Consider the following 55,460-nt stretch of genomic DNA (forward strand, 5'->3'; position numbering starts at 1 on the left):
TCTGGTCAACGATGGTGTCGATCCAAAGCTTTTGGACGGCCTGACGAGTGCAGACTTAAAGGCAAAAGGTACGGTCGAACTAGTTGCCCCCAAAGTGGGTGGCGTGACTGCTTCTGACGGAAGTTTTATTAAGGCGCACCACATGATTGACGGTGGTCCATCAGTCCTGTTCGACGCAGTAGCTATACTTACCTCTGCCGAGGGTATCGGAGATCTATTAACGGAGGCGACGGCCCGTGACTTCGTGGCAGACGCATTTCAGCATTGCAAATTCATCGGATACACCGAAGCCGGATTGCCACTGTAGGAAAAAGCGGGGGTGTCGCAAGGCGGCACTGCATGGAAGGTACCGCCTCCTTGTTCATCCTCTTTCGACGGAGCACTATCGCATCTCAAGACTTAGAAAGCGGAGGGGGAGGAACTTTATTTTGAACATTCCCCACTATCACACGAAGCGGTGTGAGACGTTGAGTTCCTTTAAACATATCTGAGGCAGAACCAGCGAATGACGAACCTGTTCGGCGCGCGGAGGGTCCGCGGAAGGGCTCCAAAGGCGTCGTTTCCTCCACTTCACATCATCCCGTTTTTTAACTCAAAAAACTGTGAAACTTTTTCATATGCGGAGAGTTTGGTCTGAGGCAGATCGGCTCATGTTTTCCCGGCATACAATCATGAAAACAAACGCGGATCGCATCTGTTTGCGAGGAGATATCGTATGAATTCCATTATTTATCTCGTTGGACTGGTCGTGGTCGTCCTGTTTATTCTCTCACTCCTGGGGTTACGCTGATGATCGATTCAACCGATATTGATAAAAGTCCAACCCGCAGCTACGTCGACTGGCCAGCCATTTTCGCCGGTGCTGTCATCGCTTCGGGCGCAATGGCAGTTCTTACGGCTTTTGCCAGCGGACTGGGATTGAGCTCGATCTCTGTCGATGAAGGTGGAGACGTTAGCTCGTTCTGGCTAATTATCACGGGCCTTTTCGTGATCATTTCGATGGTCGCGTGCTACATGCTGGGCGGCTACATCGCAGGCAGGATGCGCCGACCTGCTGGCTCAACCGATCGCGACGAATTGACCACCCGCGACGGGATAAATGGCTTGGTGGTCTGGGGGATCGGCACGGTGGTCTCAGCATTTCTCGCCCTGGGCATTTTATCCGGCGGTGCAAAGGCTGTCGGGAGTGTTGCTCAAACCGCCCTTGAAGCGACTGGATCTGCGGTCGGGGGCGCGGTACAAGGCACGGGACAGGTTGCTGGTGGGTTGATTTCAGGCGCTGGAAGCGCGGCTGGAGGTCTTGCGCAGGGAGCTGGACAGGCGGCACCGAGTATCGAACAGATGCTTCCACAAGGTCTCAAGGCCAATCCCCTTGATTATTTCACGGACACTTTGCTGCGTGCCGAAACTCAGAGGAACCAGTCGCCGAGTGTTCAAAACGCTGGTGATTACCAGAGGCAGATCAGCGGCATTCTCGGCAACCTGCTTTCAACCGGGCAAATCTCTGATGCCGAGCGCACCTGGTTGACAAACGAAGTCAGTGCACGAACTAGCATCAGTCAGGCCGACGCGCAGGCGCGTGTCGACGAAACGGTGGAGCGTATTCAGGCATTGAGGACTCAAGCACAACAAAAGGTCGACGAAGCCAAAAAGCAGATTGACGATATGAGAGCGCAGGCCGAACAGGCTCTGGCAGATGCCAAGACGAAAGCTGCAGATGCAGCTGAAAAGGCTAGGATTGCTGGTGTGCTCAGCGCATTTCTGCTGGCAGCTTCCGCGCTGGTATCTGCGGCCGCCTCGTACATTGGTGGCGTTCATGGCGGTCGTCATCGTGACGAAGGCCGGATCTGGGGTGGCCTCGCGTACCGGAAATGAGCGAGCCGGAGTGCCGCTTCCGACAGATGGTAGGCGGCGCTTCACCCTTTCTCGGCGACCTCTCGGCGGTTTGGACCTGAGCCGTATCTGTCGGGTTCCCCCGCAAAATTTTATGGAACTCGCGTCGTAGGACGCTGTCAATCTGGGAGGGCATGATGTCGAATATTTCAGCTGTAGCGCTCGTCACCGGAGGGGGATCTGGAATTGGAAAAGCGGCGGCGATTGCACTTGCTGATAGTTTCAAGATCGGCGTGCTCGGTCGAACCGAAAGAGAAATACTAGAAACAGTTAATGCAATCCACTCCCTTGGCGGCGAGGCGATAGCGCTCGTTGCCGACGTGTCTAGTGAACCCCAGATGCGATCAGCAGTTCGGGACCTCGTCGACCGTTTCGGCAGGCTTGATGTGGTTGTTGCCAATGCGGGGATAAATGGCGTGTGGGCGCCGATTGATGATCTCACACTTGATGAGTGGGATTCAACACTCAAGACCAACCTTACCGGTACGTTTCTTACCATCCGCGAGACCGTACCGGAACTTAAGAAATCTGGTGGAGGATCCATCATCGTGGTTTCATCCATCAACGGGACAAGGACTTTCACGACACCGGGCGCGACTGCGTACACGGCCACCAAAGCCGGACAGGTCGCGATGGTTCAACAACTCGCACTTGAACTCGCGCGCCATAATATCAGGATCAATGCTGTATGCCCTGGAGAGATCGAAACGAACATCGAGGCAAATACCAGCCTTCGGAAAAAACAGGACACTGAGATTCCTGTCGTCTGGCCAGAGGGGCAGGTGCCGATTACTGGCGGGCGACCCGGACGAAGCGAGGACGTTGCAGAGCTAATTGCCTTCCTGGCCTCACAAAAGTCGCGTCACATCACCGGATCCCCGGTCTGGATCGATGGAGGGCAAGGCTTGCTTCGTTGAGTGCCGCCAACGGGAACGTCTCGGCCTGTTCGAGTGCCCGTTTCCATGATCATTCCGAAAAATTCTCGCATGAGCCTCGGATAGAGCCTGACACGCACCATGCGAGTGGGGGTAGCTGAATGAACAGCCTGGTAAAAAGCAATTGGGGCGCCTGCGAGGGGCAAGGGAATACGCGTTTCAGGATATGGGCGCCGGATATCGAACACATTACGTTGGTGGTAGAAGGCGCAGATTTTCCCATGAGCCGTGCTTGCAACGGATGGTACGAAGCAACCGTCGGAGCCGGTCCGGGCGAAAGGTATTGCTTTCGACTACCAGACGGCAAAGCTGTTCCCGACCCAGCTTCGCACCAGCAAGATGAAGGTATCTCAGGTTGCTCCATCGTAGTCGATCATGCGTTCAGCTGGCAAAATGGTAACTGGATCGGGCGACTCTGGCATGAAGCGATCATCTACGAGCTCCATGTTGGAACTTTTACGCCAGAAGGCACTTTTTCAGCGGCTACTGAAAAACTGAAGGGCCTCGCTGACACAGGGATTACCGCCATCGAACTTATGCCTCTTGCGACGTTCGAGGGAAATAGAGGATGGGGTTATGACGGAGTCCTGCAGTTCGCGCCCCACCCGGTATACGGCACACCAGACGAGCTTAAGCAACTTATAGACACGGCTCACGGCCTTGGAATGATGGTCTTCCTTGATGTGGTCTACAATCACTTCGGACCGATGTCTAATGCGCTTTCGGACTACGCGCCCCAGTTCTTCACTGACAACCCTTCCCCATGGGGCCCCTCACCAGATTTCGCCAATCCAATCGTCCGCTCATATTTCGTCGAGAACGCTTTGCACTGGCTTGAAGTCTACCGGTTTGACGGGTTGCGCTTTGACGCCGCTGACCGTTTGGTGTGTCCTTCGTCACAGTTTGACTTTCTCACTTGTCTGACGCGCACGATCCGAAAAGAAATCACGGACAGGCACGTTCACCTTATGACGGAGGATGCCAGAAACACCGTCGTTCCACTGGAGGCACAAGAGGGAGGATCAATCCTCGTTGACGCCGAGTGGAACGATGATTTTCATCATGCTCTTCATGTGCTCGCGACTTCTGAGGCTGGCGGTCTCTACGCAGACTTTGCAGAGGATCCCCTTGAAAAACTCAAAAAGGCACTCGCGAGCGGTTTTGTTTATCAGGGTGATCCACGGCCGTCTGATGACATGCGCGGACATGGAGAACCCAGTCAGCATTTGCCTCCCTATCGCTTTATCAACTTCCTCCACAATCACGATCAAGCCGGCAACCGCCTCCACGGTGAACGATTAAGAGCTCTCATCCCGTCCCCCCTGTTCAATCTTTTGGAGACGATTCTGCTCTTAAGTCCCCAAATCCCGCTGATCTTTATGGGTGACGATTTTGCCTCGACAGAGACGTTTTTCTTTTTCTCCGACCACCGAAACGTCAATCGTCTGGAGGGGATCCGCGGACGCCTCGAGCAAGCAAAAAAGTTTCAAGGCGCAGTACCTCCCGACTCCTTGAAGCTGGTAAAAGATCCGAACGCCGCCCAGACGATGCACCTCTCGACGCTAAACTGGGATGAAGCCGATACGGACATGGGAAGGCGGTCGATCAATCGGATGAGCATGCTTTTGTCAAAGCGGCAGCGCGTGATCTGGCCCTTATTATCGTCCAACTTCGAGAAAGGTGAGATCGTTGAATGTCCAGCCCAGTCTCTGGCTGTGAACTGGCTATTCTCAACCGGCATCCTCGAGCTGAGAGCTAATCTGTCGGGCAAAAAACTCGATCTGCCTGCAGCTACCGGACATGTCTTTCATCAGCACGGGACGATTAGCGGCATTCGCTTCGACGGTTTTTCATGTCAGTTCTCTCTTCGGTCCACCACCTAGTCTGAGCAATGTTTCATCAAGATCGCCAGTGAATGTCGCAGATAAACCCGTGAATTGCTGGAACAATTTGCTGCCAATGCGGTTGAGAGATCCTGCGAACGCCAATTCCTTGGCACACATCCAAGAGGAAATTCATGCCGAACAAAAGTCGCGAAGTTACGGTTGGTGATTATCGCCAGCTTGGCGCTACTACGAGTGAAGACGGTGTCAACTTCGCGATCTTTAGTGCCCATGCCGAGCGCATTGAGCTTTGCCTTTTCTCTGATGACGGTTCGAAAGAGCTCGAGCGGATTGAACTGCCCGAATACACCAACGAGGTGTGGCACGGATTTGTCCCTGGATTAAAACATGGGACGCTTTATGGTTACCGCGTCCACGGAAAATACGAACCGGAAAACGGCCATCGCTTCAATCCAAACAAGTTGCTTGTCGATCCTTATGCAAGGGAGATCGTCGGGGAAATCGAATGGGAAAAATGCCACTTCGGTTACCGTCGAGACAGCACTGATCTCGACCTATCGTTCGACGAGTTGGACAGCGCGCCGTTTATGCCAAAGTCACGCGTCATCGGTTCCACACCTGCGAAAAACAACATCACGCCGGTTGATATCCCATGGGCGCGGACGATCTTCTACGAAACACACGTCAAGGGCTTCACAAAGCTTCATTCTGCCGTCCCGGAAAATCTCAGAGGGACTTTCGAAGGGCTCGGTCATCGAGACGTCGTCTCCTACATAAAAAGCCTGGGTATCACGTCGGTCGAACTGCTGCCGATCCACTGGTTTCCAGATGACGCGCATCTATCGGAAATGGGGCTCAAGAACTATTGGGGCTACAATTCACTGGGTTTCTTTGCGCCGGCAAATAGATATTTGGGTCCAAACGGCCTGAATGGATTACGTGACATGGTGCGTGCATTCCATGAGGCCGGTATCGAAGTCATACTCGACGTGGTCTACAACCACACTGCCGAAGGAAACGAACTGGGGCCGACACTGTCGTTCCGCGGAATTGATAATTTTTCCTATTACCGAACCATGCCAGACGAACCTAGGTATTACATCAACGACACGGGAACTGGAAACACGGTCAATACGTCCCATCCGCGTGTGCTGCAAATGATTACCGACTCGTTGCGGTACTGGGCCCAGGAGGTGGGCGTTGATGGATTTCGGTTTGATCTTGGAACCATCCTCGGGAGAGAGCCAGCTGGCTTCGATCAGCGTGGTGGCTTTTTCGACGCTGTCGGACAGGACCCCGTGCTGTCTCGACTGAAACTCGTTGGCGAACCGTGGGACATTGGGCCAGGCGGTTATCAGGTCGGGGGGTTTCCTCCTGGATGGGCAGAATGGAATGACAAATACAGGGATACGCTGCGAGACTATTGGCGGGGCGGTTGCCAGACACCCCATGAATTTGCAACGCGCTTCCTCGGTTCAGGTGACATCTACGATCTGCGCGGCCGGCGTCCCTGGTCGAGCGTCAATTTTGTGACGGCTCACGACGGCTTCACGCTTAACGATCTTGTCTCGTTCAACGACAAGCACAACGAAGCGAATGGCGAAGAAAACAAAGACGGGCACAGCGATAACAGGAGCTTCAATTTCGGTGTTGAAGGACCTACCGAAGAACCGGCAATCAACGATAGCCGGGAACGGCAAAAGCGAAACTTCATTGCTACCTTACTCCTATCTCATGGCACGCCGATGTTGCTCGCAGGGGATGAATTTGGACGTAGTCAATCGGGCAACAACAATTGCTATTGCCAGGATAATGAACTGAGCTGGGTTCACTGGAACGATATTCCTGAGGCCGCAGAAAAGCTCAGAGAGTTCACGAGGCAGCTCCTCAAGTTGCGGAGTGAACACTCGATCCTGAGGCGAGAAAGCTGGCGCGATGGAATGATTGTCAACTGGTACAACCCGGATGGTTCTGAACTAACAGAAGATCAATGGGCGGACCCGAGCGGGACGTCGATGTGCGCGCGTATCTCTCGTGCCCACCATGAGGACGAAGGGTGGGACGACGTAGCCATTGTTTTTAATCCCGGCGATAACGACATTTCCTTCGATCTTCCGGAGAGCGTTGGCGTCTGGACTGAAGTTCTTTGTACGGGCGACGGTGATTTCGTTGACCGGAAAATTGATGGTCCCAAGTTGCATATTCCAGGCCGAAGCCTCGCGTTACTGCGTCACTAACTCGTTTCATATTATGCGCAAGAGACCCCACTAAGTCACATCGGAAAAGAAATTTGCTTTCCGTCCCTCCTGATCAACCGATTGCGTGGAACCAACCGTCGGTAGACCGGTTTGGGCACGTGTGAAAAATTTGCCTGAACGTCCTCTTCCCAGATTCTGGAGCATCCTGATGCGCATCCTCGCCGTGACGGCTGAAATGTTTCCATTTGTAAAAACCGGTGGTCTGGCCGACGCTGCAGGCGCCCTCCCCGATGCTCTGGAAAGGCTCGGCGCCGACGTCCGGACACTTCTTCCCGGATATCGGAAAATCAGACACCTTTTTTCAGATCGAGAGCCGCAGTTTTCAACCAAGGTGCTGGGGCAGCAGGTCTCGATCTACGAACTTACTGCCCATGGTCAGAAGCTCTTCATTCTGGACGCCCCACATCTTTTTGATCGCGATGGCAGTCCCTACGGTCACAACGGGCAGGCCTTCACCGATAATGATCTGAGATACGCTGTTTTGTCGAAAGCAGCATCCTTGATTGCTCTCGGTGCGATTGAGGACTGGAAACCGGACCTAGTCCATGCACACGATTGGCATGCGGCGCTGTCCTGTGTTTACCTTGCCGATGCTGTCGAAAAAATTCCCACGGTTTTGACACTCCATAATCTGGCTTTTCAGGGACAGTATTCACTCGAGCGAGCCGATGATTTGGAGCTGCCGCAACACCGTCGCACTGTCGAATGCCTCGAATATTACGGAGATATGTCGTTCCTGAAAGCGGGGCTTATAACGGCCTCGGCGATTACCACGGTGAGCCAACATACGCTCGCGAAATACTCACCGCAGACGGCGGGATGGGAATGCAGGGCGTTTTGGAAACGCGACGCGGCGAGATCTACGGGATCGTCAACGGTGTCGATCAAGACGTTTGGAACCCTGCCACAGACCCGTTTATCCTGGCAAATTTCACGTCGGCAACTTCTGCGAGGCGGGCGTTGAACAAGCATGCGCTCCTTCAGGCACTTGGTCTGGCTCACACCGACGGGCCGGTGTTTGGCGTCGTCAGCCGACTGACCTGGCAAAAAGGCATCGACCTGCTGCCGCAGCTCGTTCCATTGATCATCGCGAGCAAAGGCCGCCTCATCGTGCATGGTCAAGGGGATCGGTCTCTCGAGGATGAGTTAGGTGCACTGGCAAAGCAGTACCCCGAACTTGTCAGTATCCATATCGGATATGACGAGAGGCTTGCTCACATGGTCCAAGCCGGTTCAGATTTCATTATCCAGCCCTCGCGCTTTGAACCATGCGGGTTAACGCAACTTTATGCGCTGCGTTATGGCGCTATACCGATCGTAAGTCGGACAGGTGGCCTGGCCGAAACAATAATTGATGCGAACGATGCTGCGACTGAGGCAGGGGTGGCGACAGGCTTCCAGTTCGAACCCTCGAACCTAGATGATCTACGCTCCGCAGTCGAACGCGCGATCAGTATCTTTAGAAAGCGCGACGGCTTCAAACGCCTACAAACACAGGCCATGAACGCGAACTTTTCTTGGGACAAAAGCGCCGCTCAATACTACTCATTGTTTGAGGCTCTTATACAGCCCGCCATGTCCAAGCCTGCTAAAGTCATCCGGTTCGCACCGGAAATCCTTCGGGACTTAAAAGCAGAGCGAAGAGCGATTGGGAAAGTCATCGGCCTCTAGGAACGTAATATCTCGCTCCACTTAAGCGTTGGAATCACGGCTTCTACAATGTAGATTTAGCCTAATTTATCGACGTTCAGCTCCGGCCAACCGTTCGAGGCCCTCGACCGCTAAAAAGGCCTGCGGGGTCTGCGTCATGCTCTAGAAACCATCCAGGGTCGTTCTGTGGCATTCGTAAGTTATAGCTATAAGCTCATCTAAATTACATAAGCCTGCTACGCCTCCGATAACCACGCCGGAAGCCATCCCCTGAGCGCCAATCTGCGGCGACACTGTTCAATGCTTACTGCGGCAACAAGCTGCCGATCAGAGGTGAAGGCAGGGAACAATCGGGCCTACACAAAGTTTGAAGAGGTGGAACCCGTCAAACGATGCAGCGACGACGTGTTTCGCCCAGCGGATCGAATCGAGTTTTTTTATATATCCCCATGGAGGGTGCTATGTCGGAAATTAAAGATGACGCAAAGGGGCAGTATGCTCCATCGCAAGCAGATCGAAACGCGTCCGGCGTAGCGAGCGCCAAACCGACCGTCGTGACAGGATCCGAGGATGCAACTGTCCACCGAGCGCCACCCGGCCAAAAGCGTGTCAAGGATTTTGATTTGAATTTCGACCAAGCGAAATCGAAAAATCAGGATGACCGTGGCTGAGTTCGGTTCAATCCGGAGTATCGGTTACTCAGTGAGATGGGTGCCGGCACTGGCAATGTTACCAAGTATTCTGAGACCTTCTCGATATTTGTGGCCGTCGGCCCCGATGCGCTGGGACAGAACTAGGTTGTCCTCCAGATCAGCGTGCTTGACAGGTCGGGCCAAGCCATTTCGAGCAGCGCGATCAACAAAACTCGCCCACCCCTCGCGTTCTCGGCGCGTGAGAGCGTCTACAGCATCAGTAATCCTGGGGGGGAAGCCCTCAGCTTGAATTCGTCCAAGGGTCCAGCCAGATCCTTTCTCAACGACATCGTGGAGATAAGCGACGATTTTCGCATCAGGGTCTATGATGCGCTCAGCCACTCGCTTGCAATGTTCAAAGTAGGGCAGCCCCAGTTTGTCCTTTTGCCCGTCATGGGCAGAGCGGGCGATATTGATTGCAAGGTCCAACTGATCCATTTGAATTCCTCATCGCACAGGATTTCGATCTGTTCCCTCGGATGCCGGCTTACTTCCCTCAGGCGGATTATTGTCAAAGCTCTCGGGTTTCGGTGCGCCGGGGTTGAGCGTTTCGTTCGATCCTGACGAAACAGTCTTGTCTGGTTCGTTCGGAGCGATGCTCGATCCCCAAAGTTCCAGCAACACCCAAACAATAGCCGCAAAGGCGAGACTACAAACAAGAACGACAAGGACTGGTGTCCCTTTTTTCCCTGGTCGCACCTCTATCGCCGGAATTTCCTGCTTGGTTTTTTTGCTCGCCATCACGATTTCCTTGGAATGATAGGTCTTGCTCTAACTACCATTAGCGGTCCGGGTTCCTGAGATATTTCGCGTTGTCAGCAACTGTGCCTCCGCAGGTTTCTGACTTTTCGGTCCACTACGCGGGAACTGCGTTGCCACGTCATTGTTAGGAGGAAAAACGGGAGACACCACGATGGAACCAAATTTTGAAATCCAGGCCCACGAAGATGGCTGGGCGATACTGCGCAATCAGGTCCTTCAAGGCGTATATCCGAGTTATCACATGGCAGCTTCGTCACTGCCTCAGAAAGCACGAAAGCACCAAAAAGGACGCTCAGGAAGCCTGGGTTATTTTCCGCAAAAACCGATAGCTGTTATTCCGCCTCATCTCGTGGAGGTTCCACTCAGGGATAAGGAAGAGTTGATATTGCCCATTGGTGTGGATGGCCATGTCTTGAGCGACAGCAGTTAGTTGCTGTACTACTACGACAAACTCAGCAACACGGCTTCTTGAAGTGAGTTGGCGACCAACCTCGAACGCTAACTGCTCGCAAGACGGATCAGTCTGAAGAAGCCTACAGGACGAATTCGCGTGTTCTCAACAAGAGAGACGTCTTTCGACTGAGAGAGCCATCTGGTTATCATCTCAGAACGAAATGCTGAACTCAGACCAAGTTTTCGCGCCACGGGTGAGATAAATTCTTCGAACTCGCGAAGCCCGCCGGCGCTTTCTGTCAATTTGCTCACGATGATAATCTCTCCTCCTGGGCGCACGATGCGGGCGCACTCATTCAGCAGAGCGTCTGGATCGGGCACGAGCGGCAAGACAAATGGAATACATATGACGTCGAACGATCGATCAGGAAACTTCATATTGCATGCATCCATGACTTCAAGTTTCATCACGTGCGCGAGCCCTAATTTTTCTTTTTTTCTTGTCGCGCGCTCGAGCATCTCAGCCGAGATATCAATCCCGGTGACGCGACTGTCAGGTGGATAAAAGGGCAGGATGAGACCGGTCCCTACGCCTACTTCCAAGATGTCTCGCCCGACCTCGGCGGCGCGGGCCGCCAAGGTCCGCTGCGCACGCCTCAAGAACAAACTGTAAACGATATCGTAGACGGGCGCCCAGTACCGGTAGATCGCTCGTTGGTCCAGACAGTTTGGAACTGTGCGGTACTTTGAATCGCTCACCTGCATGTCCTTGAGAAAAAAGAGAACGTTGTCGTATGTTTAAGGCTCACAACAAAGGTTTTCCACCGGTGACAGCGATCGTCGCGCCGGAGACGTAACTGGACATTGGATCAGCCAGCATGACATAGGCTGTCGCGAGTTCTGCGGGTTGGCCAGGGCGCCCCATGGGTACTTGATGACCAAAATTGGTTACCTTGTCCGCGGGCATCGTAGCAGGTATCAGCGGTGTCCAGATCGGACCTGGAGCGACTGCATTGGCGCGAATATCTTTCTTGGCAAGCAACTGTGCGAGCCCAGCTGTGAAGTTTTGAATTGCTCCTTTTGTCGTTGCGTACGCCAGCAAGGTCGGATTTGGGCTGTCAGCGTTGATCGACGCGGTGTTTATGATGGCGGAGCCCGGCTTCATGTAAGGAACAGCAGCCTTCGTGAGATAAAACATAGCGTGGATGTTTACGGCAAACGTCATCTGCCACTCTTCATCGGCAATATCCTCGATCTCATTGAAGGTGTTTTGATGCGCAGCATTGTTAACGAGGATGTCGATTGCGCCGAGCTCACTCACCATTCGCTCGACTATCTGCCGGCAGTGAGAGGACGCCTGGATGTCTCCGGAGAACAGAACGGCAGTTCTGCCGGCCTCTTCAACTAACCGTTGAGTTTCGGCAGCGTCGTCATGTTCGTTGAGATAGGAGATGAGGACGTCCGCACCTTCACGGGCATACGCAATTGCCACCGCTCTCCCAATCCCGCTATCCCCTCCTGTTATGAGTGCTTTCTTTCCCTCCAATCTCCTGGAACCGACATAACTTTTTTCCCCGTGGTCAGGATATGGAGACATTTCGCTCGTTCGACCCGGCATTTTTTGTTGTTGAGACGGAAACGGCGGATGCGGATAGCCAGGCATGATTAAACCTCGTTCTTAAGAATTAAACCGAGAACGCTAAGCGAATTGGCACTGCATAAGCTTCGTTCCTGCGCCCGAACTGCGGATCGCAGGCAATGTTCCTTGAAAAGTTGATGTCTGTTGTAGAGAGCGGCGACTGGCCGGCTAGCAAAAACCTTAAGACTGCTTATCTCCCGACGCACGTCGGCGAACTGGCTCATTGGGAATGTGACCTGATTTATCCTTTATCTCGTCGCTCTGTTCACGATTGTCATTTCTATTGCTTTCATCCTGCCCCGGCGGAAGAATGCCAAGTTCCGTCAGGAGACTAGCGAGACCACTTTTCTTTTGGCGATCGTTCGACATAATTTTCCTCCTCAATTCAAAATGATTTGCAATGTCCCCAGTCATCTAACCAGGATTGGACGTTAGCTGTTGCCACGGCGAGCAATCTCATCTCATTCTCATTTATCTGAGGCACTGCCGGGCTCTGCCATCTTTCGATGTTGACGCGCTAACATGTCAGCAGGTAGTACGTTGGCAGCGGCCGATATCACTTTGTTTTTCCATCCCGATACTACATCACCCTCACCGTTCAGCATGGCGTCAAATCCGGCTTTAGCCACATCGGCTGGATCGTCCTTTTTTGCTTGCCCAACTGATGTATCGAGCATATCGGCTCGAGCGAAGAAATGTGTCTCGGTTGGCCCTGGCATGAGACACGTAACGGTAACGCCAGTGTCCTTCAGTTCTTCCCGCAATGCGAAGGAAAATGAATTGATAAAAGCCTTGGTGCCATTGTAGACCGCTTGAAAGGTGCCCGGCGTGAAACCAGCTATCGAGCCAGTCAGCAGGATGCGCCCTGCGCCACGGCTTCGCATGTTCCGCCCAATTTCGTGCACGAGGTAGATTGTTCCGACGATGTTTGTCTCGATGACTTCCAGGGCCACTGCAAAGTCCTGGTCGAGAAAACCCTTTCCGAGGCCGCGGCCGGCATTGGCCATCAACAGGTCGACAGACCGGCCATCGGCAGCAATGTCTTCGATCAGGCGATCGACGCCATCTATTGTGGAGAGATCGGCCTGAACAGCTTGAACCGAGACGCCGAAATCCTGGAGATGGATAGCGATATCTTCAATTTTTGCTTCGTCGGATGCAATGATGAGATCATAGCCCGTCGACGCCGCAATGGTTGCAAGCTCAAGCCCTATCCCGCTTGATGCACCTGTCACGACCGCCAGCCCCATGGTCGATTTTACGACTCCCATGTCGTTGTCCTTTACGGTTTCAGGACGACTTTGATGCAACCGTCCTTCTTTTCGGAAAAAGTCCTGTAGAGGTCTGGTCCATCCTCAAGGCTACCAGTGTGGGTAATGATGAAGGATGGATCGATCTCGCCGTTGATGATGCGCTCCATCAGGATCGGCAGGTACTGCTGAACAGGCGTCTGGGCCATTTTGAACGTTAGGCCCCGATTTATCGCCGAGCCCATGGGGATCTTGTCAAGCAAACCGCCATAGACCCCCACGATGGAAACTGTGCCGAAGCTTCGACAGCAATAAATAGCCTGACGCAGCACATGCGGTCGGTCGGTGCCCATAAAAGTTGCGACCTTGATGCGGTCGACGCGAGCGTCCCAGCTCGCAGCCGGATCGGATTCAGTGCCGACAGCGTCTATACATGCGTCAGCCCCTCGGCCATTCGTCAGCTCTATGATCCGATCATAAATGTCGTCGTCGAGGTAATCGAGTGTTATAGCGCCGGAAGCTTTGGCCAATGCCAGCCGTTCGGGAACAGCATCGATTGCGATGATGCGTTCTGCGCCGAGGATGAACGCCGATTTGATCGCCATCTGGCCGACGGGCCCGCATCCCCATATAGCGATCGTGTCGCCAGGCTGGATGTTGCAGAAGTCTGCGGCCATGTAGCCGGTGGGAAAGATGTCCGACAGGAAAAGAACCTGCTCGTCCGAAAGCCCATCGGGAACCTTGATCGGACCCGCGTCAGCAAACGGCACGCGCAGGTACTCCGCCTGGCCACCGCTGTAGCCTCCGAGCAAATGGGTATAACCGAACAGACCTGCTGGCGAATTTCCCCACATCTTGGTGACCTTCTCCGGCTTAGGGTTTGACCGTTCACACCCCGAATAGAAGCCGCGTTTGCAAAAGAAACACTCGCCACATGCGATCGTGAAAGGGACGACGACGCGATCACCAACCTTGAGCTTCTGGTTGTCCTTGCCCACCTCCACCACCTCGCCCATGGTCTCGTGACCCATGATGTCGCCGTGGTGCATTTCCGGCATAATACCATTGTAAAGATGCAGATCCGAGCCGCAGATTGCGCAGGCCGTCACCTTGATGATTGCATCTCTACCATCCTGGATTACCGGATCCGGAACACTGTCGCAACGGATGTCATGCTTACCGTGCCAGGTTAGTGCTCTCATGTTTGAATTCCCCTTCTCCATACGGCGGTACTTGCATCAGGACATCTCAAGGATCTGGGCTGCAACATCCTGCGGGAATACTGCTTTTTCCTGATTGAAGCCGGAGGCTGGTTTGCCGTGGTTTAATCTCCAGATCGACGCTACCCCAACAAAGATTTTCTCGGATAGTTCCAGGTCATCGTGGATCATTGGCATGGCTAACCTAATTGCTGTCTCCACTCGCATCACGAGGAACGGAGCTTCCTGAAGAGGATGTAACCGGCGAGGAAGAAGCAGGCCGTGTTGGTCAGGATGATCGGCCATTCCTGACGCAGAGCGCCGAAGGCCGCCCATAACGCGAAGCCAATCACCGTGACGGCGTACATACGGGCCGAAATCGCCTCCGTATCGCCGGTTCTGACCACTTTGATGACCTGCGGCACAAAGCTTGTCACTGAGCAAACTGATGCGAAATAGCCAATGATCAGGGCGACGTCCATTTCATCTCCGCAAGTTTCGCAAAAAATGATTGTCCCTACAGAACATAAAGCTGCCCACGAAGTTCCTGTTCTGGAGGCCTTAAGAACCCGTCGGCAACCAAAGGCGATTTTGGAGGAAAGGCGAATGACCACAGAACAGCAAGACATCATTCGGAAACTTGGGGTCGCACCCGTATTTGATGTTTGGCGTGAAATCGAACGGAGGATCGCGTTTTTAGTCGAGTACGTTCGTTCGTCCGGATCAGAGTCGCTCGTTCTGGGCATAAGCGGCGGTATAGATTCATTAACCGCGGGAATTCTCGCCAAACGTACCGTTCGCGTTCTTAGAGACGCTGATTACGACGCGCGTTTTGTTGCTGTCCGGCTCCCTTACGGCAGTCAGGCGGATGAGCATGACGCAGAGAGATGTCTTGCGATAATCGATCCCGACAGAACCGTGACGATCGATATCAAACCAGCGACCGATGCTCTTATGCGGTCTATCACAATGGAGGCCGGAGAGTTTATATCGGGCCGACGTCACCATTTTCATCTCGGCAATATCAAAGCTCGCCAGCGCATGATTGCCCAATATGCGCTGGCGGGCGGAGACAAAGGCCTTGTTATAGGTACGGATCACGCCGCTGAAGCGTTGATGGGTTTTTACACCAAATTTGGTGATGGCGCTGCGGACATTCTGCCACTTGCGGGATTGAACAAACGTCGCATCCGCTCGATCGCCCGTCAATTGGGCGCACCAGATGATCTCGTATTCAAGACTCCAACGGCCGACCTTGAAAGTGATACTCCTCTCAAGCCGGACGAAGATGTTTACGGCGTCACCTATAATGAGATCGACGACTTTCTGGAAGGCAAGGAAATCGATACGCTGTCGATGAATAAAATCCTCAGCGCATATCGTGCGAGCGCCCATAAACGGGCCCTGCCGGTGGTGCCTGACACGGTGTCACGGACTTGAACGCGAGGAAGTAGCACATGAACAACTGGGTTCACTTGTGCATAGATATGCAGAGAATGTTTGCCGAGGACACAGCGTGGCATGTTTCCTGGATGGCGGCTATTTCCGGCGAAATCGTTGAACTCGCAGAGCGGTTTCCTGAGAGAACGATCTTTACGAGGTTTATCACGCCAGAACGCGCAGCTGATATGCCTGGAATGTGGAAATCGTACTATGAGAAATGGGAGGAAATGACGCGGTCGGTTCTTCCAGCCGACCTTCTAAACATAGTCCCACAGCTTGCTCATCTCATTCCACCTGCTCGCATTTTCGACAAGATGACTTATTCTCCGTGGACAAGCGGTGAGCTGCATCGGGTTTTGTCACGAGATAGTACCGATACGATTGTCGTTACCGGAGGTGAGACCGATATGTGCGTTCTTGCCACCGCGATCGGTGGCATCGAGTCCGGTTACAAGGTCATCCTCCTTAAGGATGCTGTGTGCAGCGGCGCAGACGAAACCCATGATGCTGCCCTTGAGTTGCTTGGCAGTCGTTTCTCCGCTCAATTGGAGATAACGACCACAATAGAGTTCCTCTCGAGCGCGTCGTTGTGAGACAAGCAAGTGTCGTCGATCGTCTTAGAAACCCGCGCCGCTCTGACATACCAGCGCTCCTAGCGAATACTTCTAAATCGCTCTCCTTGTTTCGCGTTAAGAGGCGACCGTGCTCATAAAATTGCAGACCAACCATTATATTTGGTGGTACTAATATTTTCGCGCCTCCCCAAATTCCGTTGTGACGCCAACCGCCTGTTGGAGGCGAGTTCTCTTCGTTAGTATTGGAAAAATGCTTTGCTGCCAGGAATGACAGAAGACGAAGGCTTGCGCCTTTTCGAACGCATCGGTGCCACTGCGATCGCCAACCAAGCGATTTTGAAATGCACCCTCTCAGGCTTTCCTCTCACGGTCGACAACGTCATTCTTTTCGTCGGCGATCTTGTCGACCCGACCAATGAGGCGGCTGCGAACCTTATTTCGCTTATCGGGATTGCGATCGAGGAACTCATCGATTGCCGTGACCTCATGTCGAATGCTGGTTTTCAATCCTAGAAATGGTCACTCCGCCACGCCGGGGGTGGTTACGACACCATTGTTGGTTGTTCCAAACCTCAGACGGTGTCTTGGATTTGAGCTGTCCATTTGTTCTGCGCCAAAGGGTGTCCTGAAAGAGGAACCAGATGTCCCAGAGCGGCTTTACGACTTGGGACAACCAAAGGAGCTCTTGAATGGCGACCATCGAAGCAAAAGACGGCATTAAGCTACACGTGAAGGATATGGGTGAAGGTCGGCCGGTCGTCCTCATTCACGGTTGGCCCCTGACCGGCGACATGTTTGAGTATCAAACCGTTGCCCTTCTGGAGGCTGGTTTTCGGGTTATCACGTACGACCGGCGTGGCTTTGGGCAGTCGGCCCATCCGGCTGGTGGCTACAACTACGATACCTTCGCAGACGATCTGGCAAGTGTCATTGATACGCTTGAGCTGCGAGATGTTTCTTTGGTTGGCTTCTCCATGGGCGGTGGCGAGATCGCCAGATATCTTTCCAGATACGGCGCCGGAAAAATATCAAAGGCGGTGCTCGTTGCATCAGTCGCACCCTACCTTTTGAAAGACGACAGTAATCCCGACGGTGTGGATGCCAGTGTTTTTGAAGATATGAAGGTGGAAATCCGCAAAGACCGTTTTGCATTCCTGCAAAGCTTCGCCAAGACTTTTTACGGCGTCGGCCTTGTGACAAGTCCTGTCAGTGAGGGTGTGCTGGATTGGTCTTTCATTCTAGCGGTGATGGCGAGCCCGAAGGCGACGATCGATTGTGTCGATGCATTTGGAAAAACTGACTTCCGTCCCGACCTTTCTGCTTTCACCATTCCGACCCTCATCATACATGGCACATCTGACAAAACGGTTCCTATCGACACGTCCGGAAGAGCTGCAGCAAGGGGTATCCACGGAGCCCAACTCATTGAGTACGAAGGGGAGCCGCATGGGCTTTTTGCGACAGTCCCCGATCGTCTTAATCGCGACTTGATAAGTTTTTTGGGTTAAAACCAGCGGAAGGCGTGCTCTCAGGCGCGCCTTTTTAACATCCTAATTCCAATCATCTGCAACGTTCCCCGTAGGAGGGTATGTTCAGCGAATGCGACGAGGCGCTGCGCTCTTTGAACCCCAGCTAGCGTCCCTGATGGCTCGCGTGGTTCTCGATCATACTCACTTTAATCAGTTTGCTGCGCGACCAACACGGACGAGGTGTTCGTCCGGGTCAGACCCTACGGTTTTCGGCCATCGTGCATATCCTTCTTTACTCTCGCTCGCCGCTCCCGCGATTTCGCGGCTTGCCGAGCTTCCCTGAGTTCTTCGAGGCTTGCTAGCCGCCATCCCGCTCATATGTGCTCCGCATCGGCTTGCGGGTGACGTTCGGAAATACTCAATGGCTCAACGAATTCCCCTGTGATCTCGGTTATCACAACGATCCCGTAGGTAGTAGTCGCCACCGGCCTATAAAGTGGCGGTAGGTTATCACTCGGAAATGGCAATCGATGCTTCCGCCGCTCTTTTGCTCCGCGCTTGGCTATCGCTTCTTCTTCGGTTCCCTTGCGAGCATCGGCACGTTTGCGTCGTTCCTCGGGTTCTGCCCTCTTGGCGGCTTCCTCGATTATCTTCCAACCGTGCTGCAGGTCATCATAAGATCCGAATGGCACTTCGCAAACCTTTTCCGGTCCGTTCCACCGGGCAAACCGTATCTGTCGTAATTGATCAACGACCTCACGGGAGTAAGGGGTTCGGATTTTAAATCCTGTGGGAACCACCTGCAAATATTGTGAGAGAATGGGCTCGAATTGAAAGGCGTCGCGTCCCCGCTCTTCTGAAAAAGCAGGCTGTCGGTCGGCCTCTGAAGCAAGCCAACTTTCAATGCGTTTCCGTGCTGTCTTTCCTGGAACGGTCCATGCCTGAAGGTGGTCGTTCCACCGTGCTGTGGGAAAGGTCTCCCTGAACCGGTCAACCGTCACCCTATCGAACGGGAACGATACCGTCTCGTTGATCAACTTGATGTCGGCTTGTGGCCCGGTCATTGTCTCCTCCGCTTTGATAACCGCAAAGCCGAGCTTGTGATACGTCTCATCCCCAAAGTCGGGCTGCGATATAACCAGCCGCACTTGCCAATGCGGTCAATGCCGTACCCCAGATCATGTCGACAATGCTCATGGTGAGCGGCCATCCTTTGATCGTCGAAATGTTGGTAATGTCGTAGGTCCCAGAGGCTGCAAGTCCAAGAGCAGCGCCGTAGCCGGCTGCCACCCAGACCGAACCGTGCTCGAGGCCGGGTCTTACTGACAATGCGACAATAGCAGCGGCGAAAAACAGATAAAAAACTGCGGCTACCGCCAAGTTTGGCGACGGCAACATGAGTTCGCCAAGTTGATCGCGATAAAAGTTGCGCGCCACCACTCCTAACCAGATCGCATCAATCACGAGAAACGAGATCAACGCCCCGAAATATGCCACGACGAGTGTTTTCATAGGACTGCCTTTTTTGAGCTAGGCTCTCGCATAATCCTCTCAGGGAACTGGCCGCCGAAGAGAGCGGCCATCTTCCAGCTACACGGAATTAAAGGTGGTAGCGATTTCGTTCAGCGGCGACCTGCTCTTCGGTGTAAGGGTCCGCGTTTTCGTCGAACCTCGTCCATCCATCCTCCGTATACGCACGGCGGCGGACATCCAGGTCAACGGCTCTCGAGCTGCTGAGGATTGCTTGAGACTCAACGACCTTGTCGTCGTCAACCTTAGCGGCGACCACCGCTCCGCCACGACGTACACCTTCTGCATAGAGGTGCGCGTCTTCTTCGGGCACGCCAGATTCGATGAGTCCGCCGACGATGCCTCCAGCGGCACCGCCGACGACGGCACCCGCAAGCGCTCCTGCAGCAGTGGCTGCCAGCCAACCCGCTGCGACCACCGGGCCGACCCCAGGGATAGCCATGATTCCGAGCCCGGTAAGTAGGCCGCCTGCGCCTCCGGCAACTGCGCCGAGGCCAGCACCAGTGCCTGCACCTTCGGCGGCCTTATTGCCCTGCCCCTCAACTTCCTCCTTGCCGTCTTTCCTGTACACGATGCTGATATTGTCCGACGAGACCCCGGCGTTTTCCAGCGCTTTAACGGCGGAACGTGCGTCATCATAAGAATCGAAAAGCCCTGTTACCGTCTTCATGGTCGCTTCCTCTTGCTATCTTTACTGTAATCGGGATCACTTGGCTGTGACGTTGCCTTGAAAATCCAGTGCTACGTCTGTGGAGGTGCCTGCCTTGGTGGCCGTCCCGCGCCAAACGCCTTGGTCATCGAGTTTCAGAGCGGTAACATTTGTGTAGCCTGCCTCTTCGATACGCGTCTTGGCCTGGCTTTCCGTAAAGCTGTTCTTACCTGCAACTGGAGCACCAGGGTTCTGCTCACCCGTCGTGGAGATAGCCGGGGTCGTCTGAGAAGTCGTCGGGGTCTCGCTTTGCGCTGAGACAAGAGATGTCGACAGCAGCAACGCTGCCGCTGTAAAACCAAGCCTTTTCATGGCGTTCCTCCTAGTTTTGCACCTTGATTTTGAATACAAACGAAAACTCGTGAAGGCGCGTTTGGTTCCCATTGACAGGGGGCATATCAAGGCGTCAATCGTCACATCCCCAAAGTCGCGGACGTAGCTTCGATCGATGAAATGACGGAGACGTTGCGAGAATTCGTTTTCGAACGTCAGGGTTCTCGATCTTCACAAGAGCGCTGTTGAGCATCTGTCCCTGGGCCTAAAACACAAAATCTGTAAAATATTTGTCTCTTGCTCTCTCATCAGCGCCGATGACGCGAGTGAGTCCCTGCCGAGCGTGTCAGCCGGCAGCCCATCTACGGAGACATCCCGACCCGTAGCGCTGCAGAAAATCTAGGCGGTCGTCGCGCGATCGTCCCACCTCGTCCATTGATTTAAGAGCCTACCTTCCTTCAGCGCTCAAAAGTGCGATAAGTCGCTCCCGGCTATGTCGATATGCGAATGCATCAGAAGATCCCTCTCGTCGAAGGCGCCTTACACGCATCCCCGCAAAGTTCGGCATGCTCTGCGTCCGCGCGCTAACGATCACCCCTGATTGCCTCGGTCTGCATGAGGATGTGCCAATGTCATCCCAACAAAAGCGTCACCTGATCCGATCGCAATAATAAGCGGTACGCCGCAACTATGAGCGACCTGAAGACGAAGTCGGGCGACCGGTTCACGACGATCCCGTTGCTAAGAACCTGGGTCTAACCGCAGGCGTGGCTTCGGGTTCAGTCGCAATAAAGCGGAAAAGCCGATATGGCATTGGTGGGAACGATTCCCTCATAAATCCATGTCGTCCCACCATGGTCATACCAAGAATTGACACCACGCAATGCTCGCCGATCTTCAAGAACAAGTTCGCATCTGTCTCTCCGTGCAGCCAACTCCGTTACGCAACGGCTACGCCGGGAAATCTCCAGGAACGCGCGGTAGGACTGGCCTGGCGACGAAGCTGCTTGCCGAATCTATCACCGTGAATATTGGCCGAACCTACCGTTTCTACGAGGGTGAGCGACGAGTTGACGTGTTCGATGTAGCAATATTCTTGGAGGACCTGTTGAGCGCAGTTCCAGAGGAAACGCGGGAGCGGTATGCGGACAAGCTGTCCACAAATTCAGACCCCGCCAAGATCGAGATTGCGGAGAGTGTCGTGAAGGCTCTCGAGGAGAAATGGGTGTTTTCCTACCACCTGGCCAACGCGCCTCTTCATTGATTACATGTGACCGCTGCCATTTCTTGAGCAGACATTGGCAAGTTCGGAGACCTCCGGCGATCCCCACGAATTTTGAACTCAGAGTATTTTTGCAAGCGCTACTTTTGGGTTGAACAAACTGCTTTGGCCGGACAGATCCAACCCTGTGTCGCCCCAACCGGCGTTTCGGCCTATGTACGGTTTCAGACTATCGACGGCCAACTGTTATTCGCTGGTTCGTTCGATGAACAAATGTGGTTAGCTAATTTATTGGCATCAACCGAATTCGTAGGCGATGCCGACTGAGGGTTATTACGTGCTTCCGCCTGCCTAGCTAGGGATGCACACATGTGTAGACCAAACTATACAGAAGCATGCCCACTGAGAACTCTGCTGCTGCCTTGGGCGATGCGCTTCACCAATTGCCAAGAACTTCAGATCAAACTCGTTGAAGCAACGATATCGGAGGCTTTGAAAACGTTTCCCACGTCACAGAAGAGATTGAGATTGATACTCAACTGATCGCGGTTATGCGACGTCTGGCGCTTTCAAATGCTCGGTTCGATGTAAAGCAACGACTGGCGCGTTGGCTTGTCATGGTTCATGATATGGTCCCGGGGCGAGACTTTCACCTCACCCACGATTATCTGGCAATCATGCTCGGCGCCGGCGGCCCTCAGTCACCGATGCCCTTCACCTACTCGAGGGTGACAACCTGATATGCTCGACACGGAGTAATATCGAGATACGCGATCAGAGTGGGCTGGTCGATGCTGCCGGCGAAGCTTATGGTGTGCCCGAGTATGAGCACGTACGTCTCATGAACCTTCCGTTAGCGACAGCCTCCCCAAATGAGTCCGCAGTACTCGCGGCGGCTGCCAAGTGACGATCTTCCTGCCAGTGCTACGTGAGGGGGTGGAGATATCAGACAGGCAGCCACACGCCCTCATGGCGCGCACAAGAGGATGTGCGAACTGCTGAAATAGCCTGCCTCATATCGTGAAAGCACTGCTGACTGAGTCGAGCAAAATTATAGATATGAGCTTCCTCGATTAATTTTTAACAATATTGTTGAGTATTGCATGATGAGCGCCGAACCAGGCAATAAGCTGAAACTCTACTTTCAGCGACTTGTTGATACGGGTCGAAAAGCTAAGTCCTGCGTGAAGGCGTTCGATGCAGCGACTGATGCCTGTACATCGTGATCCATTTGAACCGATTATGTGCGTACCTGGAGCGGACAGTCCGTTAGCGGAATATTGCAAGCTCGCGGACGAGATAGTGAAACACATGCCGGACGAGGAAAGCTATCCACGACCGGCGGCCAGCGTACCGGCAGATATTCTGGTTATTCCCGCGTGCCATGAAGTACGCGAAGGATCCGAACTGTCGCCTGGCTCTTGGCGTATGCGTCAATGTAGGGTGTACCAATGATGATAAGTTCGCGTTTCCCAGCGATTCCACCCACACGACTACTGGCTGGAAAATCGAGCAAAGGAAGCGAACTGCGCAAACCTCTCGTGCAGGCCGATATTCGATTAAAGAATGTCAGGAGGTTTTTTGCGCGAACTTGGCACACCGGCGCGATATACGACTAGTTTGCGGGACCTGATTTCAGATCGAGGCGACGTGCAGATCGCTTGTATTGCGTTCGTCCGGCGTCTTTTCCTATATTTTTCGGCAGTAGCGTCCAGCAGAACCAGCGCAGCATGTCACGTTGCGCGGAGACAAACAAAGAAAAAGCCCGGCGTTGAAACCGGGCTTCCTGTCTTGTCCAAAAATCCGGATTTTAGAACTTCACGCCGAGGCCGACACGGATGGCATGCTGGTCAACGTCGGAGTTGAGCGTGGCTCCGCCAAAATCGAAGTCCTTGTCGCCAAAGTCAGTGTAACGGTACTCGACACGACCGAAGACCATATCGGTGAATGCGTAATCAAGGCCAACACCGAGCGTATAACCGTTGAAGGTTTCCTTTTCTTCGATCACGCCAGGGACTTCCGCATAACCGCGGGCATAGGCCCAGCCAGCTGTACCGTAGATGAGAGCGCGATCAAACGCATAGCCGACACGGCCACGAACCGAGCCCTGCCAGTCGAAACCATAATCGAGTGACGTTCCAAAGAGCGTGGCAGAGTCATCGCCCCAGTTCTTTTCAAAGTCCGCTTCAATACCAACTACCCAGCTGTTGCCGAGATCGTAGTTGAAGCCAACGAAGCCGCCAGCAATTGCGCCATCAAAATCTGCAGAAGTTTCACCTGCAAGACCGCCAACCGAAACATCATTGTTGTTCCAGCCATACCCACCCTGAACACCGGCCGTAAAACCGGTCCAGCTAAATGCAGGAGCAACGTCCGCGACGGGTGCTGGGGGAACGTCCAAAACAGCGTCGGCCGCCATAGCGGAGGATGCTGCCAGCACGAATGCGATAGTCGATACGATCTTTTTCATAGTCCTTGAACTCCCTTACATGAGAGATGATTAATATTCATTTCGGCAAAAAATGATGTAGTATTTTTGCAACGCGCACAAAGCAGACGATAGATCACGTAAACGTCACCGACTGTCGCTCTGTAATATTTCTCAATCGAAAAGGAAAAAACTGCGTCGGTCGCCCGAAGCAAAGTGAGTGATAAAATTGCGCTCAATACGAACTCAATCTGACAAGTAGCTCTCAAAACATTTGTCTCGCCCCTTGAAGCTCGGATATTGATTGAGGATAGCTTGTGCTGAGTCCAGCAATACGCAGCAATCAAGCCGTGTGTGACGGGTTGCTGGGATCTGCCAGAAACGATCCGTGCGGCGGACGAAATGCCCGGACTGGAGATTGGCGGTTAATGCATGCGCGGATTTCCGCGTTTTCTCAAAATGAAGCTGAATGCCCCATGACCATTACATTTTTCAGGCTTGGGCGAACACCTCCGAGCAGCCGCATAAATGGTCAACTGAACGAACTGGCACTCGCTGCGCGACATGGCCGAAATCACGTCCCGCGTATCGGAACTCTGACGTGACCCTGTCAAAAATTGCTTGGGCCGGTGCTGTCTGACCCTGTTTGCCGAACTCTGAGATACATTGGATCTTGTCCCTGTCCGCACGACGCCTATGGTATGGTGCCCTTCGTCTTTGCGGAAGGCTTCCTGCGGGAGATAGCAAGGCCAATCTGAGCCTCGGCGGGTAAATCCGATTCAGAGGAAGGGAAGACAAGATCGAGCTGAGGAAGTGGCGGCTTGGCTTCTGGGTTTCTTCCCAAGGGACGGATCATCAAGTGAGAAAACACGTTCCAGTGAAAAGAAATAGTGACGCTCATCACCTTTGGCGACCATCATTCCTGCCAGCTTGTTCTCCCCAATCCGTCTGAAATAGTCGGTGATCGGTTGCTTGTCGTAGACCATTGCAGCGGTTTCATCGTACTGCGAGGCCCGAAGGGTGAGGGATGCGGTCGTTCCACGCGCCCGCAAAAAACTTTGTCCATACGCGAAGACTTTTCGCGCCAATGAACTATTTCCTATGGGGGCCAAACGTATTGCCACCTCGATTGGAAAATATGACGGATCGATGGCCACCAGACGCCGCGGCTGCCATTGAAACAGCAATGCGTCGGCTTTCTGATCCGGGTGAAAGCGCTTGCCAAACCAGTTCAGATTTTCCAGCACTCCATCCAAGGGGTGTCCGGACGGAATGCCAAGACCTTTCCAAAGGCCAGTCATCTCGGCCGGGAGGACCGGCTCGAGCGATTTAAACCAACTCAAGGCTAGATGCTGATCTGCGAATTTCTGGTTAGTCATTCCTCCCATCCTTCAACAGAGATGGATGCCCTTCAGGCTGACAAGTGATATATGTTGGACATCGAGGTTCGGGGTATATGCGAACTTCATATTTCCAGCCAGCAGTGCCCCGAAAACCAAGTCGAGAAACGTTGGAGTTTCGTGTGGTGTCGTGGACAGCATATCACGCGAGCAATTGGCATGTCCTCAGGATTTCGGGTTCTTTTTGGCGATAGGGCATCGCTACCGTTATTAATTGCCGTGAAATCCCTCCCTTAGCAGACCTCGCTGCAAACCGCCAATTCCGGTTTTAACTTCAATAACACTGTAAATATTAGGGTCGCGAAAGACGCTCGCGTTTGCTGTCGAAACGTCTTCAGCCGGCGCTCCGTCAACTTCTTGAAAGTCTGTCTCTGTCCCCGCGGCCACGATGCGAGCATCCCCGGCCGTACGTGCGATAACAAAAATAGTATCGAGTGAACCTGCATTTGGGTCATGTGAGATCGGTTCAAGACGATAAACATTCAATAGTTCATCCACGTTGGTTCCAGTCGCGATTTTTTCCGCGTCCAAAATCTGTGCTTGGCTCTCGACTGACTTACCGAAGCTGTTCTCGGTGACCCCAGTGTTCTCTTCTAGGTCCGTTGATCCCCTTTGAGTGGCGTTAGACATCTTGATCTCCTTCCGGCATAGTAACGCGAAACATTATCGTCCAACTCGACGCGTTCAGAAGAGTTCCACGGGCGTCCGAGCCTGCATATTTGAAGCCATTGAGCCCGCCGGGTACGGCTAAGATGGGAACCACCTCAAAAACAGGACGTTACGATAAAAGAGGTAATTTTCCGAGTGCGCCGGATGTACTGTTCACGCGTGGAAACGATCTCGTAAGAAAGGCGAGTACGTCGGTCGGGTTTGGGAGAAACTGTAGTGATGATGCGGAAGAACGATTTCCTCGCTACCGAATATCAACGTATCCGCGCGGAGGGCGAGCCTCTTCACTCAAGTTGGCAAGAGAGTTTCGAGATATTTTGTGCTGATGTCGCGCACCTCGCTCCAACCTACGCCGGGAGCCGATATCTAGCGCCAATTAACCGCTCGCTAGGCTACGTTCCTGGAAACGTCGAAATCCGATACCGCGGTCCGAGTAGCTTGGGAGAGGAGAAGTATTCACCCGCAAAATCGAAAGCATTCGATTCAGCGGCCAAGCGGGCAGCAGAAAAAATAGAAAGGGTATCGCGACGTAGAGAGCAAACAGCTGATCTCCAGGATCCGAACGATCCAAAGCGATCGCTGTCAAAGAAGGGTATCAAGCAAAATAGTGTTGGGTAAGCGTCAGCGCCGGGCTTCACCAAAGACCGGTAGAGTTCGGGCAGCATCAGCGCTTATTGTTGACGCAGTTGAAACCTAAGATGACGTCTCGCGTTATCTCCGGTTGGAGGAGATATGCACACCACGTCATTGTTCTCATCGCAAGACGATGTTCCGTCACCCGTCGGGTTTTTCACTTGGGATGTCCCAAGGAACCTGGTGTTCGGCGATAGTGTATTCGCGCAGATCTATGAAATCGCACCTGAAGAGATTGCCGAGGGCATCTGCGTAGAAAGGATACTGGAACTCGTTTTACTTGAGGACCGCGGTCAACTGGCGGAACAAATTCACGCTGTTCTTCTGGGCAACGAGCCGGCTCCCTTACACTACCGCATAAGAAGCGCGAGCACGACAATTAAGTCTCTGACCAGCATTGGGACATGTTTTCGCGACGCAGAGGGCGTACCTTCCTACTATAGCGGCGCGATTATTCTCAACATCGACAGCAAAGATCAAGTCCACGACCCCTTGATGCTCTACATCGAAACCGCCCTGGAAATTGCCAGAGATCAAGGTCGCGAGCTTACGAGCAGACATCTTTCCTCCGCCTTAGGGTCTTTGGGTCGATATTCCAAATGAAGGTTACCAAACTTTCCACCTCTTACCCGGCAATTTCCCAGCATCAAAACTCAGGAGACTATTATCATGGCGATAAAAAAGAACGGTTCGGCTCATTGGACGGGCGGCATCAGGGCCGGAAAAGGCGAAATATCGACAGAGAGCGGCGCGCTTAGTTCGCATCCTTACGGTTTCAACACGCGTTTTGAAGGCGTCAAGGGAACAAACCCAGAAGAGTTGATAGGTGCAGCTCACGCTGCTTGCTTCACCATGGCCCTCTCAAAAATCCTCGGAGAAGCCGGATTGACTGCAACCAGCCTCGATACAACAGCCATGGTGTCCCTTGACAAAGTCGGTGACGGTTTTGAGATCACAGCAATCGCCTTGAACCTTCGCGGCCAGGTTCCGGGAGCTGATCAAGCCGCATTCACCGAACTCGCCAATAAGGCAAAGGAGGGGTGCCCGGTTTCAAAGGCTCTGGCTGCAGTGCCAATCAGCCTGGAAGTCTCTCTATCGTAGCCAAAATTTCAAATCGATGGGGATGCCTGCCTATGAAGCGGGCGTCCCTCCCCCCGGGCCGCACCAGGGATGCGGATCCAATCTAGAAGCGAATGACGCTACCAATAAAAATAGCAAATGTTGACGGCACAGCTGTCCATAAGGACGAAGGTTAAAAAACTTCCAGAGGAGCATCTAACGCGCAGAAAACCGGGATAGGCGGTAACGCGCTGATTGACAGGATGATGAAACGTTCTCCACACACCAAAGGCTTCCGGAAACCGGATTAGACATCCGGGGCGATTTCGTCCTCCCCTCGAAAAACGCACAGCATTGGGCGCAAAGCGCAACGATGCTCGGTGCAGCGCGATCCTCGTTACGCACGTCGGACGGCGATGAACCTGTTCGTCTTTCTCTTTTGATGGATTGTCAAGGTTCAGTGTGTCGCCCGTTCGCGGCGGGTTCTCAATAAACCCGATGACGTCTTTGATGCGCCTGTTCTCGTCAAGGTGCGCAATATCCGTCCCACGGGCTACGTGTTGATCGTCCGCAGTCAGAAGGTTCCAGGAGAAACGAACAACGGAGCCATATCCATCAGGTACCCCAAACAGTTGAACAGACAATCCTCGCAGACATATTTTAAGTAAGCGTCGCGATGAGGCAAGATCGCCACTTGTGACCCTTCCAACAAAACATCGTGGCCCGTCTGCAGCAATGGAACCCGAAATCGGGACCGTGCATTTTACTCTTTGAAAGGAGGCTCAAGTGAAAAGCGCAAATCCAGAGCCATACACGATCGAGAAATTGCAGTCTGTTTATGCATTGAGCTTGCAGAAAGCCGCGGAGATTTTGGATCGGTTCGGCGGCGACAGGAAATTGATCGAAAAGATGCTGAAGCGTTGTCCGTTGCGTGAAGATGGAAAAGACCGGTGAGCTGGTCAGCAGACGCCAGTCGGGTCCGTTCTGATCGATAGATGATTTTCCAATAAGCCTGAGAATTCGTCCCTATCCACCTACGAGGTAATCTTATGACCAACATCAAAACGCGCGGCTTCAAAGACCCGGCCGAGCTTCGCGAGCATCTTGCCGAACTTGATGACGAGGCGCCTGCGGACGATCCACCGCCGAAGGAAGAGAACGAATTCCAGTTGGCAATCGAACAGCTGCAGAGAGACGTCGACGAGCTGAGTCAACGTGTCGACGCAGCATCAGTCCGGCGGCGTCGTCCCCTGCCCCGGAACACCACCTATGGCTTCGGGTATTCGCCACTGCTGCCGCTACCCTCGTTCTGGGGCGGGTCTTCAGCCGTTTACGGCTTGGAGCTCCCGGAGCCGTCGCCGTGCCGCTTGTGGCAACAAAGGTCGGCGATCGTATCGTCCACTCGGTTTCTCACCTCGCAGGACATCAGTAACGGTGTCGCCGCACGCATCGCATGAAGATTGCAACCTATAACGTGAACGGTATCAATGGCCGTCTCGAGGTTCTCACGCGTTGGCTGAAAGAGGACAGGCCCGACGTCGTCTGCCTTCAGGAATTGAAGACGACGGACGACAAGTTTCCGTGGCAAGAAATCGAAAAAGCAGGTTACGGAGCCGTTTGGCATGGACAGAAGAGCTGGAACGGCGTGGCGATCCTCGCCCGCGATAGTGAACCCTATTTGACCAGAAAGGGTCTCCCTGGCGACCCCCATGATGCTCAGAGCCGATACATTGAGGCCGCAGTCAATGGCCTACTGATTGGGGGATTGTATCTGCCGAACGGCAACCCTGCACCGGGCGCCAGGTTTGATGACAAGCTTCGGTGGTTCAAGCGGCTGCAGAACTACGCCGCGGAACTACTCGACCTGGAAATCCCCGTGTTGCTGATCGGAGACTTCAACGTGATGCCGGACGAACTGGACGTCTACAAGCCCGAGCGCTGGCGTAACGATGCGCTGTTCCGTCCGGAGGTCCGCAAGGCATACGCCGAACTTCTTGCCCAGGGATGGACAGATGCGATCAGACATTTGCACCCGAACGAGAGAATATATACTTTCTGGAAGTATTGGCGGAACTCGTTCGAGCGCGACGCCGGACTGAGGATCGACCATCTTCTTCTTAGTCCTGTCTCCGCCCAATGGCTGAAATCTGCTGATGTCCGCCGTAAACCCCGCAGTTGGGACCATACGAGCGATCACGCTCCCGTCATGATCGAGATCGATGTTCCCGAAGACCCTGGGAACCCTTGATCGTCCAGCTTTCTCACACCGCATGATTTTGTCCCGCAGCGCATGATGTCGTTCCCGGACTTGAACGACAGCCTGCTGTTTCCCAAATGAAGGTTCGACCCGCTGGTCCGGACCCCTCTGGTGAAAGTCCCGGCGCTTTCACGATGTCGGACCTTATTCCGACACGACGCCGTGTTGCGCAATTGCAACGGCTGTCAGCATTTCGACGGGATGGACGTCTCCAGATAACCACTTTTAGGCAGGTGACCCCGAATGTGCAGCGTTTCGCGCATTGATCAAATCCGGTAACAACCACAAAGCTGAAGGCTGACCTTGGCAACTTATCAACACGGCACCAGTAAAGCATCCGCCACCCTTTCACGCCTTGTTACGGAGGCTCAATTGCAGGACGGCCTCACAATTACCGAAACTCTTCGCCTTATGGGGAAATCCGGCTTCGGTTTCGTGATCCTGCTTCTTGCGCTTCCGGCAATGATTCCCATTCCAGGACCTTTTGGAATGTTGTTCGGGTCAGCACTGGCGATTGTATCGCTTCAACTCGCGTTTGGGCTGAAGTCCTTATGGTTGCCATCCTTGATCGGAGATCGCCGGATATCGGCGAAGGCATTCGGTGCGCTCGAGCGTCATGCCTCGCCACTGGTTCGCAGGATCGAGCGTTTTGTCGAACCAGGTCGAATGGAAGCATTGTCAGGCCCACGAGTGACCTACATGCTTGCCCTGCCTGTCTTTTGTCTTGCCGTGGCCGTTGCCCTGCCGATCCCCTTCGGCAACATCGCCCCTGTCGCGGCACTCTGCGTCATCGCGATTGGTCTGATCGAACGTGATGGCCTCGTGGTGTCACTCGGGCTCGGTTTGACACTGGTCGCATTAGGCGTGACGGTAGCACTTCTCTACACGGCCGCCAGCCTTTTTCCATGGTTCTGAAGGAGCACGCATTTCATACTTCCAGATAACATGGATGACGGCGACCTGAATGGGCTTGCGCATGCGTCCCTGAACACACCTCATTTCCAACACCAACGTTCTTTATAAGTCTTTCATGTGTGTCGCTGAGGAACGGATGATCCCGCTCGTGACGCACGTTTGCTCAGGCTTTTGACCACGGATGGACTGGCACTGGTAAGTAGCAAACATTGAGGAAGGTCGGTGCGAATTCGCCCCGGCCTTTTTTATTTCCCCTAATTGCAGCATTCGTTGATCTAAGAAGTCTGCCAGAGCGTGAACAGGGCGCGGTAAATTTTATCTGCACCGGCTTCCAAACCTGGTATCGCGGGAGTGCAAACGCCCAGCCCACGACCACAACCAAATAACGCCGTTGTGATCCCTAACGCTCTGACTGCCATCTAGTGTCAATGACCTCTTAACCCTTTATTGACCATGATTGCTCGCAGTTCAGAGCGGAATGCGCCAGTGCGGCCGCCGCTGATTTTGAAACGTAAAGCGTAGCGAGTGTCGAAGTTGAAGAGTATCACGTCGTCCGGTTTTCGATCGGTTGGCCTAGCCGACCTGTTCAGGTGCTTCGTAAAAGCGAGCCAGGTGGCAGCACTTGCTGTTGCAGTTCTCCTCGGATTTACCTCGCTCGCTGCGGCCGAAGACCGTTCGCTGAAGCTCTATTTCGTACACACCGGGGAAAAGGCGACAATCACCTACAAGCGCAATGGACGGTTTGATCAGGCCGGCCTGCAGAAGGTCAACCGGCTCCTTCGCGACTGGCGACGCAACGAAAGTGGCAGGATGGATCCAAGGCTCCTCGACATCGTCTGGGAGATCTACGAGCGTTCAAACACGCGAAACTATATTCACGTCGTTTCCGGTTATCGATCCCCCGCCACGAACGCCAAATTGCGTGGTCGCTCCAGAGCAACGGGCGTTGCCAAGAAAAGCCTCCACATGCAGGGAAAGGCGATGGATTTCTTCATTCCAGGCGTAAAGCTCTCGACGCTTCGCAGGCTCGCGATCCAGATGCAGGCGGGAGGCGTCGGATACTACCCGACATCAGGCTCACCGTTTATCCACGTCGACGTGGGTGGCGTTCGTGCCTGGCCGCGCATGACGAGGCAGGAACTGATCGCCCTTTTCCCGGACGGACGCACGTTGCATCTGCCGCCAGACGGAAGGCGTCTTCCTGGCTATGACGTTGCTCTGGCCGACTATAAACGGCGCGTGGGACCGCAATCAATCGAGGTCGCATCCCCGTTGGGCTCGTCCAACACAGCTTCGCGCGTAGGAAGCCACGTAGGGCGGGGTGCAGACGATACTCTTCTCACGGCAATGCTGCCGCTTCCGAAAAGCCGCCCTCCACGAGCATTTTTAGACGATGAGGATGACGCGGAAAGCGGCAACGTTGTTGCACTCAAGGTGCCTGCCCCTCTCCTGAGGCCAGCTGTATCGGACACGCCGACGGATGCAATCGTCACTGCGTCCATCGGCGTAGTTCCCTCGGCCCGACCAACTCCCCAAATGTCGGCACTGACAGATGTCACCGCAGACTTGCTCGATCTCCCTGCCGGTTTCAATCGTGTTGCCGCAGACCACGGGACGGCCTTCAGGGAGCCTCAATCGTCAATCGCCTCGTTGCCTTTTGAAGCCGTCGGGACGGATGAAGAAGACGAACTGGACAGCATGGATCTACTGATTGGCTGGGCTATTTCTCCACCGGACAGCAAGGTTGCCATGCTCGCGCCAGGGCTGACAGACCGCCTGTTAATGGACCACACTGCCGAAGGAAACGGAGGCGGTAGCATCGCTTCGAGATTATAGAACTGCTACTATTGGCCAGTCGCGATGGTCGCCAACCTCGTGCATGAACTGATCTCATCTCATCATCTGCTGTAAGTCGACAGCCGCTGTCAGATGGACAAAACGAAAGTGGCACGCTTATGGAGAAGGACGCGCCACTTTTAGAGGGTGCCAGGCGTTGCTGGGGGACGGGGATGCCTGGCTGCATATGTAACGCCGGCACAGAGATTTGGTTCCTCTCATGCGTCACACTGGGCTTCCATTGTAATATACTGCCACGGTGGACCCTCTCCGTGCCGGACCCCTTGCCGTCCCAGCATCTCATCAAAGCGCGCATCACACGTCTTGGCCTTCGTCGTGGTGTTGTGGAGTGCTATCCATGAGGATTTTCAGCGCACGAATTGCACCTGCAGCTTCAAGGAATGCCCTGCTCACATCCCGGTCGCTCTGATCTTCGATTGAAGCGGCAATCGTCTGAAGATCCTTGACCACATCCCGCTTAAACGTCGATTGCGACGCGCCAATCTGCTCACGAAAATCGCGAATAATGTTTATCGCGCGTTCAAGCATGCGTCTTTTTTCAAAGAGGCCGAGCCTGTCCATTTCGTTGGCGTCGCGAACCAGTTCCTTAATGAACTGCGACATTGAACTCATAAGTCCTGCACCTTCTTCATCGGCCAATCCTAGTGAAAGTTCCGCGATCTCACCTTCAACCTGTCTATGTGCAGATCAGGGATATAGATATCCCGCGCCTGCACGGCGGGTTTCGGATTATCCCGGGGATCAGGACCACCACCATGCTTGACCTGGTCTCCCCGGCCATGCGGCAGCCGAAACTCGCCATTACGCTCCCCAAGTTTTGACAGGTCTTCGGAAAAGTCGAACAGCCGCTGGGCAACGAGATGCACGACCTCGCCTTCCCGCTGGATTTTCCCGTGGATGCCCATCAACGATGCGGTCATCAGGACACGTCTCTGTCGTTCGAAGAGCGTCGGCCAGACGACTGCGTTGACAATCCCCGTCTCATCCTCGAGCGTCAGGAACATGACTCCTTTTGCCGACCCCGGACGCTGTCTGACAAGAACCAGGCCTGCAGTCCACAGCCACCTGCCATCACGCTCACTCATGGCCTCGGCACAGGTTACAATCCGCTTGGCTTTCAGGTTCTTGCGCAGAAACGACATCGGATGAGCCCTCAGTGTCAGGCCGGTATGGGAGTAGTCTTCGACAACCTCCCTGCCCTCCGTCATCGATTTCAGCGTGACCTCCGGTTCCTCCACCTCGCTAACCGTCCTTTCTTCCCGTTCGGCTGCCGCTGCCCACAATTCAAGCGGTTCATCCCGTAGCGCCTTGATATCCCAGAGCGCTTGCCGCCGTTCCAGTCTGAGCGAGGGCAGGAAAGCATCGGCTTCCGCGAGCTTCACCAGTGATGCCGTTGGAACCCCGGACCGCCGCCACATGTCATCAACGGATGCGAAGTGTTCGTCTGCACGTGCGAGAATGATCCTGGCTGCATCGTTTTCCGCCAGACCTTTGACGACCCGCATGCCGAGCCGGACAGCAAAACGATCTGATCCCGGGATTGGCTCCATGGTGCAGTCCCATCTGGAAGCATTGACGCAGACAGGCCGGACTTCGACACCATGCTGGCGGGCATCAGTGACAATCTGGGCAACGCTGTAAAATCCCATCGGCTGGCTGTTGATCAGCGCCGTGCAGAAGACATCGGGATGGTGGCATTTGATCCAGGACGACGCATAGGCAATGAGTGCAAACGAAGCCGCATGGGATTCAGGAAAACCATAGCTGCCGAAGCCTTCGAGCTGGGTAAAGGTTTTTTCCGCGAACTCTCGTGTATAGCCGTTGGCGACCATGCCATCCACGAGCTTGTCTCTGAACTTGCTGACACCGCCGGTAAACTTGAATGTCGCCATCGCCCGTCTCAACTGATCCGCTTCGCCAGCGGTAAAGCCGGCGCAGGTCATCGCCACCTTCATGGCGCTTTCCTGGAAGAGCGGGACGCCAAGGGTCTTGCCAAGCACGGCCTCAAGTTCAGGCGTCGGATATTCGACCTTTTCCTTGCCCTCGCGCCGTCTCAGGTAAGGATGCACCATGTCGCCCTGGATAGGGCCGGGTCTGACGATCGCCACCTGAACGACAAGGTCATAAAATGTTCTGGGCTTCAACCGGGGCAACATAGCCATCTGCGCACGGCTCTCGATCTGGAATGTGCCCAGCGTGTCGGCTTTTCTGATCATCGCATAGGTTCGGGTATCTTCCTGGGGAATATCAGCGAGCCCCATGGGGAGCGCTTTGTATTCGCAAAGGAGTTCAAACGACCGCGCCATGCACGACAGCATCCCGAGCGCAAGCACATCGACCTTCATGAAATTCAGGGCTTCTATGTCGTCCTTGTCCCATTCGACCACCTGCCGGTCGTCCATGGCGGCAGGCTCGATCGGCACAAGGTCGTCGAGCCTGTCCTGTGTCAGCACAAAACCTCCCGGATGCTGACCAAGGTGGCGGGGTGCGCCCATGAGTTGGCCTGCCAGCTCCAGCGCAAGCCGCAGACGATAGTCTGAGGTGTTCATGTTGTTTTCCTTGAGCTGCTTTTCTCCCACACCGTCCTTTGACCACCCCCATATGCCGGACGAGAGCTGGCCGATCAGGTCCTCGGGAAGACCAAGCGCCTTGCCGACATCGCGCAGCGCCCCCTTTGCCCTGTAGCGGGTCACGGTAGAGCAGAGTGCAGACCGGCTACGGCCATAGGTGGAGTAAATCCACTGGATCACTTCTTCGCGGCGATTGTGCTCGAAATCCACGTCGATATCGGGCGGCTCGTCGCGCTCCATCGAGACAAAGCGTTCGAACAGCAGGTCCGATGTTTCGGGATTGATTGACGTGATGCCAAGACAATAGCAGACGGCACTGTTTGCCGCTGATCCACGTCCCTGACAAAGAATGTCCTTCGATCGGGCAAACCGCACGATCGAAAAGACTGTCAGGAAATACGGTGCGTATTTCATGATGCGGATCAGATCGAGCTCATGCAGAATGGCCTTGCGAACCTTGTCGGGGATGCCCTCCGGATACCGATCCGCCGCCCCTTCCCAGGTGAATTTGGTCAGTGACTGCTGCGCATCAAGACCCGGCACCATGGCTTCTTCGGGGTACTGGTACTGAAGCTCACTCATATCGAAACGGCAGCGATTGACGATCTCCCGTGTGCGGGCCAGTGCCTCCGGATACTCTGAGAACAGCCGGTGCATTTCCTCGGGCGGTTTGATGAACCGGTCCGCGTGCCGCTCGCGGTCGAAGCCGACATTGTCGATCGTCGTTGTGTTTCGAATGCAGGTGACAACATCCTGAAGCTGGCGACGGGAGGGATCGTGGAACAGGACATCGTTCGTCACGACCGTCTTCACTTTGTGCCGGAACGCCATGTTCGAAAGCTGGTGGAGACGAAGCCTGTCATTGGGTCTGCGGCGCAGACAAAGGCTTACATAGGCCCGGTCACCGAAGATTTTCGACACCTGGCGCAACTGGCTGACATAACCATCATCCGCCTCGTCAGGAATGAGGATTGCAATCAACCCTTCGCCATAGGCTTCAAGATCGCTGAGATCGAGGATGCACTTTGCCTTGCCTCCCCGGCTTTTGCCGAGGGATAGCAGACGGGTGAGGCGCGAATAGGCAGGACGATCGGTCGGATAGACAAGGACCGACATGCCATCGGTAAGGTCGAGCCGGCAACCAACGACCAGTCTGACACCCGTTGCCTTTGCGGCCTCCCAGGCACGAACGATGCCAGCAAGGGAATTGCGGTCAACAACACCAAGAGCGTCGATCCCAAGCTCTGCCGCACGCGTAAACAGTTCGTCGGCACTTGATGCACCGCGCAGGAACGAAAAATGCGTCGTGACCTGAAGCTCGGCGTAGTTCATCCGAACACTCCATGAAGAAACCACTCGTGGGAGCCGGTCTCGGTGTGAACGCCGTCGCCCGTGCGGTAGACCCAGTAACGCTCGCCAAGATCATCCTCGACAACGAAGTAATCCCGCACCGCCTGCATTTCCCGTGGACGCTGCCACCACTCCCCGAATATCCGCTCTGGTCCATCGGCACGCTTCACACGGCGACGCTTGCCGCGCCAGGTGAACACAGCCGGTGGCTGGTCGGGCAACAGTGCAACAACGTCAATGCGCTCAGGATAGGCAAACAATCGCGATGGTCTTGGCCATCTAGATGCCCAATCGGCTCCAGTTTCCAAAGCAGCAGGAGCGATACGAACCACCGATCTCTCGGGGACATCGGAGGCAACGGGTGTCATCCGATAGAGGCGTTGGCCGCGATTGCCGAGAATATCGACGATCGGTGTGATGTCGACCATCTCTTCCTCGATCAGCGTTGAGGCCGCCTGCTTCTCCTCCAAAGGCTCGGTCATGATCGCCACCAGCACCAGCTTCTCGATGCCGAAGCCGGGATCGATCTTTTCGATGCGATCGCACAAAAGCTTGGACAGACGTGATGGATCGCGCACCGGTTTGGCAAGGCCTGCACGCAGACACTGGCGCGTGTTGTCGACGCGGTGGATTATAAGGTCTGATCGACGCACACCGAGGCCACGCTTCTCCAGTTCAAGGGTCAATTGCGACACAAGACGGCGAACGTATTTCTCGATGGTTTCAGCAGCGCCTATGGGTTCTTGGAAATTGCGAAAGACCTCGACAAGTTCCGGCGTCCGAATTGGCTCGATCGGCTCGGCAAGACGACCGAAAAGTTGATCCAGGCGTCGTCCTGGCTCCGGACCAAATCGCAGCGTCAGCGGTGCTCTTGGCATGGCCGACAGTTCCCCGACTGTCTCGACACCCAGAATGCGAAGTCCCTGAACCGTATCCGAGGGCAGGCGCAGACAGTGGATGGGAAGACTGACGACGGTTCTCTGTATGTCACCAACCGGCACAACTGTGGTCTCTGCCGATGTCAGTCGCGTTATTGCGTGCGATGCTCCCCAGCTATCTGTCACTGCGGCACGCACCGTCAGGCCGCGGCTGCGCAGCACATTGACCAGACCTGATATCATCACCTCCTCGCCTCCACGCAGATGGTCAGCACCTTCGGTATCCATGACGATCCCGTCGGCACCATCGACTGCGACAACGGGGCTGTATTGTCTGAGCGCCCAGAGTGCCAATCGTTCCAGGGCTGCGGCATCAGCAACGGGATCGGCATCCAGCATGGCGAGATCAGAAATGACCGCCTGCGCCTTGCTCGCCGCCATGCCGATATGCAGACCAACCCTGCGTGCGGCGGCATCTGCTGCCGACACCCAACGCTTTGAACCGGACCTCGAGATCACCACAAGGGGTCTGTCAGCCGGCACGGCTCCCTCGCCATGCCGACGTATCCGGTCGGTCGGCAGAAACGGGAAGTAAACAGATACGACCCTTGGCATCACAGGCTCCTATTTCAAACTCAGCACACTCGCCTGCTTTCACTCTCAGCAATTCCGCCAGCCATCGCGCCCGTCCAACGCCTGCGACCGGCAAGCTTTCCGATGGCAACACACTGACGCGCCATCTGGTTGTCGAGGCTGTCGGACTGCCGTAGTCGGACGCCTCGTTCTGCCGTCGCCACCGCCGAACGACAAGGCCCATGCTGCCTGTCCGCTCGGCCGCAAGATGCAGACGGCGGGATGCGGTCATTGGGAGACGGACCAGTTCTCCAACGACCGCTCCAAAGCCACCGAAGGAAAGCCCTTCCTCCATCGAGGCTAAAACGTCCTCGTCCTTGTCACCCTCGCAATAGATCACCCGGTCGGGATGGAGCCCTGCCTGTGAAATGGCTGGCGCAAAGAGATCGGGACGGGTCAGACACCAGAGGACCTTTCCCTTTGATCGGGCTGCAATACCGGCGGCAAACAGCGCTGCCGCAGCCCCATCGACCGTCCCTGCTCCACCGCCGGCAAACTCATGAAGAGCGCCAAAGGCAATCCCGCCACCAGGAAGGTGCTCATCGATCTGGCGTACGCCGAACGGCAATGCCGTAGCCTTGCGCGCCGCAGCGCCTTCGAGGTGGGCGATACGCTCCCTGAGATCGTCGATCAGTCTTGAGGTACGCGCATGCGACATCGTTCGCGGACCTCCTTCGGCTCACGTTGAGGACGGACGTAATGTCCATAAATGCTAATGTTCTTCTTTTGTTCCTGTCGCGATCCAGAGTCAAGCGGGGGAGTTTTTCCTTTCCACAGCAGCCTCGAGCCATAAGTGTGGAAGTGCAAATCGAATCAGGGGCCTAGCTTCCCATCTCGATGAAGATCATCATCAAATATTTTTGTGTGAGATCTAATTATGCCAGCAGCGGAGAGGCGTGAGAGGAGTGTGCCTCGCACTAAGGGCAGAATTCTAGAGACCAATCTGTTGTTGATGCTAGATGTCGATGAGTGCCAACCCAAGTTGGGGGTGAAACCTGCGCTTAAGTTCCGCGGGCGTTTCACGCACTACGACCTCCAATGTGGGCTTCACAATACCCTTGAGGAAATGTCCACCACGGGTACGACCGTCCAAAAAACCCAGGACCGCATGCAAATGAGGAGATGGAACGCCCTTTTCGTCTAATGTTATGTCGCCAACAAGACTGAGAACTTCGCTTTGTTCTTGAATTGGAATGTCCATGTAACGCGTCGTATGGACGTCGAAAAAGGCCAGTGTCGCGCTTTCGAACGCACCGATAGCCGTGACTGACGCAGCATTGATGCCATTGTCTATCGCAAACGCCCTGATGCCATCGAAGGCTTCCTCACCAGGATCAGCAACAAGCATGAATACACGTTCAGCCGGTTTCGCATCTTGGATCGACAGTAGTTTGCTACGCATAGGTGCTCCTTCAGTTCTACCTGCGCTTTCAAGCCATTCCCACAGCTATTGCGGATATGTCGCGGCAGTCTTGCTGGATCGACTGTGTTCAGCCCCATATGCCGCCTGGCCCAATAAACGCCTGACCGGCAAACGTGGCCAGGGAGGGAATGTTCCGAATTCCCGAGATTGGCTAACTCCAAAGCTTGGCAAACGCCCCAAGCGCTTTTGGGAAACCAATTCGAGGTGGAAGGGAACAAACACACGCCATTCCGGTTCATCGGCACACACAATGGCCCACCTGTGTGCTGGCGATTGCGGGAGGTAGTAATTGTGAGTGACTGGTTTAGCTATGCAAGCGTCCATGCTGACGTCCTTGCTCACCTTTGGACACTCTCTGTTGCCTATGTTCTTGCGCTGCCGATCGGCTGGGATCGTGAGCAGAAGGAACGAAGTGCAGGACTGCGAACCTTCCCACTCGTTGCTATCGCAGCATGTGGTTTCATCGAAGCGACGCAGACCGTTACCGGTGGTAGCCCAGAGGCAACTGCCCGTGTTGTCGAAGGTATCGTCAACGGTGTCGGCTTCATTGGTGCGGGTGCGATCGTTGTTGGTAAACTCGGAACACGCGGAACGGCAACCGCGGCCAGTATCTGGGTCACCGGTGCAATCGGGGTGGCTGTAGGACTCGGATCCTACGATACTGCAATCGTGCTCTCGATTGTGACATTCGCGACGCTTAGGCTTATGACCAGTTTCAAATCGGAAAAAAACGAAAACTGCGGTGACGCAAGCGAAAAACCGCATGGAGAAGCGCAAACATTTTCCAGGCGCTATGGCCGTAACAAATCGCCTTGAACCATCAGTCCATTGCTGCCGACGGCCGATCATTGTTACGTTGACTGAAAAAACTGGCGAGGGTGTCGATATCCTCATCGGTCAAATTTTTAGCAGCGACCGCCATGAGATGGGATGCTTTTCCTCCTCCTCTGACGCCCATCCGGAACAATCTGAGCTGCTGGCCGAGATAGGCGGCATTTTGCCCAAAAAGACGCGGGTAGTCCTCATTCCCGTTGTCGCGTTCGTGGCACGAGAGGCAGGCTGGAATTCTGTCGATCGAACGACCGTTCTGAGCAAGCTGCAAACCCGCCTGGTACCGTTCGGCGTTAGTCGGTCCGACCTGCTGCCACGACACCCGTTGTTCAGCATAGTGACCGGCAAGTTTCTTCAAATCGTCCTGGGACAGGGGTCCAAGGGCAACACTCATGATGCCGCTTGGCCGTCTGCCCGCTTTATAGGCTTTTAGGCTTTCCAGCAGGTAGGCTTCCGATTGTCCTGAAATGAGAGGTACTGCACCTCCATTGCCTGGTCTGCCTTGCGCGTGGCAGCTTTCACAGGTCATGACGAGCGGAGTAAGGCTCCTCGCCGTTGGTGTCAGTTGCAATCCTGAAAGCTCGATGTAATCGCGGGCGCTCATTTGCGGCAAGTTGCGTAAAAAGCCGACCATGGCCCAGACCTCATCGTCGCGAACCTGGGTCGGCCAGGATGGCATTCCGGTGAACCGGACGCCATGTTTTACGATTTCGAACAATTGCGCATCGGTCCACGCGTTCACAGCGACGCTCAGATCTGGGGGTGGAGGGAGCATGGACAACATGGTCGAAGAACGCTGCTCAGCAGGCGAGCCATGACAGACAGCGCAACCACTCTGGAAATGAGCGGCTGCCGCCGCGGTCGATGAGGGATCGTCATGCCTTGAAGGTTCTGTCGATAATGATGCCGTACGCACCGAGTTGCGCATCACCCAATGCAAGAACCAGTCGGTTGCCGCCCAGTGGCCTGTGCTGGCGCGCACCCCGATTAGACCTGACCAGGCTAGCCCAAAGACCAGGGCCGGAACGGCCACAGCAAGGACGGCCAGATGTCGCCAACGCATCCTCATCGACGCAGCTTCCCTGTGAAGGGCGCTTTCTCCTCCAGCGCGCCCGCGAGCAATGCAATGCCACCGCCGAGATAGACAATTGCTCCCACCAGAAGCATCACGACGCCGCCGGCATGTTGGTCCATTGTTGCGGTTAATGAGACACCAAAACAACTTACCTCGCCTGATCCGTAAAGGGGGCGCGGTGCAAGCGCAAGCAGAGCCCCAAGTAGCGTCATGTGCATTGACGTGAACAACAGGCCGAAAACGCCAGCCAGGCGTCTTTCTTTACGATCAGCCGTTCCGCCACCCAGGCAGGCCAGCCAAAGCGTCAGACCGGCACCGAAGAAGACGAGTTGCTCAATCGCCGCAACGACAACTGATGTTTCCGATAGAGCCCGCATTGCAGGAACATGCCATCCCCATACCGCAAACAGCTCCAGTACCGATGCCAGAAGCGGCGTTATCCAGGCCGAGCCCGAGGAGAAATCATATTGCGAGCCCGATAGAGCCAATGCGAACAACGGCGCGGCTATGGCTACCACGCCCATGTGAACGACCATATGAACTGTAAACGAAGTCCGATCCGAGAACGGGAGAACGCCTGCCCAGAGGATGGCGAGAACCGCAACCGCTATGATAAGCGTCTTTGGGGTCATGTCTGACATTCCGCAAGAAAGAGCAACGGGATTGCGGTAAAGATTACCGCCACGAAGCTCAAACCTGACAACAGCAGTGTAGCAAAGCCCTGGAACAACGTTCGCGACGATCGCGTCGGTTCGTCATGCGGGGGGTCATCTGCGCCAAACCCCCATTGCCGCCATGCAAGCCATGCAGACATAACGATCATCAACAGCGCTGCAACGGTGAAAATAACAAGGCCTATACGAAGCCCGTCAAAAGAGAAGGAGACCGGAAGGCGTTTGGCACAAAAGATCGCCGCCAGCACGTAACAAACGAGAAAATGCAATCCCCAGACGACAGGAGCCGTGAACAGCGTCCATAGAGTTTCGACTTCGCGTGGGATGAAACTCTTCATGTGGCCACCTCTGGAAAGACGCCCAAAACAATGAACGTCACCACGGCAGTAACAGCCATGAAGTGCCAGTAGAGCGTTACGTTGCAGATATCCTGGTCATATTCATGCGTCATTCGTCCTGCGAGGCTGCGAGCCAGACAGTAAAGGTGCATCACGGCACCGACGACACCGTGAGCAACCGTCCACAAAGTAATGACCCAGACAATCGCAGGATAGACATTTGCTGTCGGATCCATTTTCGAAACATACGGTCCAGCAAGTGCGGCAAGCGATGCTGTGATCGTCAAGATGAGCGCTGCAACCAGCACAAAACGGCAAGCCAATGCCGACCTGTTGTTCGTTTCACGCGCGAGGATGGTAAGAAGCCACGCCAGCACATAGAGCCCAAGGGCAACCATCGGCCAGAACAGGCCAGGTCCTACGACCGCAGTAAAATCATCATGCACGGTCCAGTAAAAGAAATAGCCAAAGATCAGGCTTGCAAACGCCGTCCCGTCACCGACCATGGTGATGAACATGGCCCACCAGCCAACGGAGGCTGGGCCAGACACGTAGACCGGCAGACTTAGTCCAAGGCCGACATCGGTTTCCGGTGTCTCCGGAATTGGCGCCGTGCCTGTCCAGAGCCAATAGAGTATGGCGATAAAGGTAATGATGGCGAACACGATGGTAGCCACCCACCAGTGGAACGTCAAAGCGACAAAGACACCACCGAGTGCTAAGGCAGCAACGATTGTGACATAGGAAACACCGCCAACTCGCAAACACTGAATCGGTTCGCCGTCCAGCACCGATGTCACCAGAGTTTCGCGCTTTCCTGATTTTGCATCGGGCAGATAGAACCGGCCCGCCTCGATATCATCCTGCAGGTCCGGTTGATCCCAAAGCGGATAGCGACTGGTTATGATCGGAACCGAACGCATCCCCCAACTTTCCTTCGGATCATTTGTCCATTCCAGCGTGCCGGCATTCCACGGATTGAGGTCAGGCGTTGCAAGATCTGGCTTTTTACGGAAAATGTCGATGACGAGCGTCGCGACCCCTGTAGCGAATATGAACGCACCGATCGTTGAGATTAGATTGTAAAGGCCCCAACCGAATTCAGCCTGGTACGTGAAAACACGTCTTGGCATGCCGGTGAGGCCGGAAAAGTGCATCGGAAAAAAAGCGACGTTGAAGCCGCTGAACATCAACCAGAACGCGACCTTGCCCCATTTATCGGAAAGTTTTTTTCCCGTTACAAAGGGAAAATAATAATACATGCCCGCGACGACTGGAAAAAGCATCCCGCCAATCAGAACATAATGCAGGTGGGCAACAATGAAATACGTGTCATGTGCCTGCCAGTCGAATGGCACAAGCGCAACCATGACACCGGTCAAGCCGCCAATAACAAATATGATCAATCCGCCTGCGCCGAACATCATTGGAACAGAGAATATCACTTTCCCCGCAAGCATTGTCGCAATGAAGACGAAGATCTGAACGGCGGTCGGAATGGACACAGCCTGTGAAGCTGCCGAGAAAAAAGCCAGCGATATTTGCGGCAGCCCGGTGGCGAACATGTGGTGTACCCACAGACCAAAACTCAGGAAGCCGGTGCCGACTGCGGCAAGCACGATCCAGGAGTAACCGACAATGGGCCTTTGCGAGAAGGTCGGCACGATCATCGCCATCAAGGCAATCGCCGGCAGGAAAATGATGTAGACTTCCGGGTGACCGAAAATCCAGAAAAGATGCTGCCATAACAACGGATCGCCTCCCTTCGTGACATCGAAGAATGGCCATCCGAACATTCGTTCCATCTCGAACAGGATGTCGCCTGCAATCAACGGGGGGAATGCAAAAAGGATCATCCCGGCAACTATCAGCAGATACCAGGCAAACATCGGCATCATGTTGATGCGCATGCCCGGCGCCCGGCACTTCATGATGCCAACAATGATTTCGACTGCAGCGGCGATCGATGCGACCTCTATGAAAGACAGACCAAGAAGCCAGATATCGGCCCCGATACCGGAATATTCCTTATCGGTTGCAAGTGGTGGATACATGAACCAGCCAGCATTGGGTGCTGCATTGAAGAAGATCGAGCCACAGACAAATACGCCGCCGAGCAGAAAGCTCCAGAAACCGAAAGCCGACAGCCGGGGAAAGGGAAGTTCCCGGGCTCCAAGCATGGAGGGAAGAAGATAAATCGCCACCGCCTCGAAAATTGGCACAGCGAAGAGGAACATCATCACCGTTCCGTGCAATGTGAAGGCCTGATTGAACAGTTCCGCGGAAATGAGATCGTTTTCCGGCACAGCCAACTGCACACGGATCAAAAGACCGAGCAGTCCCGCAAACAGCATGAAGGCAAATGCGGCGACCCCGTACCACAGTCCAATCTGGGCATTATTGACCGATGTCCAGTAACGGAGCCCTTTGGGTGTTTCCCAGGCTTTGCGCAGGCGGTTTTCCTGTGCCGCGCGTTCCTCGGTTGAGAAATTGCCCAATTGGACCATCAATGCAAGCCTTTCAGATAGGTGGCGAGCTGATCCGTCTCCTTTGATGACAACATGGCGTAGTGCGGCATGAGACCACCAGGCTTGAATTTTGCCGGTTCGCGAATGAAGCGCGCAATGTTTTCCGTCGTGGCTGGTAGCGACCCCGCACCGATGAAGTTTCGCGACCCGAATGCCGTCAGGTTCGGGCCGATCACACCTTTCGCCGACGTGCCTGAAATGGTGTGGCAGGCTGCGCAACCATGATTGAGGAACAGGGTGAACCCCTGCGCTTGCTGGTTCCCAGAGGGATTTTTGCGAGACGAAATCCACTCCGCAAATGCAGTTGGTTCCAGCGCTTCAACGACGAGCCCCATCATGCCATGAGACGTTCCGCAGAACTCGGCGCATACGCCTCGATATAGTCCGGGCTTTTCGGCAAGAAGCGAAAGCGTATTCACCCGCCCGGGTATCATGTCCATTTTTCCGCCGAGCGATGGGATCCAGAAGGAATGGATGACATCCGCAGACTGTAGCGAGAACGTAACTCGCTCGCCGACAGGCAGCCGAATCTCATTCGCAGTTTCGAAGAGTACGTTGTCATCCACATCGAAATAACGAATACGCCACCAAAATTGCTCGCCGGTCACCTCGATTTTCCGATGAACAGTTTTATCGAGATCAAACCATGGGCGCATCTGCGGCATGAGCCACACCGTGTAGGAAAGAAGCGCCACAAGGACCGCGGTCGGAAAAAGTGCTCCACCCCATAGAATAAGCCTGCCTGCCGCCTTTTCCGAAAATGCGTTTTTCTTCCGCACCGCGAAAATCAGCAGAATGACGACCCCCGCCCAGATGACCGTTGCTCCCCAGAACATCACCATGGCGAGATCCCTGACATCGGCCGCCTCTTTTCCGGAAGGGTCGAGCGCAGAGTGATTGCCGGAACATGACGACAGCATGATACTCAGCCCGAACGCGATAACTCCGCATGCAGACGCTCCACACCAGCGATTGCCGCGGCACGGAGCTGGCGTCCTCGAAATTCTGAATTTGCACTGGGGATAGCTCATTGCGCACATCGTCCCGTTCCATGACTGAATGCACAACCTTGGGTTCCGTTCCGCTCGCGGTCGCTAACAGGGCAGATGCTCCATCCGAATGACCTGGAACCTTGGACGAAATCAGCAGTTCGGGGATTGCAGAAGGGATAGCGCAAGCGGCGCGGCGCGGTTAACGGATGGAGACGACCAATGCCACGTGGAGACAAGTCAGCCTACACCGACAAAGGAAGCCGAGCGGCGCGCATGGGCAACGCGTCAGCCCCGTCAGCACATATTTGTCCCAACGCAATCACACGTGACGGAGGATGTCATGCCAGAGTCTCGTGAGGAATGGATAACCAAACGCGCATACGAAATTTGGGAGCTTGCAGGAAAGCCCGACGGTCTCCATGAAAGTCACTGGGCGCAGGCAACTGCGGAATGGGAAGACCGAACGCCTGCACCTGACGCCCCGAGAGAAAGCTCCCCCGCGGCGTGGAACGGAAAGGAAAGGGAAGCTTAGATGAGGTTGACCTGCTGCGGCACCATTGACGAGGAAACTTAGCCACCTGTCGCCGAAAATCCGATCATTGTCGCATAGACCACAAATACCACGACACCAATGATCACCATGGTCGTGATGACGAACTTGGCAGCACGCCGCTTCTCGGGCTTGTTGTCGTTCGGCTCGGTTTTGCGCAAGACTGGATCGCGGGAATCATTGGCTGCCATGACGATATCCTTTCATAAAATACGCCATTCTAACGCTTTGGCCACCCAACCGTTCCGCCATCCTAATTCACGCGACCGCCCCAGATCGATAACGGCTAGCACTTGCCCCAGCAAGCCGCCCCCAGGCGAGATAACCGACACGATAAGAAATGGGGCGGCCGCGGCGACCTTTCCGCGCCTTGCGGGCGTGCACGGCGACCTGTTCAGTTTATTCTCCCCTTTCGCCCACCATGCTCGAAAACTCTGCACCGCTACTCGAAACCATCGGTGGCGAGCGGGGTTAGGAATGCGGAGAGCAAATTCGAAAGGAGAAGACGATGAGTAAAGAGAGCGGAGAATCCGATCGGATTTCCAGAATGGCTCAAGACCAACAACAGGACTTCCTGAGACGTTCGTCCCTGCAGTTCCTAGAATGCGCAATACATCTGTGTGCGACCAGCATGAGCATATCGGAACTTGCGACCCACCTGGAAAAACAGGCGCAACATTTGCGCGAGTTCGGCTAGAGATCGAGGGAGCCATATGCCCCGCTATTACTTTGATGTCATGAGTGGCAACAGCGTTCTTGAGGACATGGAAGGAAGCGAACTTGTCGATCTCAATCATGCCGTCGCAGAGGCGCTTGAGGATGCACGAGCGTTAATGAGTGAAGCCGTCCGGCAAGGCCATGATATTTCGGATGGATCCATCGTCATACGGAATGGCGATCGCACCTTGTTAAAAGTGATCCGATTCACTGATGCTCTGGACAGGAAATCCTGACAGTGCAGCCCCAACGCGCATCCTCGCGATCAGCTTTTCATACTCCCGTTCTGCGTTTCCGTAGGTCATCGATGCAACCTGATCGAGGAGATTGCGATCGATAATACGTACATTTCCGCGACTGGCGCGGATCGCATGAATGCCCTCCAGAACGTGCAACTCATTTGTTATTCCGGGACGCCTTACGCCAAGAACGGTTGAGAGAAACTCATGCGTAATTGGAAGATTGTCAGTAGCGAGCCGATCGTGACACATGAGGAGCCAACGAGCCAGCCGCTCGCGCAAGGTATGCTGGCCATTTGCCAGAACAAGCTGCCCCACCTGAACCAGACAGACGTTTATGTAACCCAGCACCATGTCCCGTATGCGGACATTTCTCTCCATCTCCCGACGGATCTCATGAGCCGGGACAAGCAGGCCATCGCCGGCAACATACATCACTGTTTCATCAGGCGTCGCTTCAGCGCCCAAAAGGCTTGGCCATCCAGTCATGCCCTCGCACCCTACCGGCATCACTTCCATGCTTTTTCCGCCATCGGTGTGAGCAAGCGTCGATGCCAGACCGGTTTCTATAAAACAGACGTGAGTAATGGGGGAGTTCGTCGCGACCAGACGATGGCCGACGGGCAATTTAACTGGCTCCATATGGCGGGAAAGACGGGAAAAGCTTTCGCCGTCGAGGGCACTGAGTAACCGATTGCGAACTTGGAAATCTGATTCAAACATGGCGGTCCGGTTGGTTCGCCTTTCTGCTTAAACCTCAACTGCGAGCCGCACTTTAGCATCTGGAAATTGTAAGAAAACCATGAGTACGTTTCCGTACCAAGTCGCCGGCCGGGGGGCTAGCAACGAAGTCCTTCTAAGAAAACGAAGTGTCCGCAGACGTCGGCGACGTTGAAACTGTCGGTCTTTGTGAGAATTACCCTGTTATTTGATCATCCAGAAACGACCGAACAACCTCGTGTCTTACCTCGGCCTCAAGGCAAGCTGCGAGCATGTTTTCATAGGCAACAGCGGCGGGTGCGTCCCTTAAACGTGCCAAGTGGCAGCTCCTGACTGCGCGCCAGTAATGAGCCCCGGATTTCACCGGCCATTCCTCTTCCAACAGATAAATCGCCTCGTCCATTTCCTCGACGAGGATGCGACGTCCTTTCATCAGAATTAAAAGGGAGCATGCTCCAAGCAGCGGGATCGCGGTCATTTATGAACTCCTTGGCTAACCTGCCCTCGCGCCGCACCTCGCTCCGGCAAGTGACCCCTATCTGTCTCTCTGCGCTCCGGTTCCCACAATTTTCCTGAAGACAGAATAATGGCGTTTGCCTTGCGTGTTCCGACCACTCGGGAAGTTTCTGCGACCGGTGAAGCATTGCCGAATTTGCTTGATGGCGGAAGTTGAACGGACAACGCCTTATTGTCGGAACTGTCGGGGAGCCTCCTCGTTAAAGATGTGATCTACCTCTTTGGATCGAGCAAGGACATTGTGGTGTACACAAGGGCCTTGCGGCATCGCAAGTCGCCTCAACGCGCTTCGTGTCATGACTCCCGTCACGACGCACACAATCGATTACACGTCTTTGAATCACCTCGCGAGCCTCACAGAGGAAACCGTTATGCAAGAGACAATTGGACCGCTGTTGGAGAAACAATCAAATCTGCTGCTCGACCTTCTAGATGATGATGTGATGAATGAGGTGTTGAGCCTCTGCTCACCGGTCGAACTGTCGCTCGGCGACAAGCTTATCTGCGCAGGGTCACCTATCGAACGCGTCTACTTTCTCCAATCCGGCATCGCCTCGATCGTCGTTGTTTCAGAAACGGGCCGAGAAACAGAGGCTGGTATCGTCGGAAAAGAGGGTTTCGTTCCAATCGGTGCGCTTGCAGGTGTCGAAACCAGCATGACGGAAATTATAGTACAGGCGCCGGGGAAAGCCAACGCGATAGACATCGAGGATTTTCGATCACTTATCGCAAAAAACCGCTTTTTTTTGGAAATCATGATTGCGGCTCTCCATGCGTCAAGGGCACAGGTCGAGTGCACGGCCTCCTCTAACGCGGTCCACACGGTCACGCAACGCTTAGCCAGGTGGTTGCTGATGTGTCAGGACAGGGTGGAGGGCAATCACCTTCAACTGACCCACGACTTCCTGTCAAAAATGCTCGCGGTCAGACGAGCAAGTGTCACCGACGCTCTTCACATTCTTGAAAGCGAAGGTTGGATCCGCTCCGAAAGAGCGAGGATCGTCATAAAGAACCGTGCAGGGCTTCAAGCCTATGCGCGAGATCTCTACGGTTTGGCCGAAGCTGAAAGTGCTCGTGTGTTCATGCGCTTTCGAAAGGATGACGTCTCCAGTTACGAGACAAAACCATCGACGGAAAAAATTGCGTGACTTTCGGCAGGCACCCAGTCTGTACGCTTGCAGACATTTGATGTCGCGGATTTACGGTATAATATGCAGAGATCTTACCCCGTGGACTGAAGTGCGAGAGCGCTCCAGGAAGGTGAAATGTCCGCAGTTCGTGAATATCTAAGGTCAGCTATTTCTTGAATGATGACATGACCGTCGTTCAGGGAGCCTATGAGAGGGTATTGTTGTCGCAGCCCGATTCGGCCTTGTGTCGTGAGGAGGTCGCCCGGTATGTCCTGACCATGTACAACCGGGGAATTATTGATCCCGCAAAATTAGAGAGACCGGCGATCCTTTATTTTCGAACAAAGCTGCGCGTCGGTTGACGTTCAGTCCAGAGCCCGTCTTAGCGTTTCCCTGGCCCGATTGACGCGGCTTTTAATCGTCCCCACCCGGCAACCGCAAAGGGCTGCAGCTTCCTCATAGCTTGTACCGTCAGCCACCAGCATCAGCGCTTTGGCTTGTCCACGATCAAGTGTCTCAATGGCGCGCATGACATCGACATGCAGCATTCGCCACTCCTGGCTGGCCGGTGAGACCAGCGACTGCTCGACACCACTAGGAAGTCCGACACACTCTCGTTTGGCGATCTTGTACCGAGTGCAGAACGTGTTGCGCAAAATCGTGAAAAGCCACGATTTCAAAGCCGTCCCAGGTGTAAAGCAATGAAGAGAGCGAAGACCGCGAAACATGGTTTCCTGCACGAGGTCTTCAACATCCTGATCGTTTCGAACGAAGCGACGCGCAAATGCCGTGAGTGCAGGCGCCAGACGGGCGATACCCAGTCGCAAGCCGTTCAGTTGTGCTTCGCTGAGTGAGCACGGTGACAACGTGCTGAGGGTATTCCTGGCCATTTGCTCATCCTCCCAATACAGGGAAATGAGCTCAATGAGCCCTGGTTGCTGTACGCCACCGTACCGTTGCCACTGCTGATTGACCGCAATGGGTGGTCATCGATGAGGCATATCTTAAATAAATCAACTTGCAGGCGGTTCCAACGTTCAGGAATGTAATCCAGAGAACATTAGAACCACACTCCGAGCGAGCCGGATTTGAACGGGCGTGGCAATAACTGCGTCGGCGCCGTCCGACAACAGCCGACAGATGATCATTTTTCCCGATAAATTACGACAAACGCCTGTCGTAGCCGCTGGAACAGAAGCGCCGCGCCCGCTCGGCACATAAGCAAGTGCTGGCTGTCACGCCAGCACTTCGAAACCTGGCGCTCAGGCTGCTTTCGTTTTGGCCCTGCTGTTTGAACTTGTATTCGCAAGTGAAGAAAGGGCTTCGTCGGTCGCGCTTTCCTCACCAAGGGTCTGCTCGAAAAGTGCCGCGGCATCCTTCATTCCGAGCTGAAGCGCCCAGGTTCTGAGCGTTCCATAACGTGTAATCTCGTAGTGCTCGACAGCCTGAGCCGAGGAGATCAGTCCAGCATCAAGTGCGCTCGATCCCTTGAAGGCCTCGGTGATTTCTTCGCCCTCAGCGATAATCCCTTGAATGGCCTCACATGTCTTTCCGCGTGCAGGTTTACCGAGCAACTCGAACACCTGCTGGAGGCGTTCAACGTGAGTTTCGGTTTCGTCCCTATGTTTTTCGAATGCCGCTTTCAGTTCTTCGGATTGGGCAGCCCTGGCCATTTTTGGCAGTGCCTTCAGCACCTGACGCTCGGCGAAATAAATGTCTTTCACCGTGTCGAGGAAAAGATCTTCCAATGTCTTCTCAGCCATTTTTACTCTCCTGTTCTCAATGAGGTTATGAATGAAGCCTGCGCTTCGTTCGTCGTATTGCCGAATTCCTGGAAAACGGGCGCGCAAGCTCCATTCGCGCGCCCGATCTGTGAAAGCCTTAAAGGGACGTGGAGCGATACCGGGCTCGTTCGCGATCGACATCTTCTGGGCCAAATGGTGCCAGACTGTCGTCAAAACGCCGCCATCCCTCATCCTGATAGGCCGTACGGCGTTGGACGGGATCCACCCAGTTGGATTGTTTCAAGATGTCCTGCGCGACAGAAACACGGTCGTCCTCGACACGAGCCGTGACGAGAGTGCCGCCTCGTCGCACACCCTCGGCATAGACGTGAGCATCATCTTCAGAAACACCTGAACGGGTCATCGCTCCGATGATGCCGCCTGCTGCACCTCCCGCGACCGCGCCACCTGCAGCGCCCGCGGCAGTCGCTGCAAGCCAGCCAGCCGCGACAACTGGACCAACACCCGGGATGGCCATCAGTCCAAGACCTGTGAGCAATCCACCCGCACCGCCAACAACCGCTCCAATCCCGGCGCCAGCACCGGCGCCTTCAGCGGCATTGGTGTCTGCCCCGTGGCGTTTGTCTGCATTGTTTGCAACAATGCTGATATCACGGGACGGAACGCCTGCGTCTTCAAGCGCGCTCACCGCGGCGCTTGCATCGTCGTAGTCATCAAACAGTCCGGTTACAGTTCTCATCTGGTTTCTCCCAAAGCACGTGTTCGTTTCTTACTTGGCGACGACATTGCCCTGATAATCGAGAGCAACGGAAACAGGCCTGCCATCCTTCTTCGCCGCTGCCATCCAGATCCCCTTGTCGTCTTTCTTGAGCCCGGTTACGTCCATGTAACCCGCCTCTTCGATCCTTTCTTTCGCCTGCGCCTCGGTGAAGCTGTTCGCGCCTTCAACCGGAGCCGTTGGGTTCTTTCTGTCGGGTGTCGCGACGGCAGGCGTATTTCCGTCGGAATTAGCTGGCGGCGACTGTTGCGCCGTTACGGAAAGCGCACTGGCGCTAACAAAAAATGCGACGATAAAAGCAGTTTTCATGTGAGGGTTCCTCCCATATTGGATCGAGCCTTCGGAAGACTGCCCAGGCTCCTTTCTTCAGAAATAGGAACCCAGCCAGCACTCAGGCCCTATTGATCGTTCTTGTGACTTTGCCGACCTGCCTTGACGTGCTGCTCGTGGGTGCCACCCCGCTTGCTGCCATCGCTGGTGGTCTCTCCGCGGTCCCCGGCGGGTTTGCCGCCAGCGCCCTTGCGATTTTTTTTGTCGGATTTTTCCTGGTCCTGCATTCCGCCCTGACTTGCCATTGTTGTCTCCTTTATGTCGCGACTGTCCGTGATTGAACGCCACCCGAACCTCGCAGGACTTTGGAAGTTCCCAGGTAAGTCGAACGCCTAGAGTGAAGTTTAGAGCGCATCGAGCCGCCAACACCGGCGGAGCGAGGCTTCACGGCTTTTCAATCCTCAGATCCCGGATACGGCTTTTCCCGCAAAACAGAAGCCGAATGAACGGCATTGCGTACGAGCATCTCGATCATGGTCTGAACGGTTTTGGGTGTTTCTTCCAGGTCGACAAAATTGACAGATCCCATTGCTTCCCCCACCCAGTAGACGACAGCATTGGCAGGGATTGTGAAACCCACATCATTCAAGGCCTGAAACAATTCTGCCGATACATGGTGGGCGCCATCTTCGTTACCCACGACGGCGACCGCTGCAACCTTCCCATATGAGAGCATACGCCCCTTATTGTCCGTTTCATCCAGGAAGGCGTCCATGCGTTCGAGAACTCTTTTGCAAACGCTTGATGGCTGGCCAAGCCATATTGGAGTGCCGATCAGCAGGATATCCGCATCGAGAATTCTTTGGCGAATGCCGGGCCAGGCGTCACCCTCGCCCTCATCAGAACTCACACCAGGCTTGATGTCGTAGTCGGCCAGGCGGATGGTCTCTGTCACAATGTCCTTTTGACCAAGAGACTGGGCCAGCAGGAGAAGCAGCTTCTCTGTCGAAGATCGATCTGTCGATCCCGACGGCTTGAGGGTGGCGTTGAGTGCAAGGGCCTTGAGTGCCATGTTTTCTCCTTCAGGGCCAGCCAATGACGGCGCTCGCCCCGTGAAAAACGAGGATGCAACGATGGTTGAAAGCGCGGCACATGCCGAACGCTGGCAATGTCTGTTATGTTGATCGCCAGCCCCAACAACGTCGCTCGCGAATTGTTCCGAGAAAATTCGGGAGCTTTGCAGGCCACTATGCCGGGAACTTAAGGAGGCGACGCTCCTGTCAGAAGATCCCTCATCGCATCGAACTCGACCGGAGTATCGATATCGAGAAGCGCAATGTCGCCGAGTTCCACATCGAACACGGGCAGGCGGCTTTCCGCTAAGAAAAGCTTTGCACCATTGTCTCCACGCAGTTTGAGCAATGAACCAAAATCACGACGCGGAAAAATGACCGGATTCTTCGGAACGCCCTGTGAGGTGGCTCGAATGATTGCCTGGCATCCGTGTCCAGCGAAACATCCAATAAGACGATCCAGATGGCATGACGTCATCGCTGGCATGTCGGCCAGCATGATCATGATCCCATTCGGCTCTGCACGCATCGCCTGGTCAACGCCGGCGACGATGGAACTTGCCATCCCCTCTGAAAAGGCATGATTGTGCACGACAGACACATCAAGTTCGCGGAGCGCCTCTTCAATCTCGTGGTGTCGGCATCCTGTCACCACGACGACGTTCCTCGCTCGACAGGCCAGTGCATTCGAGGCGGACCATCTGACAACCGGAATGCCGTCAATCTTTTCAAGCAGCTTGTGACGTGTTGACCCCATCCGCGACGACTTCCCGGCTGCGAGGAGCACAATCGCTACATCTGGATCCATTTTCACCCCCGCGGCTTTCAGCCGAATTGCTCAAGCCTCGAGGCTGTAACATCGGCTATGACAGAAATCGCGAGCGATGTGATGTCGCGGGTGGCGCCAAAGAGGCCGATTGGCGCCTTGATACGGTTGATGTCCTCAAATCCGTATCCATTTTCGGTGAGCTTTTTCACCCGTCTGTGATGAGTGCGACTGCTTCCGAGAGCGCCTATGTAGAATGCAGGTGACCTGAGAGCTTGCATCAGCATTTCTCGTTCTGCATCGATATCGTGGTGCAGCAATACCACTGCCGTATACCTGTCTATTACTCCTTCGAGAGCAAGCGCCTTCGGCGCAGAGTAATCGTCGACGACGTCATATCCCGACACGAGCGCCAGGCGCTTAACAGCCTCCGTTTCGCCCATCTGGCCGCACAGTAAGATCCGTGTTTTAGGTCGATAGGCGACGGTGAATTCCTCACTCGACCATTTCATGCGGGAAACCTTCTCCGTGACTGATAGGCTTTGTCTGTCCATGGAAAATCGCAAACCGACCGGGTTCCTGTCCGCAAGACAGCAAGCGACGTCCTCAAGTGGTCCGACATCACGAAGACAATGGATAGCGACTGAAATTCCGCCGCCACAGGGCAACCGGATATCGAAATAGCGCGATCCCTCTCCGAATTTTACGAC

General features: G+C 54.6%; 60 protein-coding genes and 3 pseudogenes (2 of these 63 only partly in view). 25 read left to right on the top strand and 38 right to left on the bottom strand.

Annotated features, from left to right (window positions below; genetic code table 11):
• From katE to HWX89_RS24815, 8 genes and pseudogenes are all read left to right on the top strand, one after another.
• Positions 1–304 (top strand): annotated as a pseudogene (katE, locus tag HWX89_RS24785) (catalase); its annotated part reaches 1,674 nt to the left of the window's first position; the annotation flags it as partial.
• Positions 305–789: 485 nt separating this feature from the next.
• Entirely contained in the window at positions 790–1,875 is a 1,086-nt protein-coding gene (locus HWX89_RS24790; RefSeq protein ID WP_138793052.1) for a hypothetical protein, read from the top strand.
• A gap of 155 nt (positions 1,876–2,030) precedes the next feature.
• A complete protein-coding gene (locus HWX89_RS24795) occupies positions 2,031–2,810 on the top strand; it encodes an SDR family oxidoreductase (RefSeq protein ID WP_138793051.1) in 780 nt (259 codons plus the stop codon).
• Positions 2,811–2,929: 119 nt separating this feature from the next.
• A complete protein-coding gene (treZ, locus tag HWX89_RS24800) occupies positions 2,930–4,711 on the top strand; it encodes a malto-oligosyltrehalose trehalohydrolase (RefSeq protein WP_138793050.1) in 1,782 nt (593 codons plus the stop codon).
• A 134-nt stretch (positions 4,712–4,845) separates the two neighbouring features.
• Positions 4,846–6,909, top strand: a complete 2,064-nt coding sequence (glgX, locus tag HWX89_RS24805) for a glycogen debranching protein GlgX (protein ID WP_138793049.1) — start codon at positions 4,846–4,848, stop codon at positions 6,907–6,909.
• Positions 6,910–7,105: 196 nt separating this feature from the next.
• Positions 7,106–7,660, top strand: a pseudogene (locus HWX89_RS26660) (glycogen/starch synthase); the annotation flags it as partial.
• 95 nt (positions 7,661–7,755) lie between these two features.
• On the top strand, positions 7,756–8,601 hold the full coding sequence (locus HWX89_RS26665) for a glycosyltransferase (RefSeq protein WP_246705284.1): 846 nt from the start codon (positions 7,756–7,758) through the stop codon (positions 8,599–8,601).
• Between the two features lie 440 nt (positions 8,602–9,041).
• Positions 9,042–9,251 carry a hypothetical protein gene (locus tag HWX89_RS24815; RefSeq protein ID WP_138793048.1) on the top strand — a complete coding sequence of 70 codons (210 nt, stop codon included), beginning with the start codon at positions 9,042–9,044 and terminating at the stop codon, positions 9,249–9,251.
• 24 nt (positions 9,252–9,275) lie between these two features.
• Here the strand turns inward: HWX89_RS24815 and HWX89_RS24820 are convergent, their stop codons facing one another.
• Positions 9,276–9,710: an HD domain-containing protein gene (locus tag HWX89_RS24820; protein ID WP_138793047.1), complete on the bottom strand. Its 435-nt coding sequence runs from the start codon at positions 9,708–9,710 to the stop codon at positions 9,276–9,278.
• Positions 9,711–9,719: 9 nt separating this feature from the next.
• Entirely contained in the window at positions 9,720–10,013 is a 294-nt protein-coding gene (locus HWX89_RS24825; protein ID WP_138793046.1) for a hypothetical protein, read from the bottom strand.
• Positions 10,014–10,185: 172 nt separating this feature from the next.
• On the opposite strand from HWX89_RS24825, the gene HWX89_RS24830 reads away from it, so the two are divergent.
• Positions 10,186–10,464 (top strand): hypothetical protein, encoded by a 279-nt coding sequence (locus tag HWX89_RS24830; protein WP_138793045.1) that lies wholly within the window; start codon positions 10,186–10,188, stop codon positions 10,462–10,464.
• A 68-nt stretch (positions 10,465–10,532) separates the two neighbouring features.
• Here the strand turns inward: HWX89_RS24830 and HWX89_RS24835 are convergent, their stop codons facing one another.
• The 7 genes from HWX89_RS24835 to HWX89_RS24865 form a co-directional block, all read right to left on the bottom strand.
• Positions 10,533–11,186, bottom strand: coding sequence for a class I SAM-dependent methyltransferase (locus HWX89_RS24835; RefSeq protein ID WP_353505724.1), 654 nt, complete (start codon positions 11,184–11,186; stop codon positions 10,533–10,535).
• A 46-nt stretch (positions 11,187–11,232) separates the two neighbouring features.
• Entirely contained in the window at positions 11,233–12,090 is an 858-nt protein-coding gene (locus HWX89_RS24840) for an SDR family oxidoreductase (RefSeq protein ID WP_138793043.1), read from the bottom strand.
• Between the two features lie 156 nt (positions 12,091–12,246).
• Positions 12,247–12,435, bottom strand: coding sequence for a hypothetical protein (locus tag HWX89_RS24845; protein ID WP_138793042.1), 189 nt, complete (start codon positions 12,433–12,435; stop codon positions 12,247–12,249).
• A gap of 98 nt (positions 12,436–12,533) precedes the next feature.
• Positions 12,534–13,316: an SDR family NAD(P)-dependent oxidoreductase gene (locus HWX89_RS24850; RefSeq protein ID WP_246705285.1), complete on the bottom strand. Its 783-nt coding sequence runs from the start codon at positions 13,314–13,316 to the stop codon at positions 12,534–12,536.
• 32 nt (positions 13,317–13,348) lie between these two features.
• Positions 13,349–14,518 carry a zinc-dependent alcohol dehydrogenase gene (locus HWX89_RS24855; protein ID WP_138793040.1) on the bottom strand — a complete coding sequence of 390 codons (1,170 nt, stop codon included), beginning with the start codon at positions 14,516–14,518 and terminating at the stop codon, positions 13,349–13,351.
• 36 nt (positions 14,519–14,554) lie between these two features.
• Positions 14,555–14,707, bottom strand: a complete 153-nt coding sequence (locus tag HWX89_RS24860) for a hypothetical protein (RefSeq protein ID WP_178340924.1) — start codon at positions 14,705–14,707, stop codon at positions 14,555–14,557.
• A gap of 35 nt (positions 14,708–14,742) precedes the next feature.
• Positions 14,743–14,997 (bottom strand): SemiSWEET family sugar transporter, encoded by a 255-nt coding sequence (locus HWX89_RS24865; RefSeq protein WP_138793039.1) that lies wholly within the window; start codon positions 14,995–14,997, stop codon positions 14,743–14,745.
• A gap of 124 nt (positions 14,998–15,121) precedes the next feature.
• On the opposite strand from HWX89_RS24865, the gene nadE reads away from it, so the two are divergent.
• From nadE to HWX89_RS24885, 4 genes are all read left to right on the top strand, one after another.
• Positions 15,122–15,955, top strand: coding sequence for an NAD(+) synthase (nadE, locus tag HWX89_RS24870; protein WP_138793038.1), 834 nt, complete (start codon positions 15,122–15,124; stop codon positions 15,953–15,955).
• 17 nt (positions 15,956–15,972) lie between these two features.
• Entirely contained in the window at positions 15,973–16,551 is a 579-nt protein-coding gene (locus HWX89_RS24875) for a cysteine hydrolase family protein (protein WP_138793037.1), read from the top strand.
• 249 nt (positions 16,552–16,800) lie between these two features.
• Entirely contained in the window at positions 16,801–17,046 is a 246-nt protein-coding gene (locus HWX89_RS24880; protein WP_138793036.1) for a hypothetical protein, read from the top strand.
• A 176-nt stretch (positions 17,047–17,222) separates the two neighbouring features.
• Positions 17,223–18,041 (top strand): alpha/beta fold hydrolase, encoded by an 819-nt coding sequence (locus tag HWX89_RS24885; RefSeq protein ID WP_138793035.1) that lies wholly within the window; start codon positions 17,223–17,225, stop codon positions 18,039–18,041.
• A 335-nt stretch (positions 18,042–18,376) separates the two neighbouring features.
• Here HWX89_RS24885 and HWX89_RS24890 read toward each other — a convergent pair whose 3' ends face one another.
• The 4 genes from HWX89_RS24890 to HWX89_RS24905 form a co-directional block, all read right to left on the bottom strand.
• Positions 18,377–19,066 (bottom strand): hypothetical protein, encoded by a 690-nt coding sequence (locus HWX89_RS24890; RefSeq protein WP_353505725.1) that lies wholly within the window; start codon positions 19,064–19,066, stop codon positions 18,377–18,379.
• Positions 19,067–19,112: 46 nt separating this feature from the next.
• A complete protein-coding gene (locus HWX89_RS24895) occupies positions 19,113–19,514 on the bottom strand; it encodes a DUF2177 family protein (RefSeq protein ID WP_138793034.1) in 402 nt (133 codons plus the stop codon).
• 88 nt (positions 19,515–19,602) lie between these two features.
• On the bottom strand, positions 19,603–20,202 hold the full coding sequence (locus HWX89_RS24900; protein ID WP_138793033.1) for a general stress protein: 600 nt from the start codon (positions 20,200–20,202) through the stop codon (positions 19,603–19,605).
• A gap of 36 nt (positions 20,203–20,238) precedes the next feature.
• Positions 20,239–20,553: a PepSY domain-containing protein gene (locus tag HWX89_RS24905; protein ID WP_138793032.1), complete on the bottom strand. Its 315-nt coding sequence runs from the start codon at positions 20,551–20,553 to the stop codon at positions 20,239–20,241.
• 1,069 nt (positions 20,554–21,622) lie between these two features.
• Here HWX89_RS24905 and HWX89_RS24910 point away from each other — a divergent pair.
• Positions 21,623–21,778, top strand: coding sequence for a hypothetical protein (locus HWX89_RS24910; RefSeq protein ID WP_178340925.1), 156 nt, complete (start codon positions 21,623–21,625; stop codon positions 21,776–21,778).
• Between the two features lie 1,327 nt (positions 21,779–23,105).
• Here HWX89_RS24910 and HWX89_RS26670 read toward each other — a convergent pair.
• The 4 genes and pseudogenes from HWX89_RS26670 to HWX89_RS24925 all read right to left on the bottom strand — a co-directional run.
• Positions 23,106–23,252 (bottom strand): annotated as a pseudogene (locus HWX89_RS26670) (type II toxin-antitoxin system mRNA interferase toxin, RelE/StbE family); the annotation flags it as partial.
• A gap of 294 nt (positions 23,253–23,546) precedes the next feature.
• On the bottom strand, positions 23,547–24,206 hold the full coding sequence (locus tag HWX89_RS24915) for an outer membrane protein (RefSeq protein ID WP_138793031.1): 660 nt from the start codon (positions 24,204–24,206) through the stop codon (positions 23,547–23,549).
• Positions 24,207–24,943: 737 nt separating this feature from the next.
• Entirely contained in the window at positions 24,944–25,543 is a 600-nt protein-coding gene (locus HWX89_RS24920) for a GXWXG domain-containing protein (RefSeq protein WP_246705286.1), read from the bottom strand.
• A gap of 231 nt (positions 25,544–25,774) precedes the next feature.
• Complete coding sequence (locus HWX89_RS24925) at positions 25,775–26,194, bottom strand: hypothetical protein (protein ID WP_138793029.1); 420 nt, start codon at positions 26,192–26,194, stop codon at positions 25,775–25,777.
• A 771-nt stretch (positions 26,195–26,965) separates the two neighbouring features.
• Here HWX89_RS24925 and HWX89_RS24930 point away from each other — a divergent pair.
• The 7 genes from HWX89_RS24930 (at position 26,966) to HWX89_RS24960 (ending at position 32,933) form a co-directional block, all read left to right on the top strand.
• Positions 26,966–27,469: a PAS domain-containing protein gene (locus HWX89_RS24930; RefSeq protein ID WP_138793028.1), complete on the top strand. Its 504-nt coding sequence runs from the start codon at positions 26,966–26,968 to the stop codon at positions 27,467–27,469.
• Between the two features lie 66 nt (positions 27,470–27,535).
• Positions 27,536–27,967 (top strand): OsmC family protein, encoded by a 432-nt coding sequence (locus HWX89_RS24935; RefSeq protein ID WP_138793027.1) that lies wholly within the window; start codon positions 27,536–27,538, stop codon positions 27,965–27,967.
• A 744-nt stretch (positions 27,968–28,711) separates the two neighbouring features.
• A complete protein-coding gene (locus tag HWX89_RS24940) occupies positions 28,712–28,879 on the top strand; it encodes a hypothetical protein (protein WP_178340926.1) in 168 nt (55 codons plus the stop codon).
• Between the two features lie 95 nt (positions 28,880–28,974).
• The gene (locus tag HWX89_RS24945; RefSeq protein ID WP_138793026.1) at positions 28,975–29,382 is read left to right on the top strand and encodes a hypothetical protein; all 408 of its coding nucleotides are present in this window, start codon (positions 28,975–28,977) and stop codon (positions 29,380–29,382) included.
• The gene (xth, locus tag HWX89_RS24950; RefSeq protein ID WP_138793025.1) at positions 29,379–30,173 is read left to right on the top strand and encodes an exodeoxyribonuclease III; all 795 of its coding nucleotides are present in this window, start codon (positions 29,379–29,381) and stop codon (positions 30,171–30,173) included. The genes HWX89_RS24945 and xth overlap by 4 nt, the downstream gene beginning before the upstream one ends.
• A gap of 312 nt (positions 30,174–30,485) precedes the next feature.
• Positions 30,486–31,097, top strand: a complete 612-nt coding sequence (locus tag HWX89_RS24955) for an exopolysaccharide biosynthesis protein (protein WP_246705287.1) — start codon at positions 30,486–30,488, stop codon at positions 31,095–31,097.
• A 612-nt stretch (positions 31,098–31,709) separates the two neighbouring features.
• A complete protein-coding gene (locus HWX89_RS24960; protein WP_353505726.1) occupies positions 31,710–32,933 on the top strand; it encodes a peptidoglycan L,D-endopeptidase MepK in 1,224 nt (407 codons plus the stop codon).
• A gap of 315 nt (positions 32,934–33,248) precedes the next feature.
• Here HWX89_RS24960 and HWX89_RS24965 read toward each other — a convergent pair whose 3' ends face one another.
• From HWX89_RS24965 to HWX89_RS24985, 5 genes are all read right to left on the bottom strand, one after another.
• Positions 33,249–33,593 carry a hypothetical protein gene (locus tag HWX89_RS24965; protein ID WP_246705288.1) on the bottom strand — a complete coding sequence of 115 codons (345 nt, stop codon included), beginning with the start codon at positions 33,591–33,593 and terminating at the stop codon, positions 33,249–33,251.
• Positions 33,594–33,595: 2 nt separating this feature from the next.
• Complete coding sequence (locus tag HWX89_RS24970; RefSeq protein WP_138793022.1) at positions 33,596–36,856, bottom strand: error-prone DNA polymerase; 3,261 nt, start codon at positions 36,854–36,856, stop codon at positions 33,596–33,598.
• Positions 36,853–38,367, bottom strand: coding sequence for a Y-family DNA polymerase (locus tag HWX89_RS24975; protein WP_178340927.1), 1,515 nt, complete (start codon positions 38,365–38,367; stop codon positions 36,853–36,855). Before HWX89_RS24975 ends, HWX89_RS24970 begins: the two co-directional genes overlap by 4 nt.
• Positions 38,285–39,043, bottom strand: a complete 759-nt coding sequence (locus tag HWX89_RS24980) for an ImuA family protein (RefSeq protein ID WP_138793021.1) — start codon at positions 39,041–39,043, stop codon at positions 38,285–38,287. The genes HWX89_RS24975 and HWX89_RS24980 overlap by 83 nt, the downstream gene beginning before the upstream one ends.
• A 297-nt stretch (positions 39,044–39,340) precedes the next feature.
• Positions 39,341–39,787 (bottom strand): PPC domain-containing DNA-binding protein, encoded by a 447-nt coding sequence (locus tag HWX89_RS24985; protein WP_138793020.1) that lies wholly within the window; start codon positions 39,785–39,787, stop codon positions 39,341–39,343.
• Positions 39,788–40,099: 312 nt separating this feature from the next.
• Between HWX89_RS24985 and HWX89_RS24990 the strand changes: the two genes are divergently transcribed.
• The gene (locus HWX89_RS24990; RefSeq protein WP_138793019.1) at positions 40,100–40,624 is read left to right on the top strand and encodes an MgtC/SapB family protein; all 525 of its coding nucleotides are present in this window, start codon (positions 40,100–40,102) and stop codon (positions 40,622–40,624) included.
• Between the two features lie 4 nt (positions 40,625–40,628).
• On the opposite strand, the gene HWX89_RS26340 is transcribed toward HWX89_RS24990, so the two are convergent.
• From HWX89_RS26340 to coxB, 5 genes are read right to left on the bottom strand one after another with little or no spacing between them, the layout of a single operon-like run.
• Complete coding sequence (locus HWX89_RS26340) at positions 40,629–41,708, bottom strand: c-type cytochrome (protein ID WP_138793018.1); 1,080 nt, start codon at positions 41,706–41,708, stop codon at positions 40,629–40,631.
• Positions 41,705–42,346, bottom strand: a complete 642-nt coding sequence (locus HWX89_RS25000; RefSeq protein ID WP_138793017.1) for a cytochrome c oxidase assembly protein — start codon at positions 42,344–42,346, stop codon at positions 41,705–41,707. The genes HWX89_RS26340 and HWX89_RS25000 overlap by 4 nt, the downstream gene beginning before the upstream one ends.
• Positions 42,343–42,726, bottom strand: a complete 384-nt coding sequence (locus tag HWX89_RS25005) for a hypothetical protein (RefSeq protein WP_138793016.1) — start codon at positions 42,724–42,726, stop codon at positions 42,343–42,345. The genes HWX89_RS25000 and HWX89_RS25005 overlap by 4 nt, the downstream gene beginning before the upstream one ends.
• Positions 42,723–45,233, bottom strand: coding sequence for a cytochrome c oxidase subunit I (gene ctaD, locus HWX89_RS25010; RefSeq protein ID WP_138793015.1), 2,511 nt, complete (start codon positions 45,231–45,233; stop codon positions 42,723–42,725). The genes HWX89_RS25005 and ctaD overlap by 4 nt, the downstream gene beginning before the upstream one ends.
• A complete protein-coding gene (gene coxB, locus HWX89_RS25015; RefSeq protein WP_246705289.1) occupies positions 45,233–46,174 on the bottom strand; it encodes a cytochrome c oxidase subunit II in 942 nt (313 codons plus the stop codon). Before coxB ends, ctaD begins: the two co-directional genes overlap by 1 nt.
• A gap of 412 nt (positions 46,175–46,586) precedes the next feature.
• On the opposite strand from coxB, the gene HWX89_RS25020 reads away from it, so the two are divergent.
• Positions 46,587–46,778, top strand: a complete 192-nt coding sequence (locus tag HWX89_RS25020) for a DUF2934 domain-containing protein (protein WP_138793014.1) — start codon at positions 46,587–46,589, stop codon at positions 46,776–46,778.
• Positions 46,779–46,816: 38 nt separating this feature from the next.
• Here the strand turns inward: HWX89_RS25020 and HWX89_RS25025 are convergent, their stop codons facing one another.
• Complete coding sequence (locus HWX89_RS25025; protein ID WP_178340928.1) at positions 46,817–46,987, bottom strand: hypothetical protein; 171 nt, start codon at positions 46,985–46,987, stop codon at positions 46,817–46,819.
• 522 nt (positions 46,988–47,509) lie between these two features.
• Here HWX89_RS25025 and HWX89_RS25030 point away from each other — a divergent pair.
• Complete coding sequence (locus tag HWX89_RS25030; protein ID WP_138793012.1) at positions 47,510–47,749, top strand: DUF6894 family protein; 240 nt, start codon at positions 47,510–47,512, stop codon at positions 47,747–47,749.
• Here HWX89_RS25030 and HWX89_RS25035 read toward each other — a convergent pair.
• Both HWX89_RS25035 and HWX89_RS25040 read right to left on the bottom strand, forming a co-directional pair.
• Positions 47,705–48,475, bottom strand: a complete 771-nt coding sequence (locus tag HWX89_RS25035; RefSeq protein WP_138793011.1) for a Crp/Fnr family transcriptional regulator — start codon at positions 48,473–48,475, stop codon at positions 47,705–47,707. The genes HWX89_RS25030 and HWX89_RS25035 overlap by 45 nt on opposite strands.
• Positions 48,476–48,668: 193 nt before the next feature.
• Entirely contained in the window at positions 48,669–48,950 is a 282-nt protein-coding gene (locus HWX89_RS25040) for a DUF982 domain-containing protein (protein ID WP_138793010.1), read from the bottom strand.
• Positions 48,951–49,359: 409 nt separating this feature from the next.
• On the opposite strand from HWX89_RS25040, the gene HWX89_RS25045 reads away from it, so the two are divergent.
• Positions 49,360–50,136 carry a Crp/Fnr family transcriptional regulator gene (locus tag HWX89_RS25045; RefSeq protein ID WP_138793009.1) on the top strand — a complete coding sequence of 259 codons (777 nt, stop codon included), beginning with the start codon at positions 49,360–49,362 and terminating at the stop codon, positions 50,134–50,136.
• 347 nt (positions 50,137–50,483) lie between these two features.
• Here HWX89_RS25045 and HWX89_RS25050 read toward each other — a convergent pair whose 3' ends face one another.
• The 8 genes from HWX89_RS25050 to HWX89_RS25085 form a co-directional block, all read right to left on the bottom strand.
• Entirely contained in the window at positions 50,484–51,008 is a 525-nt protein-coding gene (locus HWX89_RS25050) for an RNA polymerase sigma factor (protein ID WP_138793008.1), read from the bottom strand.
• Between the two features lie 372 nt (positions 51,009–51,380).
• A complete protein-coding gene (locus tag HWX89_RS25055; protein WP_138793007.1) occupies positions 51,381–51,881 on the bottom strand; it encodes a YciE/YciF ferroxidase family protein in 501 nt (166 codons plus the stop codon).
• A 118-nt stretch (positions 51,882–51,999) separates the two neighbouring features.
• Positions 52,000–52,602 carry a general stress protein gene (locus tag HWX89_RS25060; RefSeq protein WP_138793006.1) on the bottom strand — a complete coding sequence of 201 codons (603 nt, stop codon included), beginning with the start codon at positions 52,600–52,602 and terminating at the stop codon, positions 52,000–52,002.
• A gap of 30 nt (positions 52,603–52,632) precedes the next feature.
• The gene (locus HWX89_RS25065; RefSeq protein WP_138793005.1) at positions 52,633–52,950 is read right to left on the bottom strand and encodes a PepSY domain-containing protein; all 318 of its coding nucleotides are present in this window, start codon (positions 52,948–52,950) and stop codon (positions 52,633–52,635) included.
• 89 nt (positions 52,951–53,039) lie between these two features.
• Entirely contained in the window at positions 53,040–53,216 is a 177-nt protein-coding gene (locus tag HWX89_RS25070; RefSeq protein WP_178340929.1) for a hypothetical protein, read from the bottom strand.
• A gap of 149 nt (positions 53,217–53,365) precedes the next feature.
• A complete protein-coding gene (locus tag HWX89_RS25075; RefSeq protein ID WP_138793004.1) occupies positions 53,366–53,983 on the bottom strand; it encodes a flavodoxin family protein in 618 nt (205 codons plus the stop codon).
• Between the two features lie 188 nt (positions 53,984–54,171).
• A complete protein-coding gene (locus HWX89_RS25080) occupies positions 54,172–54,792 on the bottom strand; it encodes a nucleotidyltransferase family protein (protein ID WP_138793003.1) in 621 nt (206 codons plus the stop codon).
• Between the two features lie 17 nt (positions 54,793–54,809).
• Positions 54,810–55,460, bottom strand: partial view of an XdhC family protein gene (locus HWX89_RS25085; RefSeq protein ID WP_138793002.1) — the 3' portion only. 267 nt of this gene lie beyond the right edge of the window; the window shows 651 of its 918 coding nt (coding positions 268–918); its start codon lies beyond the right edge, outside the window; it ends in the stop codon at positions 54,810–54,812.

It is taken from the genome of Rhizobium sp. RM (genome assembly GCF_013390595.1).
Classification (GTDB): Bacteria; Pseudomonadota; Alphaproteobacteria; order Rhizobiales; family Rhizobiaceae; genus Agrobacterium.

What these genes read in the sequence shown, in the direction of transcription:
- HWX89_RS24790 (WP_138793052.1), top strand. Translation starts at nt 790, where the DNA reads ATGATCGATTCAACCGATATTGATAAAAGTCCAACCCGCAGCTACGTC.
- HWX89_RS24795 (WP_138793051.1), top strand. Translation starts at nt 2,031, where the DNA reads ATGTCGAATATTTCAGCTGTAGCGCTCGTCACCGGAGGGGGATCTGGA.
- treZ (WP_138793050.1), top strand. Translation starts at nt 2,930, where the DNA reads ATGAACAGCCTGGTAAAAAGCAATTGGGGCGCCTGCGAGGGGCAAGGG.
- glgX (WP_138793049.1), top strand. Translation starts at nt 4,846, where the DNA reads ATGCCGAACAAAAGTCGCGAAGTTACGGTTGGTGATTATCGCCAGCTT.
- HWX89_RS26665 (WP_246705284.1), top strand. Translation starts at nt 7,756, where the DNA reads ATGCAGGGCGTTTTGGAAACGCGACGCGGCGAGATCTACGGGATCGTC.
- HWX89_RS24815 (WP_138793048.1), top strand. Translation starts at nt 9,042, where the DNA reads ATGTCGGAAATTAAAGATGACGCAAAGGGGCAGTATGCTCCATCGCAA.
- HWX89_RS24820 (WP_138793047.1), bottom strand. Translation starts at nt 9,710, where the DNA reads ATGGATCAGTTGGACCTTGCAATCAATATCGCCCGCTCTGCCCATGAC.
- HWX89_RS24825 (WP_138793046.1), bottom strand. Translation starts at nt 10,013, where the DNA reads ATGGCGAGCAAAAAAACCAAGCAGGAAATTCCGGCGATAGAGGTGCGA.
- HWX89_RS24830 (WP_138793045.1), top strand. Translation starts at nt 10,186, where the DNA reads ATGGAACCAAATTTTGAAATCCAGGCCCACGAAGATGGCTGGGCGATA.
- HWX89_RS24840 (WP_138793043.1), bottom strand. Translation starts at nt 12,090, where the DNA reads ATGCCTGGCTATCCGCATCCGCCGTTTCCGTCTCAACAACAAAAAATG.
- HWX89_RS24845 (WP_138793042.1), bottom strand. Translation starts at nt 12,435, where the DNA reads ATGTCGAACGATCGCCAAAAGAAAAGTGGTCTCGCTAGTCTCCTGACG.
- HWX89_RS24850 (WP_246705285.1), bottom strand. Translation starts at nt 13,316, where the DNA reads ATGGGGCTGGCGGTCGTGACAGGTGCATCAAGCGGGATAGGGCTTGAG.
- HWX89_RS24855 (WP_138793040.1), bottom strand. Translation starts at nt 14,518, where the DNA reads ATGAGAGCACTAACCTGGCACGGTAAGCATGACATCCGTTGCGACAGT.
- HWX89_RS24860 (WP_178340924.1), bottom strand. Translation starts at nt 14,707, where the DNA reads ATGATCCACGATGACCTGGAACTATCCGAGAAAATCTTTGTTGGGGTA.
- HWX89_RS24865 (WP_138793039.1), bottom strand. Translation starts at nt 14,997, where the DNA reads ATGGACGTCGCCCTGATCATTGGCTATTTCGCATCAGTTTGCTCAGTG.
- nadE (WP_138793038.1), top strand. Translation starts at nt 15,122, where the DNA reads ATGACCACAGAACAGCAAGACATCATTCGGAAACTTGGGGTCGCACCC.
- HWX89_RS24875 (WP_138793037.1), top strand. Translation starts at nt 15,973, where the DNA reads ATGAACAACTGGGTTCACTTGTGCATAGATATGCAGAGAATGTTTGCC.
- HWX89_RS24880 (WP_138793036.1), top strand. Translation starts at nt 16,801, where the DNA reads ATGACAGAAGACGAAGGCTTGCGCCTTTTCGAACGCATCGGTGCCACT.
- HWX89_RS24885 (WP_138793035.1), top strand. Translation starts at nt 17,223, where the DNA reads ATGGCGACCATCGAAGCAAAAGACGGCATTAAGCTACACGTGAAGGAT.
- HWX89_RS24890 (WP_353505725.1), bottom strand. Translation starts at nt 19,066, where the DNA reads ATGACCGGGCCACAAGCCGACATCAAGTTGATCAACGAGACGGTATCG.
- HWX89_RS24895 (WP_138793034.1), bottom strand. Translation starts at nt 19,514, where the DNA reads ATGAAAACACTCGTCGTGGCATATTTCGGGGCGTTGATCTCGTTTCTC.
- HWX89_RS24900 (WP_138793033.1), bottom strand. Translation starts at nt 20,202, where the DNA reads ATGAAGACGGTAACAGGGCTTTTCGATTCTTATGATGACGCACGTTCC.
- HWX89_RS24905 (WP_138793032.1), bottom strand. Translation starts at nt 20,553, where the DNA reads ATGAAAAGGCTTGGTTTTACAGCGGCAGCGTTGCTGCTGTCGACATCT.
- HWX89_RS24915 (WP_138793031.1), bottom strand. Translation starts at nt 24,206, where the DNA reads ATGAAAAAGATCGTATCGACTATCGCATTCGTGCTGGCAGCATCCTCC.
- HWX89_RS24920 (WP_246705286.1), bottom strand. Translation starts at nt 25,543, where the DNA reads ATGACTAACCAGAAATTCGCAGATCAGCATCTAGCCTTGAGTTGGTTT.
- HWX89_RS24925 (WP_138793029.1), bottom strand. Translation starts at nt 26,194, where the DNA reads ATGTCTAACGCCACTCAAAGGGGATCAACGGACCTAGAAGAGAACACT.
- HWX89_RS24930 (WP_138793028.1), top strand. Translation starts at nt 26,966, where the DNA reads ATGCACACCACGTCATTGTTCTCATCGCAAGACGATGTTCCGTCACCC.
- HWX89_RS24935 (WP_138793027.1), top strand. Translation starts at nt 27,536, where the DNA reads ATGGCGATAAAAAAGAACGGTTCGGCTCATTGGACGGGCGGCATCAGG.
- HWX89_RS24945 (WP_138793026.1), top strand. Translation starts at nt 28,975, where the DNA reads ATGACCAACATCAAAACGCGCGGCTTCAAAGACCCGGCCGAGCTTCGC.
- xth (WP_138793025.1), top strand. Translation starts at nt 29,379, where the DNA reads ATGAAGATTGCAACCTATAACGTGAACGGTATCAATGGCCGTCTCGAG.
- HWX89_RS24970 (WP_138793022.1), bottom strand. Translation starts at nt 36,856, where the DNA reads ATGAACTACGCCGAGCTTCAGGTCACGACGCATTTTTCGTTCCTGCGC.
- HWX89_RS24975 (WP_178340927.1), bottom strand. Translation starts at nt 38,367, where the DNA reads ATGCCAAGGGTCGTATCTGTTTACTTCCCGTTTCTGCCGACCGACCGG.
- HWX89_RS24980 (WP_138793021.1), bottom strand. Translation starts at nt 39,043, where the DNA reads ATGTCGCATGCGCGTACCTCAAGACTGATCGACGATCTCAGGGAGCGT.
- HWX89_RS24985 (WP_138793020.1), bottom strand. Translation starts at nt 39,787, where the DNA reads ATGCGTAGCAAACTACTGTCGATCCAAGATGCGAAACCGGCTGAACGT.
- HWX89_RS26340 (WP_138793018.1), bottom strand. Translation starts at nt 41,708, where the DNA reads ATGAGGATGCGTTGGCGACATCTGGCCGTCCTTGCTGTGGCCGTTCCG.
- HWX89_RS25000 (WP_138793017.1), bottom strand. Translation starts at nt 42,346, where the DNA reads ATGACCCCAAAGACGCTTATCATAGCGGTTGCGGTTCTCGCCATCCTC.
- HWX89_RS25005 (WP_138793016.1), bottom strand. Translation starts at nt 42,726, where the DNA reads ATGAAGAGTTTCATCCCACGCGAAGTCGAAACTCTATGGACGCTGTTC.
- ctaD (WP_138793015.1), bottom strand. Translation starts at nt 45,233, where the DNA reads ATGGTCCAATTGGGCAATTTCTCAACCGAGGAACGCGCGGCACAGGAA.
- coxB (WP_246705289.1), bottom strand. Translation starts at nt 46,174, where the DNA reads ATGCTGTCGTCATGTTCCGGCAATCACTCTGCGCTCGACCCTTCCGGA.
- HWX89_RS25020 (WP_138793014.1), top strand. Translation starts at nt 46,587, where the DNA reads ATGCCAGAGTCTCGTGAGGAATGGATAACCAAACGCGCATACGAAATT.
- HWX89_RS25025 (WP_178340928.1), bottom strand. Translation starts at nt 46,987, where the DNA reads ATGGCAGCCAATGATTCCCGCGATCCAGTCTTGCGCAAAACCGAGCCG.
- HWX89_RS25030 (WP_138793012.1), top strand. Translation starts at nt 47,510, where the DNA reads ATGCCCCGCTATTACTTTGATGTCATGAGTGGCAACAGCGTTCTTGAG.
- HWX89_RS25035 (WP_138793011.1), bottom strand. Translation starts at nt 48,475, where the DNA reads ATGTTTGAATCAGATTTCCAAGTTCGCAATCGGTTACTCAGTGCCCTC.
- HWX89_RS25040 (WP_138793010.1), bottom strand. Translation starts at nt 48,950, where the DNA reads ATGACCGCGATCCCGCTGCTTGGAGCATGCTCCCTTTTAATTCTGATG.
- HWX89_RS25045 (WP_138793009.1), top strand. Translation starts at nt 49,360, where the DNA reads ATGCAAGAGACAATTGGACCGCTGTTGGAGAAACAATCAAATCTGCTG.
- HWX89_RS25050 (WP_138793008.1), bottom strand. Translation starts at nt 51,008, where the DNA reads ATGGCCAGGAATACCCTCAGCACGTTGTCACCGTGCTCACTCAGCGAA.
- HWX89_RS25055 (WP_138793007.1), bottom strand. Translation starts at nt 51,881, where the DNA reads ATGGCTGAGAAGACATTGGAAGATCTTTTCCTCGACACGGTGAAAGAC.
- HWX89_RS25060 (WP_138793006.1), bottom strand. Translation starts at nt 52,602, where the DNA reads ATGAGAACTGTAACCGGACTGTTTGATGACTACGACGATGCAAGCGCC.
- HWX89_RS25065 (WP_138793005.1), bottom strand. Translation starts at nt 52,950, where the DNA reads ATGAAAACTGCTTTTATCGTCGCATTTTTTGTTAGCGCCAGTGCGCTT.
- HWX89_RS25070 (WP_178340929.1), bottom strand. Translation starts at nt 53,216, where the DNA reads ATGGCAAGTCAGGGCGGAATGCAGGACCAGGAAAAATCCGACAAAAAA.
- HWX89_RS25075 (WP_138793004.1), bottom strand. Translation starts at nt 53,983, where the DNA reads ATGGCACTCAAGGCCCTTGCACTCAACGCCACCCTCAAGCCGTCGGGA.
- HWX89_RS25080 (WP_138793003.1), bottom strand. Translation starts at nt 54,792, where the DNA reads ATGGATCCAGATGTAGCGATTGTGCTCCTCGCAGCCGGGAAGTCGTCG.